The organism is Priestia sp. FSL R5-0597, from assembly GCF_038006305.1.
Taxonomy (GTDB): domain Bacteria; phylum Bacillota; class Bacilli; order Bacillales; family Bacillaceae_H; genus Priestia; species Priestia zanthoxyli.
In genome coordinates this window covers 405001-462671 of the sequence record NZ_JBBOUZ010000001.1, presented here as the reverse complement: position 1 = coordinate 462671, position 57671 = coordinate 405001, and the positions used below count along the sequence as shown (strand labels likewise).

Genomic DNA, 57671 nt, shown 5'->3' with positions numbered 1-57671 from the left:
CTGCATTCACTTCAAAATTAAGGCTGAAACTTCGCGGATCGATATTCGTCGTTCCTACAGAAGACACTTCATTATCTACTACAATCGTTTTAGCATGCAAAAAGCCTTTTTCATAGAGATAAATATTCGCACCGTATGCCAGCAGTTCCCCTACATGAGACCACGTAGCCCAATAAACAAAAGGATGATCAGGTTTGTTTGGAATCATAATATGAATCTCTACTCCAGATAATAAAGCAATTTTACAAGCATCCATAAAGCTTGCGTCAGGAATAAAGTAAGGCGTTTGAAGGTATACACTTTCTTTGGCCGACATAATCAATGAGATATACATGTTTTTCAGGTGCTGGGTAGTCGAATTGGGACCGCTTGCTACAATTTGTACAGGAACTGTTCCAGAATGAGTTTCTGTACGATGCAAAAATTGTTCCAGTTCAATTGGCTGCTTTGTTGCTTGATGCCAATCTAAAATGAATCGCCCTTGAATATCGTTCACTGACTCTCCTTTAATGCGAAAATGAGTGTCTCTCCAATAACCCATTTTTGGATCTAACCCTAAATATTCATCTCCTACGTTAAATCCTCCTATGTATGCTACTTCACCATCGATAATACAAAGCTTTCGATGATTTCGATTGTTAATCCGAAAATTAATTAAGCGAAGAATTGAAGGGAAAAATGCCTGTGCTTCGCCGCCATATGAAATGAGCTCCTTAAAGAATGATGGCGTCATTTTTCTAGATCCTACTTCATCATAAAGAACGCGAACCTTTATGCCTTCTTTTGCTTTTTTTGTTAGCTCATCTCTTAATTTTTTCCCAAGATTATCTCGTTGAATAATATAATATTGAATATTAATTTCTTTTTTAGCATTTCGAATATCCTCAAACAATGCCTCAAATTTTTGATTACCGTCACTGAAGATATCAATTTCGTTGTCGATGCGCACAAGTGACTTAGAAGAATTTAAATTAGTGAACAGCAATTTATTATGTTGGATTAATAAATCATTTCGATATTCATGGGTCGCTTTAAGCTCTTTTAATTGCTCTTCCACTGAAGATCTTAAATATTCCCGCTCATCAGATGACAATTTATAAAAGTTTTTCTGTTTTAGCTGTCTTCCAAAGAATAGATATACAATAAAACCGACAATTGGTATAAAAAATAAAATAAGAAGCCACGCCCATGTAGATCCTATATCTCTTCGTTCAATGAAAATAAGAATACCGGCTAATAAAATATTAATAGCTGTTACAACAGATACACTTAGTGTAAAGATATGGGCAAATTCCATCCTTTTACTCCTTTCTTTCTATTATATCGCTTTATTAACTCATTCCCTTTTTTAACGTTCTCATTCACTTTACTATACATAACACAGATGGCTTCCTTTTTCATCTTTAGGATCCAAATTTTGTTGTTTTTTCTTTTTTGCTACACTAAACATGTGAAATATTCCTTTTTATTGTGTATTAAAAACAAGGGGGGGAGATAATTTGTTTTTTTCGTTTATTTTTCTTAGCCTCATCAATGTATTTGTCAGTATTAGCCTGGGGTATACGGCTTATCAATTATTTAGAAAAGCATTTATTGGAGGTATTCTTACGTGTATCCTTGCTTGCAGTGCTCCGATCTTATTTGTATGGCCTTCCCTGTTTTTATCAACGGGCATATCACTTTCTCTCTACTTTCTCATTATTTACTCAAAAAAGCACATATCATCTAATATGTAAATAAAAAACACGAAAATCTAAGATTTCCGTGTTTTTTATCTACAAGCTGTATACGTAATAATCCTGCACGTGATATGAATCGAAGCCGCATGTTTCGTAAAGTTGCAAAGCGCGTTTGTTTTTTGCTTCAACCTCAAGAAATACATCATACCCTAGCTGATGCTGCTGTAAAACGACTTGTTTTAAAGCAGCCTTTCCTATTCCTAATTTTTGATAGGAAGGTAAAATACCAAATCCATAAATCCATGCTTCGCTTTTATCATAAGATACCCTTAACTTTCCAACCGCTTGACTATTGTACTCTACGATAAAATGATTTTGCTGTTCTTCCGTTTTCGTTTGTTCATAATAAGCAGCTGCTTCTGTTAAAGACATACCAAAGCATTCCACATCAACTTGCATTTCCATTTTCATATCGGTATCTGACTGGGAAGAGCGAAGCGTAACAAAGGGATTATCATCTTCTAATTCTTTTTTCGCCCACTTCATTTGATATTCCGAAAAAGTAAATGAACATGGAATCTTCTTTAAGAACTCCCTGCCTGAAATCGAATCGCCAGGAGCATTTAATAAAATCTCTGTATACTCACGCTTCTTACACATATGTAAAGCTTGAGAAAACAGCTTTGAAAAAATCTTTTTTCGGCGATAGCTAGGATCGACCATTCCACATATTTCTACTGTATTCCCAAACCCATAAAGACCAATAAATCCAACAAGCTGATTATTTTCATAATAAAAAAAATCGTTAACTTCATTTTGTTTTCGACTTCGTAACATGTCAAAATTCAGCTTCAGCTCTATTTTTTCTTCTTGTTGGCAAATAGACTGTAGCTTTTGTATATCTTCTAGTACATGTTGTTTTAACATACGTATCCTCCTGCATCTCTCTTTTTATTATAAGTTCGGCTTTGTTTAACTTTTTCCTTTCATCTTTAGCGCAATGACCGAATAATTATAGGGTAAAGCACGATCAAAAAGCGTATAGAGTAATTAAACTAAATAGGCGGGGTGCTTATGAAAAAGACCATTTTAATAAGTTTTATTGCACTAGTTGCTTTAACCATTATTTATTGCCTGCAGAAAGAATTTATTTTTGCTTTAGCTTTGTGGAGCATTTATGGGACAGTATTATCAATTTTTATATATTTTTCTTTTCATAAATCAACGGAAGATCCCGAGGATGAGTAACAATAGCGCTATTAAAAGGTCTGTGAAATAAACCTTTTTACAGACCTTTCGTAAATTTACAACTAGGATGCATGTTGGTAACAATTTAGAAACAAGTATTCTTTATTCTTAGTGTTATAGAAAAAGATATAACCTATTTCACTAAGGAGTTGGATATTCGCATGAAGACAATTACAAAATCTATATCGGTTTTTGCATTAGCAGCTGGCTTTACTTTTTCATCTCTATCTGGAACACTGCCATTCACTCACGAGCAAACAGCAAGTGCAGCAGAAAAAATAAACGCACCGTTCAGCGTATATGAAGTGACAGCAAACGTACTCAATATACGTTCAAAACCTAGCACTCAGGGAAAAATTCTTGATACATTAAGAAAAAAAGATCAAATTGAAGTAGTCAAGTTTGTAAATGCAGACTGGGCTGCCATTAAAATAATTGGCGGCACCGGATATATCAGTACTTCCTATTTAATGAAAGTCCCTACTACTGTTCATACAGCTGCTAACCTTAATTTACGCACAGGGCCTAGCACAAGCAACAAAGTTGTAACAACTGTTCCTAAAGGAAAAAGCGTCAGCTTCTTAGCTTGGGGCTACTCAAAAGATAACAAGCTTTCATTTGATTGGGCTTTTGTAGAATACAACGGCTTTAAAGGATATGTAAGCACTTCGTACTTACAGTTACCTAGTTATAGATAAAAATAGATAACTCCCTTGAATTATTTCAAGGGAGTTTATTTATGGACACCTTATTAATAGTGCCCTGCCCATGAAGCACCGATGATGATTAGTAAAATAAATAGCACAACGATTAACGCAAAGCTACTTCCGTGACCTGCTCCGTATCCATAACCATAACCATAACCTCCGTAAAAACTCATTTTCTTTCACCTCCCTTTTTTGTAGAATATGTGAAGGGAAATGAAAACGAACATGAGTATTCTTTATCACAAAATTCATTATAATTTATAAGCGTTAACTCTTTTACTAGTAAGGCATAGGATATAGCATCCCGTGGTTCATCTCTACATCTTTCCCTCGTTCCAACTTTTAAAGTAAGGGTATATTCCAGCAATACAAAAAAAGAAGAGTTTATATAACTCTTCTTTTTTACTGAACTGGATTATCAACTTGCATGTAGTCATTATAATATTCTTCTAACGTAATTCCTTTTTTATACACTTTAGAGGCAAGTTCTTTTCCGACAAATCGTATATGCCACGGCTCATATTTATAACCTGTAATCTGCTGCTTTCCCTCTGGATAGCGAACAATGTATCCATATTTATATGAATTTCTTTCAATCCATTTGGCTTCAGGAGTATCTTTAAAACAATCTTGAGCCGCACACTTACCTGTGCTGCTTGATACATCTATACTTAAACCAGTCTGATGCTCACTGCTGCCTGGATGGGCGCTATAATGACTGGCTGCCGCTTCTCCATCTTGCTTTATGTACGCTTGATAAAGAGATTCCTGGCGAATTTGAGAACGATAAGCGGAAACACCGGCTAGGTAAATCCCTTCTCGTTCAGCAGCTGAAAACATTCTTTCTAACGCTTTTGCTGCTTCTGTACGCATTTGTCGCTTTTCAATTTTTTCTTTAAATATAAACCGAACGTCCGGGTATACAAGGTCAGCGGGTTCATAGTGATCAGGAAGAAGATTTTGTTTATTTACTAGCACGGCAATGGATTCGGGGTTCCCAACAACTTCTATGCTATTTTGCTTCTGTTTAGAAGAAGATAAAGGATTATGATCAGACGTGTTCAAATGATCGTCGTGCCGAAATAATCCCTGATAGCCTAGATACGAGAATCCTGCGATCACACCCAGCACTATTAGTAATGCTATTTTTTTATAAAATTTCATATTTCTATACTCCTGACATAATTTAAGCTTTTTAAGACACTCAAACATTGTATATAAATTAAGAAATAATTACTAATATAACAAACTAATTCCTACTATAAATTTCAGTATGCCCCGACCTATTTTTTTCAAACGTTTATTTTAAGCATAAAAAAAGAGATGTCTTCTAAAAGACATCTCTTCTTACTTCTATTCTATAAGACTAGTATTAGTCGATAACTGTAATTTTAACTGATCTTCTGCCCCAGTCTTGTGCAGCACTATCTGAAGAAACGAATACGTCAATTCGATTTCCTTTAATTGCGCCACCCGTATCTGCCGCTACAGCTTGACCATAACCTTCAACGTATACTTTTGAACCTAATGGAATAACGCTAGGATCAACCGCAATTACTCGTTGATTTGGATTTGATTTTAAATTTACTCCAGTAGCTGTCGTACCACTGCATCCAGCACAGTTAGCTGTATAAGCTGTTGCTTCAACAGTCATAGACTTGCCGCTAGCTTGCTGTTGAGACTGCTGTTGAGACTGCTGTTGTTGCTGAGCTTGTTGTTGTTGCTGTTGAGCTGCTTGTTCTTTTTGTGCCTGCTCTTGTGCTGCTGCTTGAGCTTGCTCTTGTTCTTTTTGTGCCTGCTCTTGGGCTGCCTGTGCTTGTGCTGCTGCTTGAGCTTGCTCTTGTTCTTTTTGTGCTTGCTCTTGGGCTGCCTGTGCTTGTGCTGCTGCTTGAGCTTGCTCTTGTTCTTTTTGTGCTTGTTCTTGGGCTGCTACTTGAGCTTGCTCTTGTTCTTTTTGTGCTTGCTCTTGGGCTACTACTTGAGCTTGCTCCTGTTCTTTTTGTGCTTGCTCTTGTGCTGCTACTTGAGCTTGCTCCTGTTCTTTTTGTGCTTGCTCTTGGGCTGCCTGTGCTTGTGCTGCTGCTTGAGCTTGCTCTTGTTCTTTTTGTGCTTGTTCTTGGGCTGCTACTTGAGCTTGCTCTTGTTCTTTTTGTGTTTGTTCTTGGGCTGCTTGTTCTTGCTGAGCTTGTGCCGTTTGAGACTGCTGCACTTGTGGAGCTGCCTTTGCTACTGGCGCACTAGCTGTTTGAGATTGAGCTGCTTGTGCCGCTTTAATTTTAAATTGTTCTCCAGGGAAAACTAAGTCTGATGTTAAACCGTTCCATTCTTTAATTTCTTCTACTGTTACGCCATAATGTTGACCGATTGACCACAAAGTGTCACCACGTTTTACAGTATGTACGATTTCTTTTATGCTAGATAAGTTTAGTGTCTGATTTGGATAAATTAGTGTTGATGTTAAGTTATTAGCATCTTTTAGCTCGTCTACGCTCACATTATGATTTTGAGCGATTTTCCATAAAGTGTCACCTTTTTGTACTTCATACGTTCCGCTTGTAGAGGCAGATGCTGCACCTACAAATCCTGCTGAAAGAATTGCCGTTGTCCCTAGAGTAAATACAAATTTCTTCATTTTCCGAATACCTCCTTATTTACTCAATGACTGAATGATACCACCTGTTCATTTCACTTCCATTACAGGAATATTTTACTTTTATTACGGATTTAATTAATTTTAAACATTTTCTTGTAATATTTCTGACAATTCATTTTTGAATAATGATTAAATTTCATCAAAATCATGTCAAAATTTGAAGAAAACTCTATAAAAAGTTGGAGTTGTATTCGGTGATAAAAGTAACTTATCAGCAAAAAAAAACCTTCTAAAAGCTAACTGCTTTTAGAAGGTTTTTTTACTTATATGAAACAGTTAAAGTTGGAGCATATGCAGGATTGTCGCCCCCATAAATTTCAACTACGTCACTTAAAAAGTCCGCTGAACCTGAGCTTGACAAGCGAAACTGAGTTTTGCCGTTCCTATTCATATATCCCAAAAGTGAGGAAGGAAGTTGAATAGTTGTATATCCATTATCGAGTGAAGGCACTGACATTTGGAAGGCCGCTGAAATAGATGGTGAGGCCTGGTAATCTATTTGTTCTAAAGCACTGCTAGTTCCAAATACACCGCTTTTAATATCGCCTTTCAAAGATGAAATATTACCAGTTGAAGATTTGCGATAAATTTTCAAAGATACATCCGTAATACTTGCATCATCAGGTAAAGAGCTTGTATCAAAAGATAAAATGGTTCGGTATGTGTCGGTATTGTACATTCCCTTATCCCCAATTTTATGAATAGAACTACTCATACCGTCAGCTGATAAATTTCCGATAAATCCATCTTCAGCAGCAAGCGAAGAAAATACTGAGGATTTCTCTGAAGTTCCAGAAATTTGATAAACTTCCGTCTTTACTCCCTCTTGATTACCCGCAGCGTCTACACTAAAAAATTTTATTGTTTTGCTAGAGTTGATGCTAATAGGCTCAGAATACTTTAGAGAATTAACAGTTGGTGTACTTCCATCTAATGTATAGTAAGTGGTGGCAGGTTCATTGGGTGATAATGTGACAGAAACAGAACTTCCATACGTTCCTCCCGCTGGTGAAGCAGCTGTAACCGGCGGGGATATATCTCCTGGATTAGGAGCGTCACCATTCTTCGGATGATTTTTAAAAAAGTTCCAACTTAATTTAGTTGCATTTGGCCCTTTAGGATCTGTATAAGAACCGGATGTACTTCCCCCTGACCAAGCATGTCCCATGCCTTCTATCATGTACTTTTCCATTACTGTTTTTCCTGCTGTATCTTTGTAAATATATTGCGTATAGCTTCTTCCACCAGATACTGTACCTGGTAAAGTTTGATCTGCCGTATCATCAATATTGTTATTATCCAGTCCATCAGACGCTCTATCATTTATTTGAGCCCATTGCGATAGTATTTGATGCGCATTTATAGGCGCAACAGTGTAGTCAGCTGTCCCATGAAACAAAATAACCGGAACCACTCGCTTATGCTCTCCCATGGCTGAATAGGCTAAATCTCCTTGTTGGATAGGATTAGGACCTCCACTGCTCATTGCTGTATAAGCACCTGTTACACTAGTGGCTGCTTTATATTCTAAGCCCGCCCCAACGCTGATAGCCGCAAATATGTCTGGATAAGTAGCTCCCATAATAACACTCATAGCTGCACCAGCAGATAGCCCTCCAACAAAGACTTGGTCGGCATCTATTGAATAACTGCTTTTTATTTGATTAACCATTCCAGCAATTAACGCTGGTTCACCGCTTCCCCTTGATTGATGAGCAGTATCAAACCAGTTCCAACACTTATTTGAATTAGCAGAAGAGGGCTGTTCTGGATAGAGGACAAAGAACTTCTCTGTTTCTGCCAGTGCATTCATTTGTGTTCCTGCTGCAAATTGATCAGGGTCTTGAGTACAGCCATGTAGCATAACTACTAGAGGTAAGGCAGCACCTCCCTGATAACTGCTAGGTACGTACAGTTTGTATGTTCTTCCGTTATATGTTTTAGAGGTAAAACTTCCTGCGGCTGAAGAAGATACAGCACCTAAAGATAAAAAAAGCATAAAAATCATCCCTGCTATAAATAATCGTTTCATCTTCCTGCTTCCTCCTTATATTGATATGGTTATACTTAGCAGCAAACGTACACGGTATGGTATGGAAATGAATAAGAGTTACTAGTAAGATGATAGCAAGGTTTTATGTAATAAAATTTATATTGACTGCACGATTTGCCTACAGTTATGAGGACAAATAAAATCATTCATCTCCAAATAAAGAAAACGCTTACATAAAATTGTAAACGATTGTGTCGATAAATACTATAAAAAAGACATACCTTTTAAAAATAGGCCGGTATGTCTTCTATGGATTGCTTACTTAAGTATTCATATTGTGACTCGCTGCAATTTACCATAGCAATGGATTGAGGATAACGCTGTAAATGAGAAGGGAGCTCCTTAAACCCAAACTGATGATAATATTCAGGAAGAATATCGCTATAAAGCATAAAAATAGCGCTGCGCTTCTCTATCTTCATCTTTTTAAAAAAGTCTTCAAGCATATCTCGGCCATACCCCATTCGTTGATAAAGCTGATGAACAACAACGGACCCAATACCATGCAAAGCAAACTTTAATCGAGGAGTTTGTAAAAGAAGCAAAATAAATGAACCAATAATTTGATTCTCTTCATTTACATATACATACCGAATTCCATATGTTTCTTCTTTTTGATTATCTCTAACATACTCTTTGTACGTCCTGCCTTTAGGCCATGCCGCATATCCCATTTGATAGACTTCTGCCAATTCTTCAGACTTTATTTTTCTTAATAACATGAACATCCCCTCTTTATTTATAATCCCATACGTCAGCAGACATTTTTTATAGAGTTAAAAATAGTTCCTGTATGTATATATTATACTTCATCCTACGGAAGCTTTCTTGCTCGGAGTACTATTAACAGCTAATATGTAGGCTGCTTTCTCAAAAAACTAGAAAGATTCCTGATAGTTGTTCTTCACCCATATCAGTCATATATGTAAAGATACTCTTTATCATTCCATAAAAACATAGAGATGTAAATATATTTCCAGCTTCACTTAACATTCATTATGTATCACCTATCAAAAAAGAGATTGGGCCATAACGAAATGAATGCAATCTAAAGACGAACAACCCGGATAAATAACCTGGGATGCTTGTTCCGCCGCTGTTGCTTTACGTGCAAGGCTTCGCTTTCCGCGAGCGGGCGATGGAGCCTTGCCCTCCAACCAACAGCTAGAAGCACCTCATACTGAAACCTACGTTCACCATGACCATTAAAAAACACGAACTATCTATTTTTGATAGATAGTTCGTGTTCAACGTTAACTAAACTGCTTTTGTCCCAGCATCTTTATAGTAAAAGTAATCATCATTTTTAAGCTTTTTCGTTCTCTACATACTCCACTAGATGAAAGAAAAAGCGATATGTAAGAACAAGAGCTTCACCTATTGACATTTTTTCATCAAACTCTTTTATAGCATCTAACTCAATATTCACATCCCATAATCCATCTTTATCATTAAATAAAAGCTGGATGCTTGTTGGGCCGTCATTAAGCTCTTTAGCAAAAAATTGTTTTAGTACAGAACCGAATTTTTTTTGCATATGTAACCCCGTTAATACTTTATATGTGCCAAACACATCATCCACTTCAAAAGAACATCCATCAAGCTTAATAAATTCAAACCATTTTGATTCTACATATAGAAATTCACTTCTGTGTTCTTTTAAGTAAGAAAGAGGAGTATCTAAAAACGAAAGAGGAGATTCTTCTGCGATCAGCTCGTCCGTTTCTTTATCTACTCTTTCGATATAAGAATCTTTAAAACGTGAAGATGCCTCTTTTTCTTCTATCATCAGGTTTTGCGGCACCAACTCTTTTTGCAACGCATATTCCTTTTCTTCTTGATATAGAGATAAAGATTGACCTTGAACGTTCATTTCTTTTTCAATATAAGTTTGAATATTACTTTGTAACATAAAAAACCTCCTGATTAATCTGCATCACTATCTTATATCATAACCTAAACAAGTGTTTATAAATATAGCCAAACAAAAAATCCTTAGGCTATGCCTAAGGATAGTAATAATATATTCAAGTATGTATAAAAGATAATTTGGTTGCGGGGACAGGATTTGAACCTGCGACCTTCGGGTTATGAGCCCGACGAGCTACCGAACTGCTCCACCCCGCGATAATAAAAATGCCTGGCAACGTCCTACTCTCACAGGGACAAAGTCCCAACTACCATTGGCGCTAAAGAGCTTAACTTCCGTGTTCGGTATGGGAACGGGTGTGACTTCTTCGCTATCGCCACCAGACAAGAGATTGCTCTCTCAAAACTAGGTAACAGTTTGCTGAGTAAAGCTTACGCTTTTAAAAGTTTGGTTAAGTCCTCGATCGATTAGTATCAGTCAGCTACACATGTCGCCACGCTTCCACCTCTGACCTATCAACCTGATCATCTTTCAGGGATCTTACTAGCTTGCGCTATGGGAAATCTCATCTTGAGGGGGGCTTCATGCTTAGATGCTTTCAGCACTTATCCCGTCCACACATAGCTACCCAGCGATGCCTTTGGCAAGACAACTGGTACACCAGCGGTGTGTCCATCCCGGTCCTCTCGTACTAAGGACAGCTCCTCTCAAATTTCCTACGCCCACGACGGATAGGGACCGAACTGTCTCACGACGTTCTGAACCCAGCTCGCGTACCGCTTTAATGGGCGAACAGCCCAACCCTTGGGACCGACTACAGCCCCAGGATGCGATGAGCCGACATCGAGGTGCCAAACCTCCCCGTCGATGTGGACTCTTGGGGGAGATAAGCCTGTTATCCCCGGGGTAGCTTTTATCCGTTGAGCGATGGCCCTTCCATGCGGAACCACCGGATCACTAAGCCCGACTTTCGTCCCTGCTCGACTTGTAGGTCTCGCAGTCAAGCTCCCTTGTGCCTTTACACTCTACGAATGATTTCCAACCATTCTGAGGGAACCTTTGGGCGCCTCCGTTACATTTTAGGAGGCGACCGCCCCAGTCAAACTGCCCACCTGACACTGTCTCCCGGCCCGATCAGGGCCGCGGGTTAGAATTTCAATACAGCCAGGGTAGTATCCCACCGACGCCTCCACCGAAGCTAGCGCTCCGGCTTCTCAGGCTCCTACCTATCCTGTACAAGCTGTACCAAAATTCAATATCAGGCTACAGTAAAGCTCCACGGGGTCTTTCCGTCCTGTCGCGGGTAACCTGCATCTTCACAGGTACTATAATTTCACCGAGTCTCTCGTTGAGACAGTGCCCAGATCGTTACGCCTTTCGTGCGGGTCGGAACTTACCCGACAAGGAATTTCGCTACCTTAGGACCGTTATAGTTACGGCCGCCGTTTACTGGGGCTTCGATTCAGAGCTTCTCCCAAAGGATAACCCCTCCTCTTAACCTTCCAGCACCGGGCAGGCGTCAGCCCCTATACTTCGCCTTGCGGCTTCGCAGAGACCTGTGTTTTTGCTAAACAGTCGCCTGGGCCTATTCACTGCGGCTCTCTCGGGCTATACACCCTACCAGAGCACCCCTTCTCCCGAAGTTACGGGGTCATTTTGCCGAGTTCCTTAACGAGAGTTCTCTCGATCACCTTAGGATTCTCTCCTCGCCTACCTGTGTCGGTTTGCGGTACGGGCACCTCCCGCCTCGCTAGAGGCTTTTCTTGGCAGTGTGGAATCAGGAACTTCGGTACTATAATTCCCTCGTCATCACAGCTCAGCCTTTATGATGAGCGGATTTGCCTACTCATCAGCCTAACTGCTTGAACGCGCATATCCAGCAGCGCGCTTACCCTATCCTACTGCGTCCCCCCATTACTCAAACGGCGGGGAGGTGGTACAGGAATATCAACCTGTTGGCCATCGCCTACGCTTTTCAGCCTCGGCTTAGGTCCCGACTAACCCTGAGCGGACGAGCCTTCCTCAGGAAACCTTAGGCATTCGGTGGACAAGATTCTCACTTGTCTTTCGCTACTCATACCGGCATTCTCACTTCTAAGCGCTCCACCAGTCCTTACGGTCTGACTTCGCTGCACTTAGAACGCTCTCCTACCACTGACATCAAAGATGTCAATCCACAGCTTCGGTGATACGTTTAGCCCCGGTACATTTTCGGCGCAGAGTCACTCGACCAGTGAGCTATTACGCACTCTTTAAATGGTGGCTGCTTCTAAGCCAACATCCTGGTTGTCTAAGCAACTCCACATCCTTTTCCACTTAACGTATACTTGGGGACCTTAGCTGGTGGTCTGGGCTGTTTCCCTTTTGACTACGGATCTTATCACTCGCAGTCTGACTCCCATGGATAAGTCTTTGGCATTCGGAGTTTGACTGAATTCGGTAACCCGTTGGGGGCCCCTAGTCCAATCAGTGCTCTACCTCCAAGACTCTCACAACATGAGGCTAGCCCTAAAGCTATTTCGGAGAGAACCAGCTATCTCCAGGTTCGATTGGAATTTCTCCGCTACCCACACCTCATCCCCGCACTTTTCAACGTGCGTGGGTTCGGGCCTCCATTCAGTGTTACCTGAACTTCACCCTGGACATGGGTAGATCACCTGGTTTCGGGTCTACAACCACATACTAAACGCCCTATTCAGACTCGCTTTCGCTACGGCTCCGCCTTATCAGCTTAACCTTGCATGGGATCGTAACTCGCCGGTTCATTCTACAAAAGGCACGCCATCACCCGTTAACGGGCTCTGACTACTTGTAGGCACACGGTTTCAGGATCTCTTTCACTCCCCTTCCGGGGTGCTTTTCACCTTTCCCTCACGGTACTGGTTCACTATCGGTCACTAGGTAGTATTTAGCCTTGGGAGATGGTCCTCCCAGCTTCCGACGGAATTTCACGTGTTCCGCCGTACTCAGGATCCACTCAAGAGGGAACGAAGTTTCAACTACAGGGTTGTTACCTTCTTCGACGGACCTTTCCAGGTCGCTTCATTTACTTCGTTCCTTTGTAACTCCGTATAGAGTGTCCTACAACCCCAAGAGGCAAGCCTCTTGGTTTGGGCTAATTCCGTTTCGCTCGCCGCTACTCAGGAAATCGCATTTGCTTTCTCTTCCTCCGGGTACTTAGATGTTTCAGTTCCCCGGGTCTGCCTTCAATATCCTATGTATTCAGATAAAGATACTGTTCCATTACGAACAGTGGGTTTCCCCATTCGGAAATCTCCGGATCAAAGCTCACTTACAGCTCCCCGAAGCATATCGGTGTTAGTCCCGTCCTTCATCGGCTCCTAGTGCCAAGGCATTCACCGTGCGCCCTTTCTAACTTAACCATTAGCGAATAAATGGTACAACATAAAGTTGTGTTATTTATTGGTTTGATTAAAGAAAAGTTTCACTTTTCCTCAGCAATTACTGTTATCTAGTTTTCAAAGAACAATCGCAACCAAAATTCTTCTTATCTAATAAGAAGAAAGTAGTGTGCTTTCTATAATTGAGAGATTGAACTCTCAAAACTGAACAAAGTGTCAAAACGTACGTCATGTAAAAATCCTTAGAAAGGAGGTGATCCAGCCGCACCTTCCGATACGGCTACCTTGTTACGACTTCACCCCAATCATCTGTCCCACCTTAGGCGGCTAGCTCCTTACGGTTACTCCACCGACTTCGGGTGTTACAAACTCTCGTGGTGTGACGGGCGGTGTGTACAAGGCCCGGGAACGTATTCACCGCGGCATGCTGATCCGCGATTACTAGCGATTCCAGCTTCATGTAGGCGAGTTGCAGCCTACAATCCGAACTGAGAATGGTTTTATGGGATTGGCTTGACCTCGCGGTCTTGCAGCCCTTTGTACCATCCATTGTAGCACGTGTGTAGCCCAGGTCATAAGGGGCATGATGATTTGACGTCATCCCCACCTTCCTCCGGTTTGTCACCGGCAGTCACCTTAGAGTGCCCAACTAAATGCTGGCAACTAAGATCAAGGGTTGCGCTCGTTGCGGGACTTAACCCAACATCTCACGACACGAGCTGACGACAACCATGCACCACCTGTCACTCTGTCCCCCGAAGGGGAACGCTCTATCTCTAGAGTTGTCAGAGGATGTCAAGACCTGGTAAGGTTCTTCGCGTTGCTTCGAATTAAACCACATGCTCCACCGCTTGTGCGGGCCCCCGTCAATTCCTTTGAGTTTCAGTCTTGCGACCGTACTCCCCAGGCGGAGTGCTTAATGCGTTAGCTGCAGCACTAAAGGGCGGAAACCCTCTAACACTTAGCACTCATCGTTTACGGCGTGGACTACCAGGGTATCTAATCCTGTTTGCTCCCCACGCTTTCGCGCCTCAGCGTCAGTTACAGACCAAAAAGCCGCCTTCGCCACTGGTGTTCCTCCACATCTCTACGCATTTCACCGCTACACGTGGAATTCCGCTTTTCTCTTCTGCACTCAAGTTCCCCAGTTTCCAATGACCCTCCACGGTTGAGCCGTGGGCTTTCACATCAGACTTAAGAAACCGCCTGCGCGCGCTTTACGCCCAATAATTCCGGATAACGCTTGCCACCTACGTATTACCGCGGCTGCTGGCACGTAGTTAGCCGTGGCTTTCTGGTTAGGTACCGTCAAGGTACGAGCAGTTACTCTCGTACTTGTTCTTCCCTAACAACAGAGTTTTACGACCCGAAAGCCTTCATCACTCACGCGGCGTTGCTCCGTCAGACTTTCGTCCATTGCGGAAGATTCCCTACTGCTGCCTCCCGTAGGAGTCTGGGCCGTGTCTCAGTCCCAGTGTGGCCGATCACCCTCTCAGGTCGGCTATGCATCGTTGCCTTGGTGAGCCGTTACCTCACCAACTAGCTAATGCACCGCGGGCCCATCTGTAAGTGATAGCCGAAACCATCTTTCAATCATCTCCCATGAAGGAGAAGATCCTATCCGGTATTAGCTTCGGTTTCCCGAAGTTATCCCAGTCTTACAGGCAGGTTGCCCACGTGTTACTCACCCGTCCGCCGCTAACGTCATAGAAGCAAGCTTCTAATCAGTTCGCTCGACTTGCATGTATTAGGCACGCCGCCAGCGTTCATCCTGAGCCAGGATCAAACTCTCCGAAGAAATGTTTGACTTGCTCATTTAAAAAATAAAAATTAACGTTGACGTTTGTCGCTTTGTTCAGTTTTCAAAGTTCAACCGCCGCTCTTAAGCGACTTTATTATTTTATCAAGTTACCGACGTAATGTCAACAACTTTTTAAAATTCTTTTTTCAGCTTCGTTGTTACTGTTATGTCTCAACGACGCTTTATAATAATATAACGCCCTGCACATAAAGTCAATATGTTTCGAGAAGAAAAATGTTTTTTTCTTACTTTACTTCTTCCCCTACTGAGAAGTAGTTAAACGTAAATAATCTAAATTTTCTAATTTTTATTTATACCTATATTAAAAAAGAAGCCCTTCACAAAAAGAGCTTCTTTCTTATCTTACTAATTAAGGTAAATAACGACGTGCACCTGCATACTCTTCAATATACCCCTTCGTGTTCAAAGGAATCATCTCTACTGTCCGCTCGGAGTTCGGCGAATGAATCATCATACCATCTCCCGCATACATTGCTACATGGTGGACGCTTCCTTTCCCTTGGTTATAGGCAAAGAATAATAAGTCTCCGGGTTGAAGATTGTTCATCTCTACTGGTTTCCCTGCTCTAGACTGTGGGCCTGAGTCACGTGGAATTGTAATACCATGGGACTGGTACATCGTAAACGTAAATCCAGAGCAGTCAAATCCAAAACCACTCATGCCAGCCCATAAATATGGAAGATTTAAAAATGCCTTTCCGCTTTCAACAAGCTCCGTGCCAGTTGGTACAGGAATATCTTTTTGAGAAGCGTAGATTTTTCCTGCTTTTGCAGAAACCCATGCTGTCTTTCCATTTGGTTTTAATACTTTATATGCACTCTTTGATTTTACCAAAAGAGGTAAGCGCGTATTATAGCTAACTTCAATACCTTTCTTTTTCAAAGAAGGCGAATGATATAAATAAGTAGTCGGAGCCGTCACCATTACAAAAGGCTTCTTTGCATACTGTTCGTACCTTTTGCTATAGGTTAATTGTTTAGTAGGCATCCACCCGGGATATCCTAATTCATTTCGAGAAGTAGGCTGTCCGTCTACAGCTACTTTGACCCAATCTCCTTGTCTCTCTAAAACCGTTACTTTGTTTCCATATAACGCTTGTGTCTCAAGCATCCCGTCACTAGATAACTGCTGCTTCTGTTTCAAATTCATCGATGTGGTCCACTTCTTCATATCTACAGGATTAGTAGCTGACGGAGCGTCCACTTCACGCAAGATGTTGGGTGCTGTCCAAAGAGTAGCTGCTGCGACATCTATATAAGCAGTTTCTTTTTCTTCAGAAGCATGAACAGAAGGAACTGCACTGACTCCAAATGTAGCTAAAATAACTGTTGTTACCGTCAAAAGCCAACGTTTTATATTCATCGTCTCTCTCCTTCTACTATATTACTATCTTTTTATTTTGAGATAGGAACGGTGATTTCTCCTATTCCAGGAAGATCTGATAAGAAAACCTCTTGACCGCTGTACTTTAACACATCCAGTTCAGTTGAAAGCCAAAGAGGAGCATCTAAGTCAAAATACGTGATATTTGGATGAGCGGCTGCCAGATGAGCAGCTGCTCCCACGGAAAGTGATGGTTCCATCATGCTTCCAATCATACACGCAACACCGTTCGCCTCAGCAATACTCGCGATTTTTCTTGCTTCATTAATGCCTCCGCACTTCATTAGCTTAATATTTAAAAGATCCACGTACCGCCCGCTTACAAGCCTTAATGCATCTTTGGCAGAAAATAGACTCTCATCTGCCATAATGGGTACGTTTACTCGTTCAGTCACAAACTTTAACCCTTCCCAATCATGAGCAGCGACAGGCTGTTCTACCAGTTCAATACCAAAGTTGAGAGCTTCCATTGCATTAATTAATTGCACTGCTTGTTTTGGAGTCCATCCTTGATTTGCATCCAACCGAAGTTTTACATGATCCGGAATGACAGATCGAATATGTTTAATACGCTCAAGGTCTAGCTTAGGAATTGAACCTACCTTCACTTTTAAAATGTCAAATCCGTCCGCTGCACTTTTTTGTGCGTCTTCAGCCATTTTTTCAGGTGTATCAACACTTATCGTCATACACGTAGAGATAGGCTGCTTATCGCCCAAGAAAGCATATAAAGGAATGTTGAGAAACTTTGTATAAGCATCATGCAAGGCGATATCAGCAGCCGCTTTAGCACTTGAATTGTGAATACAGCAGCTTTGAATTTTTTTTAAGAGTTTTTGAAACTGACTTATATCCTCCCCTATTAGCGCTAGTTTAATAGGTCCTTGAAGTGCAGCTTGAATGCCTTCTAAAGAATCGCCTGTAATAACATATGTTGGCGAAGCCGCTCCTTTTCCTTTTATTCCGTTTTCTAACTGAATCTCTACACTTATGCTGTCTATCTCTGTTGCTGTTCGAAGCGCTGTTTTAAACGGAACGAGCAGTGGAACGGTTTGATGCTTTACAGTTATGTCTTTAATTATCATTTCAATCGCTTCCTTTCGATTCAGCACACATATTCTTTTATACCTATTTTGGTTTATTCTTAGATCGCCCCTAAAATTTTGGCGATCATCATACCAAAATAAGTACCTAAGAAGGAACCCATCAGAGCCATAATGACTCCTACCGGAATCAGTGCACGGTTATAAGCAGCTGCAAGCATTGGAGCAGACGCCATTCCGCCAATATTAGCTAAACTGGCTACCCCGAGCGTAAATAAATCATATTTAAATAGTTTAGCTAGCAACAGCATGATCACTAAGTGGACGAACATAATGAGAAAACCAGATACTAAGTAAATAGGAGCCTGAGCTAAATTTGAAAAATCTGATTGAGAAGCAATTAACGCTACAACGATGTATAACATAACGTTTGATACATCGAGCGTACCTGGAATTTTTGCCGCTGGAGTTACAGCAAGCACTAAACCAACGACAGAAGCAATCATAATCGTCCAGCTCGTTGCATTAATAACGGCTCCCACTTCAGGCAAACGCCCTCCGATAAATGTAGACAATGCCGAAACGAACAAACCTAGCCCAAGCAAATAAAGAAGATGCTGAAACTGAGGACCTTCTTTTTCGCTTTCAGATGTTGCTGCGACTTCATCTATACTATTCTCAATAAAGCTGACGTCTGCTTTTGTCCATTTATTAAATTTAGCTGCAAATGGTACAAGCCAAAACATAAACATAACCCATACGGCATAGTTAATCGTATCCATCATAAGAGCGTAGCCAAATATATTTTCTGGAACATCCAAAATCCCTTGAAGGGCAACCATGTTAGCTGACCCCCCGGTCCAACTTCCTGATAAAGCACCAAAAGCTTTCCACGTATCCTCTACATAGAAATTCTTAAAGATGGCATAGACGAGGATAAAGCCTATCATTATACTAAAAACCGCAACGATGAATCCTCCCAGCATTCTTGGACCAAGTTTAATTACACTTCGAACATCACACTTTAACAGCATAAGCATCAGCATAGCAGGAAGAAGTGCATTTTTAACGCCTGCATACATGGCGGCATTTGACTCGCTATCCCCAAATAATCCTGCCGTTTGCATAAGAGCGGCTCCTATATAAATAAGTACAATACCTGGAATAAACTTAAAAAATCCATTGCCTTTAAATCGTTTTTCAATCCCTACCATGAGCGCAGCAAAGGCAGTTAACACACTCACATACATAAATCCATCTTGAATCATTTATTCTTCCCCCTTCATCTCCCCGAAAATGTTTTTATGCAAAACAAAATCCAGCCCAACGTTTGAAAACGTCAGGCTGGATTTCGTCTAGGTCTATGTAGACAAAGCAGCTGTTATTTGCTGATATTTTTTCTGTGCATCATGAAACGCTACCACCAGCGCTTTTTGGGAAGACCCGAAGTAGCGGCTGTTAATGTCGTCTATAAGGGTGGGATCACTTATATGACGTCCAATAAAAATTGATTGAACAAATCGAACGGTTAACTCAATCGTCGCTGAGCATTCCACATCAATAATTTTTCCATTTGTTTTATCAACTACCAATCCTAAAAAATACTGATTGAACTTTTTAGTAATCGGATTGCTTTGAGGAGCTTTGGCATCTCCAATAATATAGATAGTATCTTGATCATACATGATTTTTTATTCCTCCTAAAAGAGATAACAGACGATGCTAGGGACCGGCAAATGAACGTTTGCGGAGCTACGCAACATGTATTCGCTTTCATAAGGAACATTATAATCTACTCTCAATATATCATCTATAAAACAATTTCACAATATAAATTTTATACTATTCAGAATAAAATAATATTTACCCTATAAAAAAGGCCGTACGAATACATACGGCCTTTCTGCGTCATCCTTTGAACATTGTAGAGGAAAAACGGTTAGGGTAATCTGTCATCACTACTTTTACTGAAGCCTGCTGGAGCTTCAAAAAGTCATTCAGTTCATTAATTGTATATACTCGTAAGTCTAATCCTTCTTGCTTTGCTTTTTTCCCGTACGAAGAAAGAGCAAACGACATATCACAGTGCAGGTGCGCACCTATCGATTTTGCTTTTCCAATCGCATCTTCACTCACCCCTTCAAATAAAAATCCTGTTGGGATATATGAATGGAGAGATCTCACTTTAGCCAAGCTATCATAGTTAAAAGATGACAAAATAACTTGATCTTCTAAATCAAACTCATCGATTAGACGAAGAACTTTTTCCTCAAGTTTTGGATAGTAAATTTGGTCATTTTTTAATTCAATGTTCACGGTCATTTCTGTCTTTTTGTCCATCATCCACTCAAACACTTCTATTAACGTGGGAATTGATTGTTTAGAAAAACGAGAATCATACCAGCTTCCAGCATCGAATAACCGCAGCTGTTTATATGAAAATTCTTGAACATATCCCATTCCATTCGTCGTTCTGTCAATTCGTTCATCGTGAATCACTACTATTTCTCCGTCTTTGGTTAGTTGTACATCCAATTCAATACCTGAAACTCGCATTTTCCTAGCTTCTTCAAATGCAATCATTGTATTTTCAGGATATCGTCCGCTAAAGCCGCGATGCGCATAAAGATCAATTGAATTATTCATTGTCCTCTATCTCCCCTAACTAGTCATTCACTAAATAAAAAGCTCGTCCTCAAAATAACTTGAAAGACGAGCTTCGTAATCATACGTTATTTTTGATTGGCTACTTCTAATGCTCTATTCGTTTCTTTTGCTGCTTGATCAAGTGCTTGTTTCGGCTTTACTCCCTGGTACAGGCTTTCCATTCCTGTTACTACCTTTTGGCGTGATTCCGGAAATACCGAAATTAAAGCGCCTTGTGTTGCCGGAGTTGATTTAGTTTTATGAAGCTGATCAACCGTCACTTTTAGTTGAGGATATTTTTCCCATTCTTTCTTTACGATTTCTTGATCATATGCTTTAGGATTAACCGCAAAATAGCCACTTTCCACGTGCCATTTTGCCTGAACTTCTGGTGTTGCTAAATATTTCATGAAGTCCCACGCCGCTTTAGATGTTTCATCACTAATTCCTTTAGACATCCATAAAGATGCTCCCCCGATAGCTACTCCTTGGCGATCCTCTTCTTTTGGCACAGGAAGATCTGATACACCCACATCAAATGGAGCATTGTCTACTAATGTTTTAATACCTGCTGATGAATCTAAAAACATTGCAATTTTTTTAGATTGAAATGCTGCGCGCATATCGTCCCAGTTTTGCCCTACATTGTAGAAGGTACCTTCTTTGTACATGTCATTGATTAAATTAAATGCGTTTTGTCCTTCTTTTCCATTAAATACTGCCTTCTCGGCATCCCCTTTACGACCGTTTTCGTGATCTACATACAAACCGCCTTGAGAAGCAACTAGCTCTTCAAAGAACCATCCGTAATTTAGAATTGAAAAACCGTATTGTGATGTTTTATTTCCTTGTTTCTCTGTTAGTTTCTTTGCAGCTGCCTTTAATTCATCATACGTTTTTGGTGGATTTTCAGGATCTAACCCTGCTTTTTTAAAGGCATCTTTGTTGTAAACTAACACAGGTGTTGAAGAGTTAAACGGCATTGAATATTGCTTTCCATCTACTTGGTAATAGCTTGAAATATTTTTCTCCCACTGTGAAGTATCGTAGTGGTCTTCATCAATAAATTTTTGAACAGGCTGAACCTTACCACTGTCTATCATGAATTTCGTTCCTACTTCGAACGTTTGCATGATAGCAGGTGCATCTTTAGTTCCTGCTACCGTATTAAATTTTGTTTGTGCTTCCTCATACGTTCCTTGGAAAACGGGCTTTACTTCAACTTTATCCTGAGATTTATTGTACTCATCGACTATTTTATTGAGTGATTTTTCAAGGTCACCGCTCATGGCGTGCCAAAAAACGACTTCTGTTTTACCTGATGCTGTTTTTTTAGTTTCTTGCGCTTCCGAAGAACCAGTTGAGTTTGAGCAAGCGCCTAGAATGACCAGCAAGCATGCCGTTACGATAGCCAATATCTTTTTCATCACATTCACTCTCCTATTTAATTGCACCTTGTGTTAATCCTTTTTGAAGACGTTTTTGACCTAGGAATAATAGTAATAATGTCGGTATAATAACAACCACGACAGCAGCCATAACCACTCCCCAATCAGTTGAAATCTCCTGCGTTTGCATTTGTTTTAAACCAATCTGAACGGTACGAACATCCTCTGTATTTGTCACTAACAGTGGCCATAAATACATATTCCATGTTGTTAAAAAGCTATATACGCCAAGCGTAACTAGACTTGTTTTAGAAACAGGAAGCACAACATTCCAAAAGAAACGAAAGCGGCTGATCCCTGCGACTTGAGAAGCTTCATACAGCTCGCCCGGAATGGTTTTAAACTGTTGACGCAATAAAAATGTTCCAAATGCTAAGGCGAAAAAAGGAATTGTTAATCCCAAATAGTTATTAATCCAGCCTAGCTTTTGTGCTGTTAAAAAGTTAGGAACCATCGTTGCTTCCCATGGAATCATCATCGTAGAAATAAAGAGAAAGAAAATAGTATCTCTTCCTTTAAATTTAATAAATACAAATGCAAAAGCAGCCAAACTTGAAACTAACAGCTGCCCGGCCATGACAAAAATAGATACAGCAAAACTGTTAATTAAATAATGAAGCAGCGGAACTTTTTCAAAAGCATCCCGATAGTTTTCAAATGAAAAAGATGACGGCCAAATCTTCCCTTCTAACACTTCCGCTCCACTCATAAAACTAATGGAAAAAGCGTATAGAATAGGAAACATCAATACTAAAGTAGCTGCAATGAGTAACAAATAAGTTGTCCATTTTCTCGTGATGCTCATTGATAATGTACCTTCCTTTCTCCAAGCTTGAATTGAAGAGCGGTAACCAGTAGAATACAGAAAAATAAAATTGTAGCTTGAGCACTTGCAGAGCCAACATTATAGTTTACAAATGCATCTTTGTAGATTGAATAAACAATGACATTTGTGGAATCTGTAGGCCCGCCTTTTGTTAAAATGTCAATTTGTCCAAACGTTTGAAACGCGTTAATAAACGAAACGGTGATAATAAAAAACAGCGTTGGCGAAAGCATAGGAAGCGTAATTTTACGGAGCTGATACCAATAGCTAACTCCAGCAATACGCGCGTTTTCATACAGCTTTTCATCAATATTTTGTAACCCGCCAAGTAAAATTAAAAAGGTAAACCCAATGTTCATCCAAATCGTAGAGATGGACACAGCAATCAGCGCATACTTAGGATCTAATAACCACTGCACATCATGAATGCCTACAAGATTTAATACTTTATTAATAACACCGATTGTCGGGTTATACATAAACATCCAAATTACAGAAGAAGCCGCTACGCTCATTCCCATCGTAGATGAAAACATTGTTCTGAAAAAACCAATTCCTTTTAGCTTTTCATTTGCGATTAGCGCTAGGAATAATGCAATAATTAAGCCAATAGGCACCGTGTATAGTACAAATAAAAAAGTGGCTTTCATACTTTGTAAAAAGTTTGGATCTGTAAATAGATAAAAGAAATTTTGTAATCCTACAAATTTCAAGGGATTTCCCTGTGTGTCTGTAATAAAAAGACTTAAATATAAGGTCTTAATCATTGGGTAGAAAAGAAATACACCAAATAACAATAATGATGGCAGCAAGTAAGATAATCCTACCAATAGGTTAGGCATTGACTTCTTTTCTTGTGGATTTGATGAAACAGAAACAGGCGAGTTTGCTGTTTTGGTAACAGCACTCATACAAATGCCCCCTTTACAGTTAAATCTTCCGTTGATGGTTCATAGTGCAAGCATGAACCTGTATCACTATCAAATAAAAACAGGTGTTTTGGATCGATAAAAATAGGGACGCGCTCTCCCACTTTTATATTCCATTGACCGTTCCACTTAGCCATCCACTGTTTGTCTCCCATTTGAAATGTAAGCAGTGTTTCCGTTCCTAGAATTTCGACATTATCTACCTCTACGATAAAGCTGGTGTTGTCGTTTGTCGCAAGCTGAACGTGCTCAGGTCTTACTCCAACCACAACTTCCTTTTTACCGCTAAGGTTGTTGTATGATGCACTCATAGAAATAGCTCTTCTATCTTCAAAAACGAGTAAGTTATTTTCTATAGAAACGTTTGATAAGTTCATAGGGGGCGAACCTATAAACGACGCTACGAACGTGTTTGCCGGTGCATTGTAAATATCGAGCGGACGCCCAACCTGCTGAATATTACCTCCATTTAAAATCATCATTCGATCCGCCATCGTCATCGCTTCCGTTTGATCATGCGTGACATAAATCATCGTAATACCTAACTTACGCTGAATCTGGCGAATTTCTGATCTCATCTTTGCTCGCAGCTTCGCATCCAAGTTGGATAACGGCTCATCCATCAGGCAAATAGGTGAATGAGTAACTATAGCACGTGCGAGTGCTACACGCTGACGCTGTCCTCCCGAAAGCTGTCTAGGCTTTCGTTTTAAATATTCACTTAAACCAAGCATTTCTGCTGCTTCCCTGCAGCGCTTGTGCTGTTCTTGCTTTGAAATCTTCTTTGTATGCAGACCAAAAAGAATATTTTGTTCTACTGTCAAATGCGGATATAAAGCATAGTTTTGAAACACCATGGACAAATCGCGCTGACTTGGAAGCAGTTTATTTGCTTTTACATCCCCGATTAGCAACTCTCCCTGTGTGACTTCTTCTAATCCGGCAATCATTCGCAGCATTGTACTTTTCCCGCACCCTGAAGGACCTACTAATACGAAGAATTCTCCAGGTTCAATTGTGACATTAATATCTTGAATGACATTTGTTTTTTGATCGTATGACTTTCCAACGTTAACTAACTCTACTTTTTTCATTAAAAACGCTCCTTTCTCGCTCATTCATATTTTTTCCACAGCCATGATTTTCCTGTAGAAACTGCCGTAGCCCCTGCTTTTAAAGCAGCTTGGATATGGCTTTCATTTTGAATGAGTCCACCTGTAATAATAGGGATACTTGTTTTTTTAACGATTTTCTCTATCATCTCCGGAATCAATCCTGGCATTAGTTCTAATGCATCCGGTTTAATATCTTGAACGGTTTTTAACCCTTGTGCTACTGCGTCTGTATCCACTAAAAACAGCCGCTGAATAGCAACCAGCCCTTCCTGTTTTGCGTAATTAATGAGTGAACTTTTAGTGGTTACGATACCTGTGGGCTTTACAAACTTAGCGAGAAATTTAAGCCCTTCCCGGTCATAGCTAATTCCCGGAATTTTTTCAATGTGTAAGAAAACCGTTCGATTATGCTGTTTGAGTAAATCTACATAGCGTTTAATTACACTGATGTTTCCCGTTAATAAAAAGGCGGCCTGGATCTCTGTTTCTAAAAATTGCTCTAAATTTTTCGGACTTTTAATGGATGCAATTAAACGATCTTGTCCAAGCTGTTGTAAGAAATCTGCTTCCTTATTCAAAACGATTCCTTCCTTTCATTTATAAAAAAACCACAAAAAACGCATAGGATGTTTATATAGACCTATTGTTTTTTGTGGTTTCTCAATTTCATAACCTTAGTAACTATTCACTTATCGTTCACATGTTTTATAATAATGGTTATTTGTGAAGGCAATATAAAGAAGCTGTTGAGTTTTGTAAAGTAAACGTATAGTTCCTGTAAATCTGCTGAAGATAAAAAAAGCCGTTGATTTCTCAACGGCTTCACAGTGCACATTCTTCGATTTCAAATCCTAAATCTTCAATTAATCCCCAGTCAGCTGTAGGTTCTTGACCTTGAGTCGTTAAATAATCGCCTACAAAAATTGAGTTTGCAGCAAACAAACCAAGCGGCTGAAGTGATCTGAGGTTAACTTCTCTGCCTCCTGAAATTCGAATTTCTTTGGTTGGATTTACAAAACGCATCATCGCTAACAGCTTTAAGCATTGCATTGGCTTTAACGCCTTTTTGTCTTCTAGAGGCGTTCCTGGAACGGCAACAAGAAAATTGCATGGAATAGAATCTGCATCTAACTTTTTAATTTGAAAAGCTAATTCAACGGCTTGTTCATTTGTCTCGCCCATTCCAAAAATTGCACCGGAACAAGGTGACAAACCTGCTTTTTTAGATGTAGTAACCGTATCGACTCGATCTTCATAGCCATGCGTAGAACAAATATTGTCATAGTTATCAGCGTGAGTATTTAAATTATGATTATAGCGATGAACACCCGCCTCGACTAGTTCGTGTGCTTGATCATCTGTTAAAAATCCTAGACAGGCACAGATTTTCAAGTCTGTCTTTTGACGAATTTCCTTTACCGCTCCCACTACGTGCGCTACTTCTTTATCAGTAGGGCGGCGGCCTGACGCTACGATACAATATGTACCTGCTTTTCTTTTTTGAGCTTCAAAAGCACCTTCTACAATTTTCTCTTTTGTTAACCACGCATACTTATCAATGGGCGCTTCTGATACAATCGACTGCGAACAATATCCACAGTCTTCTGGGCATAAACCCGATTTAGTATTAATAATCATATTAAGCTTTACTTTTTTTCCATAATGATGATGACGAATTAAGTACGCGGCATTCATGACCTCTAACACTTCTTCATCCGGTACATAAAGAAGTTGAAGCGCTTCTTTATATGTAATTTCTTTCCCTTTAATAATAGACTGAGCAAGTGCTTTCCAATCTCTTAAACTTGTGGTTTCCATCGATTCCCCTCCACTTTAGTAAACTTAAAAAATATAAAGTTAACAATTATAACTAAAAGTTACCATTATCACGCCTTTTATGTCAACACTTCATAAATAATAGTTAACTTAAAGAGACTGGGACAAAAGTAGTTGAGCCCAAGTAAAAAACGAACCATTCATCAACCTGTTTGATGAGTGGTTCGTTTTTTTTTGATGATGCATATCGTTTTATTTGTTTCGTTCCTTCTAGCAGTTGATTGGAGGGCAAGGCGAAGACTCCTGCGGGAAAAGCGGAACAGGTGAGACCCCGCAGGAGCGAAAGCGAAGCCTTGCACGGAAATCAATTGCGGTGTCATAAGCAGTCCAGCTCATGTATCTCATTTGTTCATCTTTCGATTGGATTTATTTCGTTATGTCCCAGCCTCTTTGCTTATTGCGCTTGCAGTGTGTAAATAACCGATACAAAGTCTCCAGATTTTTTATCGTATGCTTCAACACCCGGATATTCATGAGTTAGAGCAATTCCTGCGTACATGAGCTCATCTCCATAAGCTGTTTGGTCTGTTTCCATCACTGTATATTCATAATCAGGATGAAGCCCTTTTAGCTCAATGCGTTCATAAGAAGGATTTGATCTAGCTAATACTTGATAATAACCGATGATTGCCTGTTTTTGATCGGATGAAACAACCATCCAGCTCGTCACATTTCCATCTTGTTCAAACGGACTTTTTAATCGATAGAATCTTCCATTTTGAATAAGAGATCGGTATTTTTTATAATACTGAATTTGTTTTTTTACCGTTTCTTTTTCATCTTCTGTCATCAGCGTAACATCTAATTCATAACCGAATGCGCCAAAATACGCAACGTCTCCTCTTGTTTCTAGACTTGTTACTCTGCGTACTTGATGATTTGGTACGGCTGATACGTGTGCTCCCATTGAACTGATTGGATAAGCAAAAGACGTGCCGTACTGAATTTTCAGACGTTCAATCGCGTCCGTGTTATCGCTCGTCCAAGCTTGAGGAGCATAATAAAGCATTCCCGGATCAAATCTAGCGCCCCCGCTTGCACACGATTCAAATAAAATATCCGGAAACTTCTTTGTTAGTCGCTCATACAAATCATATACTCCTAAAATGTAGCGATGTACTACTTCAAACTGGCGATTCGCGGGTAGCCCAACAGATCCAATCTCCGTTATATTTCGGTTCATATCCCATTTTATATACGAGATAGGTGCTTCACTTAAAATAGCTTCCATTCGTTCATAAATATAATTCACTACTTCTTCTCGTGAAAAATCAAGCACATATTGATTTCGTCCATGAGACTGATGACGATTTGGCACATGAATCAACCAATCTGGATGCTTTTCATACAAGTTGCTTTGCTTTGAAATCATTTCAGGTTCAAACCATAATCCAAAGTCCATACCTAAATCCGTTACTTTTTGAGCCAATGATTTCATACCGCCCGGAAGCTTATTTTCATCTACAAACCAGTCTCCAAGAGAAGTTGTATCATCATTACGTTTACCAAACCAGCCGTCATCCAATACAAAAAGTTCAACACCCAGCTTTTGTGCTTCTTTGGCAATGTGTACAATTTTCTCTTCGTTAAAATCAAAATACGTCGCTTCCCAGTTATTAATTAAAACTGGTCGCTCTAAATCCCGCCATTTCCCTCTAGCGAGACGCTTGCGATAAAGCTCATGATACTCTTGGCTAAGACCGTTTAGCCCGTTATTTGAATAAGCCAATACTAGTTCTGGTGATTGAAAAGTTTGTCCACTTTCTAGTCTCCACTGAAAATCAAAAGGGTGAATACCCATCGTTATTCTTGATACATTATAGTGATCTACTTCCACTTGTCCAAGAAAGTTTCCGCTGTATACAAGACTAAAACCATACGCTTCTCCACTGTGTTCAGTTGCATCTGGATTCTTTAAAATTAAAAACGGGTTTTGCTGACTGCTGCTTGTACCTCTCGCACTAGAAATACTTTGAATACCCGGCTGAAGCATTCTTGTTTTCACGTGTCTCTCTCGAATCCAAGCACCGGAAAGCTGAACCATTTCATAGTTTGATGTGGGCAAATCAATGCTGCCGCTCATGATACGCAAAATATCGACTGGTTCTTCTCCTCTATGTTCAAATCTTGCGTGACGCGTAATAATATTTCGGTCTTCGTAAACGGTATACGTTAAAATAAGTGATGCATTGAGCAATTTATCAATCAGTTCAACTTCTACACTCGTGGCTTCACTCTCTTCTTCTACGTATGTAGCAGGTAAGCCGTTTAATAGCTTCTTGCCCTTGTAAATTTTATGGTTATCGTATTCAAAATTGGTGACTCGGCTTCCGTTTTGCTGAAGAAGTTGGTAGGCTGGCTCTCTGAAGTCTGTTGTCCCATAAGAAGGATACTCTTGTTTGATTGTTTCAAGAGAAAATGCTAGTTCTCCTTCATAGACCGAAGCGCTAGCTCCTCTTGTTTCCACACGTAAAAAATGCTGAAAAGACGGACGGTGCTTAAGCTTTTTTCCATAGTATAAGTGACCAAGCTGCTCGTTTCTCAACACTGAAAAGATATAACTTACATCGCGGCCCTGCAGGTGAAACTCCTTTGTACGTTCATTAAATAAGATCCCCACTCTATCTCTCTCCTCACCATCAAATATCTAACGAGACATTTCCTTTTTCATCTATTGCCGTTGCATGCTCAACAGCAGATGCTAGATTAATCTCTTTTCTTTCATACCATTTCGCTAAATCTTTGAATAACTCTTCTGTTTCAATCATTCTTGTATCTACTCGCAGTTCAGTTTCGTAGCTATGAAGAGACCAAGTGCTTTCACTAAATAAGTTCATCTCCACATCTAGACACATTTCCTTCCAATTGGGGGCACACCGAATAGGGTGAAGTATGTCTGAACATGCAATAGTGTAGCGGTTAGAGCCATTTTTATTCATAAAACAATGAACAGAAGAGGTACTCACATCTCCCTGACTAGTTTGTATAGATTTATATAGCTGGATATCTAACAACGGAACGCTCCATTTTAACGCCATTTTTGGAAGACTTCTTTTTTTAATCGACTTGACCGTTAATTTAATAAAATAAACACCATCTTTTTTTGTTTCATCCAATACAACATGCACACCTGGTCCCTTGTTTATCTCCAAGTTTATATAGGGTGTAGCAATCACTTCCTTCATCTCCTTTATCATCATTATAAGTTTATACACCCGCAAAAATGTAACCGCATTCAAAAGTTTGTTTTCGTATTTATTACAAGTAGATCATACTAATCGAAAGCTTTTTTACTTTCTTTCATTTTATGTAAAATGCTTTCTAGACTCAATGGTAAAAATCAAAGTGAAAAAAAGCATTTTTTTGCTTTATCTAGTAATTAACTAAACGCTCTTTATCTCTTAGCGCGCAATTTTCTCTTCTTTTTCAAAAAAAGATGACAAATCTAACAATATAGTATAATAATAAATATTGCAGAATGATTATACACAGAAAGGATGACAAATATGAATCATGGACCTTCTCTTCTTAAACAACTAAAATTATGGCATATCGTCGTGATAGGATTAGGCTACATGGCACCCATGGCCGTTTTCGATACATTTGGCATTGTAACTGAATCCACAGATGGACATGTTTCAGGTGCTTATGCATTCACGTTGATTGCTATTTTATTCACAGCCATTAGTTATGGAAAAATGGTAAAAGCTTTTCCTGGAGCTGGTTCTTCTTATACATACGCACAGCAAGTAATGAATCCAAGCATTGGTTTTTTGGTAGGATGGACGGCTCTTCTTGATTATCTATTTCTACCGATGATTAATGCACTTTTGACAAATATTTACCTAAGCTCTCTGTTTCCAGGTGTTCCAAAAGCCGTATGGATTATCAGCTTTGTGGTCATCATGACCATAATGAATATTTTTAGCGTTCATTTAACCGTTTCTTTTGGTACGCTATTAGTTGCTTTTCAAATTTTAGTAGCTATCATCTTTATTATTTTAAGTGCTACAACTCAAGGGCAAGAGCTATCATTTAAACCGTTTATAAGTGAATCGGCTTCTATATCTCTTTTATTAAACGGAGCAGCTATTTTATGCTTTTCTTTTTTAGGGTTTGATGCTGTAACCACCATGGCTGAAGAAACACTTAAGCCTGAGAAAACCATTCCCAAAGGGATTCTCATTATTGCATGTACGGGAGGCGCCTTATTTATTACGGTTTCTTACTTTGCTCAGCTTCTTTTCCCTTCAGCCTCTTTGTTTCATGATTTAGAAGGTGCATCGGCTGAAATCGCTTATAAAATTGGCGGCCAGCTGTTTCAATCTATTTTTGTAGCAGCAGCCTTAACATCAACTATTGCTTCTGGACTTGTCTCACATATGAGTGCATCAAGACTTCTCTACGCAATTGGGAAAGATGGTTATCTGCCACGGAGAATTTTTGGCTATATTCACCCTAAAACAAAGACGCCTGTTTGGAACGTAGTCATTATTGGTGGTCTCTCTTTAATTTCACTAAGTCTGTCTCTTGAAAAAGCTACCTCTTTAATTAATTTTGGTGCTTTAATTGCGTTCAGTTCAGTTAACATAGCGGTTTTTATCCATTATTTTATTCAACAAAACAAACGATCTCTCAGTGGATATATTTCATATGTACTTATGCCTTTACTCGGCAGTTTATTTTTATTTTTTATGTGGCTTAACTTAGAAAAAACATCCTTATTTATCGGTATTGTATGGAGTATAATTGGAATTATTTATTTACTGATTGCCAGACGAAAAAATACTATTACCATTCCTACTTTTCATTTTGATTAAGGAAATAGGCTTAACACACCTCGACATATTTCCCTAGAAATAATGTCGAAAAAAAGTAATTGAGACATAAACAAATCAATCCCATCTACACACGAACAAAAAGGTAAACGATCTAATATGAATCGCTCGTTACACCGCTGTTGATTTCCGTGCAAGGCTTCGCTTTCCGCGGGCGGCCGTTGAGCCTCCTCGTCGCTTGCGCTCCTGCGGGGTCTCATCTGTTCCGCTTTTTCCGCAGGAGTCTTCGCCTTGCCCTCCAATCAACACCTAGAGGCAACTAAATACATGAAAGCTACATTTACTATATCAATAAAAAAATCCGAACGTATTTGATTCTCAACTAAGAATCAAACTCGTTCGGATTTTTCTTCAACTAAAATACTTTCATACCAGCCTATTTTTATTTTTTAGATTGTGAGACTTTTTCTAAAATGCGTCTTTTACGGTAAAGCATCATTCCAACTTCTCCTATATCGCTAATCGCTTGTTTGTTAATATACGCCCCAAACACCATCCCTGCTATAGGAATCATTTGAAATAGCTTTTTCCATCCCAAGTTGTCTCTATAGGTTAGAAACACTTCTCTCCAACCTTGGAGCTGCTGCAAGCTCCGCGTTCGATTGCCGCTTGCTAATTCTTCTAAAATCGCACGCTTTCCTACAATATCAGAGGATGAAAACTGCATGCATTTGACCATAAAAATGCGTTCCTCTTGCTCAGTGGGATCGTAACCATAAGAAACAGCCACTTCTTGCAGTGTCTTAAGCGTAAGTCCCAATACAAAAGGAATATCAATCGCCAGTGTGAAAATTCCACCTACTCCGGTTGTAGCTCCTTGCAGCTGCGCATTCTTTTTTCGGACTTCAATAAAATACTCCGCCAACTCATCCATTTCCTGCAGAGATAAATGCTGAACATCCTCTATTGACAGCTGCTTATTTTCTTGTAATTGGGCTGATGCTTTCTCTAGCGTGGCAGACGTATTAGCTAAATACTGGCCTCCATTATCAACATACTTAGCAATTTCATCTAATAATTTTTCTATTTTTTGATGAATGAACTTTGGCGTTACTTTATCTAAAGCTGAAAAAGGCAAGCGAGCCAGCCGCTCCCAGAAAAAAAGTCCTTTTTGGTCTTTCTCCCACTTTTCAATTTTTCGCAATTCTATTCTCAATTGTTCATGCTCTGACATATCCTCACTCTTTTCCTCGATTTATCAGCTCTGTCCTACTTGTTTATTCCGCACATATTTAATGATAAAAAACAACGCAATTAAAACAACAATTCCGATTCCAATAGGCTGCATGTATTGAGATACAATCGGACCCACCTCTTTCCACTTAGGTCCTAACTTATATCCTAAATATACGTAAATAGCCGTTACTGGAAGCATCGCAACAAATGTGTAAATAGAAAACAGCCATACATTCATTTTTGCCATCCCGCATGGAAAAGAGATAGCCGTACGCACTCCTGGAATAAACCGTCCAAAAAAAGCGACCCCGCTGCCGTACTTATTAAAAAAGCGATCGGCAGCGTCAATTTCTTTTTCTTTCACCAAAAAATATTTTCCATATTTTAAAACTAGCGGTCGTCCACCGTAACGTCCCAGTGCATAAAGAGTCAACGGTCCACACACACCGCCTACTGTACCTGCAAGGATAGCCAGATACAAGTTCATATCACCTTGGTACACCCAATACCCTACTAAAGGTAAAACAAGCTCTGCGGGGACAAACTCAAACGTTAATGCTAAAATTACGCCAAAATAAGAGAGCTGTTTTAGCGCTTCAATTAAAGAAAGTAAAACCGACTCTAACAAAAATTCTCCTCCTCATGTCATTAAATCTAAGACTGCAAAACTATAATTTAGCCGATTGATAGATAAAAACCAACGCGACATAGTTTTTTCCTTTCCCTCTTTACGTATGACGTACTACAAAAGTTTCAATAAAAAAAAAGCGCTAGTTTTATCCAGCGCTTTTATAGTTTAAAGTTAATTTGAATAATACCTACTTTACGAAGAGCATCGTATAAAATAACTAAAGCCGGTCCTAAAAACAACCCGACAAAACCTAAAAGTTTAAATCCAATGTACAAACTAACTAATGCAGCCAAAGGTGAAATACCCATATTTGTAGAAAATACTTTTGGTTCTACTACACGTCTTACTACCGTAATGACTCCAAATAGAATAAATAAGCCGATTGCTAATGAGTCATGTCCTTGCGTAAGAGCAAAAATCCCCCATGGAACGAGCACCGAGCCTGTCCCAAGGATTGGTAAGATATCGACAATTACAATTAATAAACTAAGCAGCGCGGTATACGGAACATCTAATAGCCAAAGCCCTACATAAGCCATTACAAACGTCATGACACTTAAAATAATTTGTGCCTTAATAAAACCAACCCCCGCTTGGATAAGCTGAGTGATGACAACTTGTAGCTTATATTTCGTTTCTTCTGTTAAAAATGACTTAATTTTATTTTTAATAGCAGGCAGCTCAAGGCTGATAAATACAAGCGCTACTAAATAAATAAGAAACTCTAGTAGAAACCCAGGAACAGTAGCAGCAAAGCTAATGATGATTTCCACGGTACTTTTTAATAGAGAATCTAATGAATTTACGGTTTTTTCAAGCGTGCGCTCGATAGAAGAAATCACTTCTGTAGGAAGAGCGTTTGAATAGTATTTCCACTTGATAATAGTTGGATAAATCGCGGTTTCATAGATTTCTTTTACAAATGAAGGCGCTATCTTTGAAAGAGCAACCACTTGCGTAACGATTGTCCGAACAATAAAAAATCCAATAAGTATGAGCGAAACAACATATAAAATGAAGGTCATAAGCACTGCGTAGACTCTCTTCATTTTAAAAGATTGATGCAATTTTTGAACAATACCCTCAAGCGCTAATGCTGTTAATAAAGCAAACACAATCGGTAAACTGTAAGGGATTAACAAACATACGATTACTATCGAGGCGATGACCCATATTCGCTTTTTCCACATACTCTACTATCCCCCAACTAGCTAAGCTATCTCTATATTTATTGATAAAGAAAGGAACCAGTGACTGCTTTTATGTAAGAATAAAATTTGGATATATTTATACCTGATGTTACATATTATAGGGTCAATTTCCATAATAATAAAGGAATTATTATGAAAAAAGCTACTTATTCTAATTTTTTGAATAGAATAAGTAGCTTTTTAATTTATAAATTAGCCGGCTCTCATGACCTCTGTACCTTTTTTAGGGTCAAATTTGCCTTCAGATTTAGACATCACAATTGCTGCTAGTGTGTTTCCTACTAAGTTAACAACCGTACGTGCCATATCCATGATTCTGTCTACTCCCGCAATGAAGGCTAATCCTTCTGCCGGAACGCCGATTGTTCCAAGAGTAGCCAGTAATACAACAAATGATGTTCCTGGCACCGCAGCCATTCCTTTAGATGTAACCATCAATACCAGAATGAGCGTCAGCTGTTGAACGATCGTTAAATCAATACCATACACCTGCGCTAAGAATAACGCTGCAATCGCTTGATAGAGAACAGAACCATCTAGGTTAAATGTATAACCAATTGGTACAACGAACGATACGATAGCTTTTGGACAGCCCATCTTTTCAAGTTTTTCCATAATTCGCGGAAGAACTGTCTCAGAACTAGATGTACTGTATGCTAACAACAGTTCATCTTTCATATAGCGGAATAAGTGGAAAATGTTAATTCCTGCCCATTTCGCAATTCCTCCTAATACAACAAGTAGGAAGAAAATTAACGCTAAGTAAACTAAGATAACAAGCTTTCCTAATGAAAGAAGTGACTCTAAACCGAATTTCGAAACTGTTACACCAATTAAAGCAAATACTCCAATCGGAGCCACTTTCATTACTAGGTTTACCACGTGAAACATTGCGTGAGAAACGCCGTCAAAGAATTGAACAACAGGCTTTCCTCTTTCTCCAATTGCCGCTACTCCAAGTGCGAACAATACTGTAAAAAAGATAATTGCTAGCATGTCCCCTTCAACAATTGACTGGAAAAAGTTTGTCGGAACAATGTGTAAGAACGTTTCAGCCACTGACTTTCCTTCTTGCTGTTCGGATGTTTCAACGTATTGTGAAATATCACTCTTCTGTGCTGAATGAATGTCTACACCTTGTCCAGGGTGAAAAATATTAGCAATCAATACACCGATTACAATTGCGAAAGTTGTAATAATTTCAAAATAGAGAATGGTTTTAACGCCCAGCTTTCCGACCTGTTTACCGCTACCTGCTCCTGCAACTCCAACGACTAAACTTGAGATAACAATTGGAATAACAATCATCTTAATCAATCTTAAGAACAAGTCTCCCAGCGGCTGCAGGTATGTTACTACACGCGGATCGTTAAACCAAATTACTCCTACAAGAACACCGAGGATTAAACCGGTAAAAATCTGCGTAGCCAAACCAAAACGAATTTTTTTCATAGATGTACCTCCCCAAAGATGTATGACATTTGTATATACTTTTCTGAAAAAACAAAAAAAGACTATTCTTAAGAAAGAACAGCCTTTTACTTACGCTATTTTGGGCTCTTTCTCTCAATAAAGCAAACGAGGTTAACTGTCGGATTCGGAATTGAGAGTTTCCTACCTTTTGTAAGGATTCACCCCAAGGCAGCTTTACTGCCGATAATGATTCCCCCGCTCTATACGATTAAGCTTATTATTCAATTTTTATAAAATTAAAACGATCTATACGTTGTCATACGTTTTTTACAGTCAATAAAACTAAACAGAAGTCTTACTTTTACTTAACTTTATACTGCACAAATATTAATTTACTATTTTTCGACACGTTTTGTCAATACCCATGTTTATAAAACGCTTTCAAAAGACAATAATATATATTTATGCAAAAAAGCTATTGCAATGTTGCAATAGCTTTTTCTTGCTTTTTAAGTCTTTATCAGAAGTTTAAATGTCTATAAAATACGCTTATTTATTTTATAAAAATACAAAATATAGAATAGCCGCTAAGATAATTCGATAAATGGCAAACGGAACTAATTTAATGCGGTTGATTAATTTTAAGAAAAAGCGAATCGATATAAGCGCAAAAATAAAGGCGCTGATAAAACCAGCAATAAAAAACGGTAGTGCATCTGATGTGAAATACTGCCAGTTTTTAACCAATGAAAGTCCACTTGCTCCTGCCATAATTGGCACTGCCATAATAAATGTAAAATCTGCGGCTGCCTTATGGCTCATTCCAAGAAGAACCCCTCCTGAAATCGTTGAGCCTGAACGAGAAAAACCTGGCCAAAGAGCAATACATTGAAACAGTCCTATACCTAGTGCTTGTCCATAAGACATTTGGTCCACCGTCTCTACACGCGGACGTTTAGGTCCAAACAAATCTGCTAGAATCATTAATACAGCTCCGACCACTAAGCCAATTAGCACCGTATTTAAAGAAAACAAATGTTCATCAATGTAATCATCAAACAAAAGGCCTAACACTCCTGCGGGTAACAAACCAACAATTACCTGCATTAAATTTAAGCGATTTGTCGGTCCAATTGCAGCAGCTGGTTTTTTTCCTAATCCTAATAAATTAATAAAACGATCTTTAAAAATAACAACTACTGCTAAGATCGACCCTAGCTGAATAACAATCTTAAATGTATTAGCTACTGGAGATGAAAATAATTCTTTTGAATTTAACCACAGGTCATCCACAATAATCATATGCCCAGTTGACGAAACGGGAGCAAACTCTGTTAAACCTTCTACAATCCCTAAAATGATTGCTACAATAATTTCCCACATAAAGCTATGTACCTTGCCTTTCTTTCAAATTAATAAGCTTATCGCTTCGTTTTACATGCTCAACTATTTTCCTATTTTGACACTTGCTTTTTTATCATAATTGTTAAAACTATGAAATACAATGTGTATTTGCAAAAAGATAAGAATCTTTAATAATTTGTAATAAAAAGCTTACATGCTACAACCAAAAAACACGATATCAGCTTTTATTTATTTTAAAAAGCAGTCACTATGTTCAGTATAAATTCTGGTCCCTTAGCTAAAAATGAATCATCTAGACTATTTTTCTTTAGTGTGAAAAAATGACTAAATCATTATGTTTTTTCCATCCCCCTTTACTGTCATCTATCATTTTAATCCAATAGGGCTGACTTATACGACATATCCCCTAAGTAATTTGAAACTTTTTTCTCTCTTTTCTCGTATATAGTAGTATCTTTTTTAGGAGGCTTTTTACTATGAATGGAAATGTACGTACAATGAAATGGGTCACTGCTGGGTATGAAGCCTTGCTGGGAATTCCTTTAATTGGCGCGGGGATTGTTATGGGCTTTAGCTATACTCCTCTTTTTATTGGATTTATTCTTCATGCTATCACACTCATTTTAGCTAATAGACGAGGGTTATCTGCTTATGGAAACATACTAGGGCTTGTTACCTCACTGGTTGCTTGGATTCCATTTTTGGGATTTATCATGCATATTATTACAGCTATTGTGATTGCAATCGATGCTGCTAGACAACGCTAATTGTCTAGCTTTTTTTATTTAAGGGTTGATTTTTTACCGAATGATGGTAAACTTAAGCCGTAAATTGAATAATTTGAATGTTATTTCTACTAGGGGTGTCTGATAGCTCAGACTGAGAGAAGAGTGCAATAAAACTCTTTAACCCTTTGAACCTGATTTGGGTTATACCAGCGGAGGGAAGTAGTCTTGAAAAGAATAGTATATGTTTATTCTTTTTTTGCCTATTCCATCGGGTTCTGTCTATCACAGAACCCGATTTTTTTTATGGTTCGGTATAGCTACACTTTATGCGAAACCGGAGGAATATGTAATGTCAAAACAAAATGTATCAGTTTCTATGAAAAAGCCTTTTCCAAACAGTCACAAAGTATATGTCCAAGGATCCAGACAAGACCTTAAAGTACCTATGCGTGAAATTCATCAGTCTCCTACTACAGGGTCTTTTGGTGAAGAAGAAAATAGTCCCGTACGTGTATACGACACGAGCGGTGTTTATACAGATCCCTCTTATGAAATTAATTTACAAAAAGGATTACCGGCTCTGCGCGAAAAGTGGATTGCAGAACGAAACGATGTAGAAACATATCAAGGCCGTACGGTTCAGCCACAGGATAACGGTTATTATGACGGTGATCCAAGAGATCAGTACGATCGCTTTATCACTAAACGTTTACCTTTGCGCGCGAAAAAAAATCAAAATGTAACGCAAATGCACTATGCGAAAAAAGGAATTATCACGCCCGAAATGGAATTTATCGCTATTCGTGAACAGATGAATCCTGAAGTTGTGCGTGAAGAAGTAGCAAGAGGACGTGCAATTATCCCTAATAATATCAATCACCCTGAGAGCGAACCGATGATTATCGGCCGCAAATTCCATGTGAAAATTAATGCTAATATCGGAAATTCAGCTATTCGTTCAGCTATTGAAGATGAAGTAGAAAAAATGACATGGGCAACGCGTTGGGGAGCCGATACAATTATGGATCTATCAACAGGAAAGGATATTCACACAACACGCGAATGGATTATCCGCAACTCGCCTGTTCCTGTAGGGACCGTTCCTATTTACCAAGCGCTTGAAAAAGTAAAAGGCGTAGCAGAAGATCTAACGTGGGAAGCATACCGCGATACATTAATTGAACAAGCAGAACAAGGTGTTGATTACTTTACTATTCACGCAGGTGTTCTTTTACGTTATATTCCTCTGACAGCGAAACGTACGACAGGTATTGTTTCACGCGGAGGATCCATCTTGGCGCAGTGGTGTTTAGCTCATCATGAAGAGAACTTTTTATATACTCGCTTTGAAGAAATCTGTGAAATCTGTAAAGCATACGATATTGCTATTTCGCTTGGCGATGGGCTACGTTCTGGTTCCATTGCAGATGCTAATGATGAGGCACAGTTCGGTGAATTAGAAACGCTTGGTGAATTAACTAAAATTGCTTGGAAACACGATGTTCAAGTTATGATTGAAGGTCCTGGACATGTTCCAATGCATCTCATCAAAGAAAACGTAGATAAACAAATGGAAATATGCCAGGAAGCTCCCTTCTATACTCTTGGACCGCTTACAACCGACATCGCTCCAGGCTATGACCATATTACATCAGGTATTGGTGCTGCAATGATTGGCTGGTTTGGGACAGCTATGCTTTGCTACGTAACGCCAAAAGAACATTTAGGACTCCCGAATAAAGAAGACGTTCGCGAAGGCGTTATCACCTATAAAATTGCTGCGCATGCTGCTGACCTAGCAAAAGGCCATCCAGGAGCACAAAAACGCGATAATGCTCTGTCTAAAGCAAGATTTGAATTTAGATGGAATGATCAATTTAACCTGTCACTAGATCCAGAGCGCGCAAAAGAATATCACGATGAAACACTTCCCGCTGAAGGTGCTAAAACAGCCCATTTCTGTTCAATGTGTGGACCTAAATTCTGTTCGATGCGTATTTCTCAAGATATTCGTAACATGGCTCAAGAAAATGAAAAAGATGTAAACGAAGTAAGAAAAGAAGGAATGAAAGAAAAAGCTAAAGAGTTTGTTAACAGTGGTTCAAATATCTATCAATAATGAAGTAGAACAGCTTAAAAAACAAATTAAGCAGCTTGAAGGAAAGTTATTATTTGTTCAGCAAAATTGTCAGCACATTATCGTTGAATCCTCACATTCTTCCGTAAGACGCTGCATTAAGTGTTTCTATCAACAAGATGCAAAAAGGACTTCGTAAAGAAGTCCTTTCATCTTTTTTTGAAACGTGCTTTCAGCATGTTCTTAATCCAATATAGTATTTTAATAATAACCCAGCCTATAAATGTACCTAGCGTGTTCAAAAAGATATCATCAATATCAAATACTCGTTCCGTTAGCTTGTACTGTAAAATTTCAATCAGAAAACTGATTAAGAAACCCGTCGTAAAGACTTGAATAAAACCGTCAAACCACTTCATAAACAACGGAATAAACATTCCAAGCGGCGCAAACATCACGATATTTCCCAGTATATTTGTCAGAGTGAGCATTATATTACCGCTGTCCCACATCAGACGGATTGTACTAAATAAATCCAAGTTCATTGCTTTTCCGTAAACATGTTCGTTTTCCCGTATGAGAGTAGCATAAATGACCACTGCCGTATACGCAATAAATAGAGTGAACATGACTTTTTTAACAATTGACCTGATGCTTACATTCACTTCAACATCACCTTCTTTGACTCCCAAAACCATTTATTATTATCTATATGTACCCGTCCACTGCTTTCATTCGTAGTGAATGCATTTATATGCTTTTTTATCCTATCACATCAATAAATAAATACAATTCCCTTTTTGTTATTTTGTAAACTAAAATTTTTTCAATTAAAAAAGCCACGCTTTTCGCATGACTTTTGTTAATTAATAACTCCACGATGGATAATTTCCACTTGTACTTTCGGATTAATCGAGATGTTTTTATAGTCCTGTCTCCATTTAAGCCTTTTCCATATACTCGGATGATAAGCAGCTACTTCTCTTCCTATTTCAAGAAAATCACAGTTAGCTTTTTGCAGCTTTTCAACTACTTTTTCAGCTTTCTTTTGTAGAATCTTTTCAATTTCTTTCTGTACGTTTTTTGTTAATGCAGGAGATGACATTTCATTTTTAGTAAATTCATTAATACTTACTTTTATATTTAGCGGTATGATTACTTTTGCTCCGTGCACCGCATCAGGTTTAACGTGCATTTTTGCTTTAGCATCTGACACATCATACGATACTACATACTGTTGATCATGTATGGTAATTTTGTGACTCATAATCATATATTTGTCTTTTTGATTTCCTAATAAAAGAAGCGCCTTAGATTCATCGGAATTTAATGTAATACCTGAAAATTTATCTTCATTAAACAAAGCTGTACCGATTACATCAACGGTCTTATTTTCAGTATTTAATTTCATATAAGGAAGAGCTAGCCCTTTTCCTTCATCAAACAACACGGTACAAAGTGACTGAAGAGTTTCAATTGGCACTAAGGAATTGACTTCAGCCGTATGGACAACTCCGTCTAAATATTCTCCAATTAGCTCTTCTCCTACTTGCTGTAGCTCAACTATCGTACTCGGTTTCCCTTCTACAATGACATACTTAGCCGTTAGAGGACTTTCCGGTGTGCGATATAAGACGTCTGATAATTCTAGTATACCTTCTTTAGCTAATCGATCTTCAAATAAGATTATTCTCTTTTTGGCAGACATAACAATTCCAGAAACCTGCTGGTTGATTTTTGTTCGATCATCTCGAGGTGAATCCCCTGCTACATGATAAGTTTTATTTACTAAAGTCCCTTCTTTAGACGTATATGAGCGGATAGCAATAGTAGAAAGCACCTTATTTCCTTTCTTTTTTTCATAAGCTACCGTAGACAAAAACATCGTATCTTTTAACATTTTTTGATCCCAGCACCCCGTTAGAAAACTTAAAACTAAACATATGCTCATTATCTTGATCAGTTTATCCTTCATTTTTTACAGTTCCTTTTCTAATCCATGACAATAATAGCAAACAGATAGGAATACAGAAAATGAATACGTAAATTAAATAATTAGTTGTTTGAGACAAAGCTGCGACAAGCTGATCCGTTTTTGAAAAATAAATGGAAAGACCTGTTACAAATATCAATACAATTGGAACAAATGGACGGTGAGTTTTCTTTTTGAAGATTTCCTGCATGCCTACACTTGAAATATATACATATATAATAAGGGACGTAATAACAGAAATGATCCAAAAAGTAATAAAAACCAAATCGATTCGTTCGATAACTGAGTTTTGCGTCGCCTTCAAAATATATAAAACCGGTTCTGGTACAATTAAAATTTCATCTGGGCTAAAAAACATATAACAAGCAATGATAATATACACATATAAAATCGTAACGATACAATTACTAAGCATGACCATTTTTAAAGTCGTCGTAGACTTTGCTTTTACAAACGGTGCTAAAATTAAAATAGCTTCAAAACCTAACATTGAGATACTTCCTTCTTTTGACGCCAGCAAAATATTTTGAATACCGCTGTGCCCAATCGGAAATAGATACCGGACATCGGCCTCTTTATAAGCATTTGACACCAATAATACCAAAATAATTAAAAATACAGATACAATAGTAAAAAAACGCCCTATATTGCGTACATTCTCTTTTGCAAAATATAACGCAATAACAACTAATAAAAAGACAAGAACATAAGCTGGCGTCAAGTGATAAAGCCAGCGCTTTAACACGTTTACATATAAAACCGTAATGACACTTGAGACAATAATGTAATAAAACACATATCCTATATTCAAAAAATTACCTAACCACTTACCAAGCAGCTTGCTAGTCATCTGATACAGCGTTAAACCTGGCAAACGATGCGTTAATCCCCAGTGGAATAATGTAATGACTTGAATAATACAACCGCTCATTAACATGGAAATCCAGCCGTCCGTATGCGCCGTTTTAAATAAGTTATAAGGTAACCCTAAAACACCAATCCCAATTTGAGTTTGTAAGATGATAAAGAACAGCTGACTGGCTGAAATACTATTTTTATTCATTTGAATCCCAATTCCTTATCGCTTTTTGACGTTTACGTTTTTGAGGCTTAGCATTAGCAGGCCTTTCATTCAAATAAAGCTGATGCATCCTTACAAAGACATCCTTTAAGCCGGAAAATCTAAATGGAGCAAAAGGAATTAAGTAAGGCATCGTAATGGACTCTAAAATAACTAAATGCATAACGATGAGCACTAGTACAAAAACAATACCCAAATAGCCAAAAACGGCTGCTCCGATCATCATAGGAAAACTTAAAATTCGCAGCGTTGTGCTCATTTCGTTTGATGGCACAACAAAGGAAGAAACGGCTGTTAGAGCAATAACAATAATCATCATATTTGAAACTAAACTCGCTTCAACAATTGCTGTGCCGATAACTAATCCTCCAACTACCCCGATGGTTTGAGCAATGGATGAAGGCAGCCTGAGCGATGCTTCTTTTAATAGTTCCAATATCAATACCATAATAAATGCCTCTACTATCGGAGGAAACGGAACGTTCTCAAGAGATCCTTTTACCGTAAATACTAAGTCCAAAGGAATTAACTCGTAATGAAAAGAAATCGTTGCAATATAAATCGCAGGTAAACTCATGGCAACAAAAAAACTGAACACGCGTAAAAGTCGAAAAAATGAGCCATAAAGTGCACGTGTATTGTAATCTTCAGGCGATTGATAAAAAGTAAAAAAGTTAACAGGAGCAATTAACGCAGAACTATTTCCATTTGTTAAAACGGCCATTCTTCCTTCTAACAGGTTACCCATCACCCGGTCCGGCCTTTCTGTATTTAGCAGCTGAGGAAATGGTGACAGAGGTGAATCTTCTAGAGCCTCTTCAATGACACTCCCACTATCCACTCCATCCACTTCAATTTGTTTGATACGATCAATAATCATATTACAAATGTCTATGTTCGCTATATTTTTCAGATATAAAACTGCTACTCGAGTGCGTGAAATACTGCCTACTTCGATGTAGCGTACAATAAGGCTTCCATCTAAAAATTTTTGACGCATCATGTTTAGATTTTTGTCCAAACTCTCAACAAAACTTTCCTGTGAACCTCTAACCACTTTTTCGTTCAGCGCTTGATTAACTTCTCTTGTAGCCGTTTTGGTAGAGTCAATTGCATAAACAAACGAATCATTCTCAATTAGTAGAATAGACGCACCTCGGCTCATTAAACTAATCATTTCATCCAAATCTTTTGTAGGAGTAATCGAAGCGGCCTGTATGACTTCTTTTATCTCTCCTTCTTTTTCTATTAATAAAGGTTTGATAACATGATCGTTTAGCTTCATTGAATCCATAAGAGGGACAAAATAGACTAAAAGTGCACTCTGGTGATTAAATTTCAGCTGTCTTTTCCCTATATCGTTTGAATAATCTAACCGTTCTTCAAGTTCTTTTACAATTTCTTCTATGTTTTTACCAGGTTCAATTTCTGCTTTTTCTTCTGCTTCAAGGGAGTTAGGACTTTTTTTCCATTTAGATCTTCGTTTGATTAACAGTGCCACTCACCTGCCTCGATGTCTCTTGTTAATATTCATTGTTTCTAAAAAAATAAATAGTATGTAAAAAAAATGCAAAAAGACGCAGCGAAAAATTTTCGCTGCGTCTTTTTAATCTGGATAATAAGGATTCAAATGGATTAATACTTCCTGAATATTATCATGCTTTTTCATAAGTGTAGCTTTGATTTCTCGTCCTAAATCATGACCTTCCTTAATTGTTTTAAAGTGGTCAATTGAAATACGTACATCCACTAATATGTAATGGCCATGTTCTCTTGCTCGAACGCGATCAATCCGCTTCACATCTTCAAATTCATAAATACTTTCTTCAAGTTCTTTCAGTAGCTCTTCATCAATATTGCCTTCCATTAAGATTTGAAAAGACTCTCCCATCATTTGTCTGGCAATGTTAAAAATTAAATAAGCAACAAAGATACTTGCTATTTTATCTCCGTATAACAGCAGTTGAACATCCATTTTATCACCAATAATGGATAATAAAACACCAATTGCCGCTGCAATAGAAGCAACAATATCTGCTTTATGATCAAATGCAATTGCCTCAATTGCCTTACTGTGGTGCTGCTTGGCTACGTTTAAAGAATAACGGTACAATAATACCTTTGCTATGTATGAAATAACAGCAATCCACATGGCTAAAATATTTGGAGATTCAACCGGATGGAATAAACCAACGACTCCTTCAAATACCACATAAAATGATACAAGCAATAAAATAATTCCTACAATTCCTGAGACAATTACTTCTGCTTTTCCATGCCCGTATGGATGATCATCATCTGCTGGCTTATTTGCTACTCGTATAACCAACAAGACAATAATAGAGGCAAATACGTCCGCTGCAGAGTGAATACCATCAGCAAATACAGCATCACTATTTCCAATCCATCCTACTATTACTTTTCCTAGCGTAAGGGCAATATTGCTCCATACGCTAATCCATGCTACTTTTTTCGCAATGGACTCCCTTATACTATTATTCATTTGCACACCTCGACTTACTTCTTGAAAAATCAGCTTTTTTATCTTATCACTGTTCATTCAAGTGGGTCTAGAGCAACCTATTTTCATTTAGCTATATATGTTTCAGCACCGCAAAATTACTGATAATCCACAACATATCTTTCTTATTTCTCTGCCAACTTCTTACGATCAGTTGCCATTGGAGGTTCTTCCATCCACCCTTGCTCAATCATAATTCGAATTCCATCTTTTCCGTACTTCCCTATACGCCCAATTAGCTGAGAAAATTCTACTGCTACATCCGAACGGAAGGCCATAGACAAACCAGCACCGCAGTTATCAATAGCGATCGTCACCGCTGTAGAAGTATGATACATCATCAGCTTATCTGAAAACGGTGAAATCGTTGAGTTGGTTACATATGCATCAAGCAGCCTCGGACTTGGTAAATCAGCTTCAGACAGTAACTCGGTGAAGTGCTTGATTTGCTTACTTGCAAGCTTGACTCCATCAAAAAAATAAGAGCGTAATTTTTGTGTGGTAGCTACTTGACTAAAGGCCAGCATCAGCGTTTTACCTAATACATTTGTATTAACAATTTCTTGAATAGCGGTAACCTCTAAAGAAGTTAAAGGATGCATTTGAGAGAAAAATGGTGATATAAATGTTTTTTCGTCCACAAAATTCACTTTTACAGGATAAGGAATAACCGGAGGTCTCATCAGCATGCTTTTTCTTAAAATAACGTGGTTAGAATTCTCTAAAAGAATGTCGCTTTCTTTTACGCATCGAGATAGGTGGTCATAAATATCTTGCCTTCTCACTGCGCTTAGCGCTCTGGCATATTTCTTCATACCTCCAATGGCCATTTCGTTTACATAAATAGCCATAAAAATATCATCGAATAAAGCAGGAACTCCTTTGTTCACATCTTGTTCCCCAAACCCTACTGGAATTGGAATTTTTTCTGAACTGAATAATTCCGTCAATTCGTCTACATGAGTTTGTGAAAACTGATGTGCTTTTTTTAAAAGTTCCTTAATCTCTGGATCTTTTACAACAGATAGAAAATATCCAAGAACGCATACATACAGCGTATCGCCTAAATATTGCGCCCATAAGTAACCTAACTCGGCTGCATTCAACCGCTGATTTTGTTGATGTTTTTGCATTTCACTCTTTATATTTTCGTTCATTCACTTATTCTCCTTTTGGATAAAGTCGTACTTTTACTATCTCCAAAGAAGCGCTGAATAAACCGCATAAAAAAGACCTAGATAACAAGTCTAGGCCTTTTAGGTTATGCATATTTTTGGTCTTCGGTCTCTTTTCTAAAAAAGCTTTTCATCGCATGAAAAACGTCTGATTTTTGTTTTAAAATAAAGTGTCTAAAGCTTTCGTCTTGAATGTTTTTGTACGCAGACATTAAAGTGGAATGTCGATTGTACTGATTCACTTCCCCATACCCAAACATATTTGACACTTTCATTAATTCATTTACTAACTTTACACACCTTGCGTTATCTGAAGTTAAGTTATCACCATCTGAAAAATGAAACGGGTAAATATTATAACGGCTCGGATCATACTTTTGGTTAATTAATTCAAGCGCTTTTCGGTAAGCAGATGAGCAGATGGTTCCTCCACTTTCTCCTTTGGAGAAGAAGTCTTCTTCTGACACTACTTTTGCCTCTGTATGATGCGCAATAAATTCAATTTCCACCGTTTCGTATTTCGTACGTAAAAAGCGTGTCATCCAAAAGAAAAAGCTTCGTGCCATATATTTTTCCCATATGCCCATCGAACCGCTCGTATCCATCATAGCTAAAACGACTGCTTTCGATTCTGGCTTTATAACTTCATTCCACGTTTTAAATTTTAAATCCTCCGGATAAATAGGATGAAAAGCAGGCTTTCCTGTCATTGCGTTTCGCTTATAAGCGCTCATCATCGTTCGTTTTTTATCAATATTCCCCATCAAACCTGTACGTCGTATATCATTAAATTCAATGTGTTCCACAACAATTTGATCAGATTCTTTTCGCTGAAGATTAGGCAGTTCTAATTGAGCAAATAAAGCCTCTTGAAGTTCCATGAGGGACACTTCCGCTTCAAAGTAGTCTTCTCCAGCCTGGTCACCTGCTCCTTGACCTTTTCCTGCTCCTTTTTGACCATCTCCAGCAGATCCGTCACGTGCTACTACATCCCCAACTTTACTGTCTCCATCACCTTGACCCACATGTTTGTTTTTATCATAATTGTACCGAATTCGATATTCATCCAATGATTTGATCGGGATTTTAACAACTTCTCTTCCATTGGACATCACGATATTTTCTTCTGTAATTAAGTCCGGTAAATTATTTTTAATGGCTTCTTTAATTTTTTCTTGATGTCTTTTTTGATCATCGTGGCCTTTACGATGGAGGGACCAGTCTTCTTTTGAGACAGCAAAACTTTTATCTACTTCTTTTCCCACGCTATTCCCCTCCTTATTTAAAAAACACCTGCACGTTTTTACTCGGCATGCATAAGCTATACCGAAAGTTTCTGACAAATACCTTTAGTTCAAAGGTTGGTTACTCTTATCCTATGCGCAAGAATGGTATACTTGCTAACTAATTCTTTTACTATTAACTATTCATTTTATAGTGTCTAGTGTCATGTATATGTTTATGACTTATCATATGATGGTTAAGTGCAATGCGTACTACACAATAGCCTAATTATGCAGAGTTTATTTTAAGAGATAAGAAAAACATGGCACAGATCGGAAGTGCCATGTTTTCTTGTTAGTACTGAGTTATCGATTTAACAAACTTCCTACATAGCGCAGCAGTTCATTAGCAGATACTGAATTGTATCCATGCTCATCAATCAATCGAGCCACTACTTCATTTACTTTCTTCAGCTGCTGCTCATCTGGTGTTTTAGTGGACGTTGTAATTTTCACTACGTCTTTTAAATCTGCAAACAGTTTTTTCTGAATCGCTTCACGTAAGCGTTCATGAGAATTATAGTCAAATCGTTTTCCTTTACGTGCATAAGCGGAAATACGAATTAAGATTTCTTCGCGGAATGCTTTTTTCGCATTTTCTGAAATACCAATTTGTTCTTCAATTGAACGCATTAATTTATCATCTGGATTTAACTCTTCTCCTGTTAGCGGATCACGAAGCTTATTTTTGTTGCAGTATGCTTCGACATTATCTAAATAATTATCCATTAATGTTTTAGCAGACTCTTCGTAAGAATAAACGAACGCTTTTTGCACTTCTTTTTTAGCAATTTCATCATATTCTTTACGCGCCAGAGAAATATAATTCAGGTAACGCTCTCGGTCCTCAGCAGAAATAGACGCATGCTGTGCTAACCCTTCCTTCAATGAACGCAGTACATCTAATGCATTGATTGATTTAATATCTTTTCGAATGATGGTAGATGAAATGCGGTTAATGACATAACGCGGATCAATACCGCTCATTCCTTCATCCGTATACTCTTTTTGTAACTCTTCTACGTCTGCATCGTTGTAGCCTTCTACAGATTGACCGTCGTATAAGCGCATTTTCTTTAACAAATCGATATCGCCTTTTTTAGGCTCTTTTAATCTTGTTAACGTAGTAAAGATAGACGCAATACGTAGCGTATGAGGGGCAATATGAACATCTGATACGTCACTTTCACGAATCATTTTGTCATAAATTTTTTCCTCATCACTCACTTTTAAGTTATATGGAACAGGCATTACAATAATTCGTGAATGCAAAGCTTCATTTTTCTTATTGGAAATAAACGAGCGATACTCTGTTTCATTTGTATGCGCTACGATTAATTCATCTGCACTAATTAAAGCAAATCTTCCTGCTTTAAAGTTTCCTTCTTGGGTTAAAGAGAGTAAATGCCATAAAAATTTCTCGTCACATTTTAACATCTCTTGGAACTCCATCATTCCCCGGTTTGCTTTATTAAGCTCTCCGTCAAAGCGGTAAGCGCGCGGATCTGACTCAGATCCATACTCTGCAATTGTTGAAAAGTCAATGCTTCCTGTTAGGTCAGCAATGTCTTGAGATTTCGGATCAGAAGGACTGAACGTTCCAATTCCAGTTCGTTTGTCCTCTGAGAAGAAAATGCGTTCGATGATGACGTCTTCAATTCTGCCGCCATACTCTTCCTCTAATCGCATTGTATTTAAAGGAGATAAGTTTCCTTCAATTCGGATACCATACTCTTCAAAGAAGTCTTTACGTAAATGATGTGGAATTAAATGCAGCGGATCTTCATGCATTGGGCATCCTTTAATAGCGTAAACAGCTCCTCGATCAGTAAGCGAATAAGCTTCAAGCCCTCTTTTTAACATGGTCACTAGCGTCGATTTACCACCACTTACTGGACCCATTAAAAGTAAAATACGTTTACGAACATCTAAACGCTTTGCAGCTGGGTGAAAATATTCTTCCACCAAGCGTTCTAGCGAATCTTCAAGTCCAAACATTTGTCCACTGAAAAATTTATAATGTCTTTTACCATTTACCTCTTCAATTCCTGCATCCTTTATCATGTTGTATACTCTAGAGTGTGCAGGCTGAGCAATTAAAGGCTCATCTTTAATCAGCTTTAGGTACTCTTCAAATGTCCCTTCCCACTTAAGACGATTCTCTTCTTCGCGGTATCTTTCAACTTTCTTTAATATATCCATTAAAGGACCTCCCCTACTAGTTATGGTGCTAGTGAACAAGATTAATACAATCTATGCAGCAAAATGTTTGAACATGCTTTTTAAATTGTAAAATTCAGAAATTTGTCCTTGCTAGGCATTCACAGTGAAGTATTTATTAGCTATAATAAAAGAGTAAGAAGGAACGGTTAAATTTTATTAGAGAACTTACGTCTCTAGAAGAGTTAGTTTGTCATTATTATCATCATGAGATATGGGAAGTCGGTTTTAACTGCAGTAGCTATATAATCCTTTTAATTAGATTGAGGAGGAAAATCAATGCGCTTACTTTTAGTATTAGGAGTAACAATTGCTTTTTTAGCATCCATCTTCAGAGCGGGATACAATGATAAACCGGGCGTTAAAAAATAACCACTACATATCATCGTCGACATAAATAAAAAAGCGAGGTTCAAATTTTATTGAACCTCGCTTTTTATTTAAGATAAACCAGCGTAATTTTGTTGACGCAGCGCTTCATAGATTAAAATAGCTGCTGTATTAGATAAATTTAAAGAACGAACATTTTCTGTCATCGGTAAACGAAGACATCTTTCCATGTTCTCTTCAATAATGTGCTTTGGCAGACCCTTTGTTTCTCTCCCAAATACGAAGAAATGATCCTGCTCTAAGTCACTATAATCAAATGTTGTATGTGGCTGTTGACCAAATTTTGTGATGAAGTAAAAGCCTGCTTCAGGATACTTTTCAAATACTTCTTCTAATGAATCATGATACACCACATTTACAAATTCCCAGTAATCCAATCCAGCTCGCTTTAACATTTTATCATCTGTTGAAAAGCCTAACGGCCGAACTAAATGCAGCGTCGTATTTGTTGCTGCACATGTTCGCGCAATATTTCCTGTATTTGCTGGAATTTCTGGTTGAAATAACACTACGTGTACTCCCACAAATTTTCACCTCTGCTAACAAATCTATTCATCATTATACCACTAACTTGCTAAAACGAAAGACTTACCGATCAACGATATGGAAAAAATCATACTTAATCTTTGGCGTGTAAGCCGTTGAATCTTCATACGCCCAATATCTCATTCGACTATTATACGTGTTCGCATTCACAAGAGGCATACCGTGACCGTCTTTTGCTACAACAATCGTCGTATGATTCCATCTTCCATCTCCTTCAAAATCGTAGCAGATAACGTCTCCCGGGACAAGTTCGCTTGCTGAGGATTTCCTCACAGCCCGAAGTCCTGATTTGGAGTTACTTAAATAGCTGTGCATGGAATGAGCAACGGCCCAGCTATAGCTCCAGGCGTTCCCTCTCATCCACCATCCGTTTGCTTTTTTAGGATACCCCCGCATCGGCGCCTTTCCTGCATGCAAACACTGTGAGATATAGTTGGTGCAGTTTACCTCAAACTGCTTATAACTTTCATTAGGTTTATCCCAATGTTTTTCTGCATACTGAACAGCTGCAAGACGATCATAATAAGAGGCTCTTTCTTCGTCTTCCTCTACTTCTTCTACATCCATTTCAACCTCATCTTCAGAAAAATCCTTTACCAGCAGCTCATCTTGAATAAGTGTATCTTTATAAAAAAGAGCTAAACGATCTTCAATTTCTTCTTCTATATAGAAAAAATCGTTTTGTTTTAAAAATGCCTGAATGTGCACCTTATATAATACTCTTGTTTCTTCCTGATCCGTATGAGCAGATTGAATAGAACCTTTCATATTACATTTTAAAACATCAACTTCTCTTTTTTTTACAAGAGACCGCTTTAGCTCACACTGCTGTTCAATGAAAGGCTTAAAGTCTTCATGAAGCTCACCTTTTACATAGCTGTCCGCACGCGCTTTAATTAAAGTATATAATACATTCCTTTTTGTTAGCATAATGTCACCACTTTTCTAAGCGTTTATTATACGCTATGACTCATTAGCTAACTTTATCAATAAAAATACGGTTTAGATCTCTTGAAGCATCTCTATACCTTTTGACATTTCTTCAATTACTTCTTGGTCCTTTTCTTTTTCTCTTAAGTTCATAAGTGTATCTAATGCTTCTTTATCACCAATTTTGCCTAACGCCCATGCCGCCGTTCCTCTAATGACAGGGCGAACGTCATTTTTAATTAACTCAATTAAATCTGGAACAGCGGTTTGGTCTTTAAAATGGGCAAGTGCAATAATGGCATTACGCTGAATTGGCTTTTTCCCTCTCCATGACCCTGAAACATGTCCAAATTTCTCTTTGAACTCACGATTACTCATCGTTAAAAGCGGTTTTAATTTAGGCTTCGCAAGTTCTGGGTCAGGCTCCATCTCAGGGTGAAAATGAAAGTCTTTGCCTTTATTTTCAGGACACACAGTTTGACATGTATCACAGCCATATAAACGATTGCCTAATTTACTTCGAAATTCTTCAGCTAAAAATCCTTTTGTTTGGGTTAAAAAGGCAATACATCGCTGCGAATTCAGCTGACCGCCTGTTACAAGCGCACCGGTAGGGCAAACATCCACGCACTTATTACAAGTACCACAGCCGTCTTCTATCGGTTTATCAGGAGGAAACGGGATATCTGTAATCATTTCCCCTAAATACACGTAGGAACCGAATTCAGGTGTGATAATGGCACAGTTCTTACCGCTCCAGCCAATACCAGCTCTTTCTGCTACAGCTCGGTCCGACAGCTCGCCTGTATCTACCATCGATTGAAGGATAGCTGCAGGTACTTTTTCTTTTATGAAAGCTTCAAGCTTTTGAAGCCTATCACGTAAAACCGTATGATAATCTTGTCCCCAAGAAGCACGGCAAAAGATCCCTCGGCGATCTTCCTTTGTGCTCTTTGGTGCATCCTTTAATTTAGAAGGATACGCAAGTGCAATTGAAATAATGGATCTAGCTTTTGGAACAACTAATGTGGGATCTACTCTTTTTTCAATATCAGGTTCCTCAAAGCCTGAAGCATAACCTAACTCTTGCTGTGCTAACAATCGATTCTTTAACTCATCAAACATAGAAGCACTCGCAAATCCAATCTTATCGATTCCAATCTCTTTGCTGTATGAAATAATTTCTTCCTTCAACTGATACGCATTCATAGTGAGTAATAGCCTCCTTTCTAAGAAATTCTATATATTCATGCATTGAACTGTTTTCTCACTCAATGAAATGATAGGATGGTATCTATAAACGAACAAATACTAATTATAATAGAAAGGATCAAAAAAATGAACTTTACATTATCACCCGCTATTAAACAGCTTTGCCCTTCTTTTAAAATGGGAATCATTCAGTATAAAAATATTGAAGTTGGCGATTCTCCTCAAATGCTAAAAGGACGTCTGCGCCTTTTTCAAGAATCCATTTATTTTGACCTTGAGTCAAAAAAAGTAACAGAATTTGAAGGTGTTAGCGAGTGGAGAAAGCTTTTCAAAACGTTTGGAACGGATCCAAGTAAATACCGTCCTTCTATAGAAGCTTTAATTCGACGGATAGGAAAACAAACGTATCTTCCTTCTATCAATTCTGCTGTGGACATTAATAACTTTTTTTCATTGCAATATGAAGTACCAATTGGAATTTATGATTCTTCTAATATAGAGGGCCACGTTGAATTTACTATCGGTAAAAAAGAAGAGTCTTACGAAGCTCTAAATGAACGTAACATTTCTTTAGAAAATAAAATCATTTCAAAAGATGCCCTAGGAGCTTTCGGAAGCCCTTATGTCGATTCTAACCGAGCGTACGTAACTGAAAAGACAACACAAGCTGTACAGTTCATCTATTTAAAGCCTTCACTTTCAGAAGAACAGGCTTATAAACTAACTAAATCCTTAAGTGACATGTTCATTCAAATTCACGGCGGCGAAGCAACCTATCAAGTCATTAACTGATGTACGTAAATATAGCGTCTATCTTTTCAAGATAGACGCTATATTTACGCTAAAAATAAAAAACGCAACATCTCAGCTTTGAAAGCGAGACACTGCGTTGTGATAACAATATGTATGGAGCGGGTGATGAGAATCGAACTCACGACATCAGCTTGGAAGGCTGAGGTTTTACCACTAAACTACACCCGCAAATATTATCAAAATTTGTCGACCAATAAGTAAAAATAAAAACAGGAATCATCCTGTCAAGTAAAGCTAAAGTACCGATGGTCGGGGTCGAACCGACACTCCCGAAGGAACACGATTTTGAGTCGTGCGCGTCTGCCAATTCCGCCACATCGGCAAAATAAAAAAGGCAAGTTAAAATTATAAATGGTGCCGAGGGCCGGACTTGAACCGGCACGGTAGTCACCTACCGCAGGATTTTAAGTCCTGTGTGTCTGCCAATTCCACCACCCCGGCAGCTTGTAAATAAATGGAGGCGGCAACCGGATTTGAACCGGTGATAAAGGTTTTGCAGACCTCTGCCTTACCACTTGGCTATGCCGCCATTTACTCAAGACTAAATAACTTTATTAAAATTAAATTGGAGCGGAAGACGAGGTTCGAACTCGCGACCCCCACCTTGGCAAGGTGGTGTTCTACCACTGAACTACTTCCGCAAATATGGCTGGGCTAGCTGGATTCGAACCAACGCATGACGGAATCAAAATCCGTTGCCTTACCGCTTGGCGATAGCCCAATATTGGAATATGCATATCGTTTATAAATGGGGCGACTGATGGGAATCGAACCCACGAATGCCGGAACCACAATCCGGTGCGTTAACCACTTCGCCACAATCGCCACGTATATATGCAATATTAATTTTATAATTGGCAGGGGCAGTAGGAATCGAACCCACACTGACGGTTTTGGAGACCGTAGTTCTACCTTTAAACTATGCCCCTGTAAATGGTGGAGGGGGGCAGATTCGAACTGCCGAACCCGAAGGAGCGGATTTACAGTCCGCCGCGTTTAGCCACTTCGCTACCCCTCCACAATAACTGTGGTGCCGGCAAGAGGACTTGAACCCCCAACCTACTGATTACAAGTCAGTTGCTCTACCAGTTGAGCTACACCGGCATTTTAAAAACAAATGTTTTTAAAATGGTGGCTCGGGACGGAATCGAACCGCCGACACAAGGATTTTCAGTCCTTTGCTCTACCAACTGAGCTACCGAGCCTTATTAAATTTAAAATGGCGGTCCCGACGGGAATCGAACCCGCGATCTCCTGCGTGACAGGCAGGCATGTTAACCGCTACACCACGGGACCACTTGGTTGCGGGGACAGGATTTGAACCTGCGACCTTCGGGTTATGAGCCCGACGAGCTACCGAACTGCTCCACCCCGCGATGATAATATATGGTGGAGGATGACGGGATCGAACCGCCGACCCCCTGCTTGTAAGGCAGGTGCTCTCCCAGCTGAGCTAATCCTCCACTATTATGTAGATAAAAATAAATGGTGACCCGTACGGGATTCGAACCCGTGTTACCGCCGTGAAAGGGCGGTGTCTTAACCGCTTGACCAACGGGCCACTGTGCTAATTAAATAAAAATGGCGGAGAGCAAGGGATTTGAACCCTTGAGACAGCGTTAACCGCCTACACGATTTCCAATCGTGCTCCTTCGGCCACTCGGACAGCTCTCCAAATGGCTCCACAGGTAGGACTCGAACCTACGACCGATCGGTTAACAGCCGATAGCTCTACCACTGAGCTACTGTGGAATAATAACAGCCTGGCAACGTCCTACTCTCACAGGGACAAAGTCCCAACTACCATTGGCGCTAAAGAGCTTAACTTCCGTGTTCGGTATGGGAACGGGTGTGACCTCTTCGCTATCGCCACCAGACATATTATATTATACATGATTTAAAAAAGAAAGCAAGACTTTTTTGAAAAAGTTTTGTTCTTTCAAAACTAGATAACAGGTTGCTGAGTAAAGCTTACGCTTTTAAAAGTTTGGTTAAGTCCTCGATCGATTAGTATCAGTCAGCTACACATGTCGCCACGCTTCCACCTCTGACCTATCAACCTGATCATCTTTCAGGGATCTTACTAGCTTGCGCTATGGGAAATCTCATCTTGAGGGGGGCTTCATGCTTAGATGCTTTCAGCACTTATCCCGTCCACACATAGCTACCCAGCGATGCCTTTGGCAAGACAACTGGTACACCAGCGGTGTGTCCATCCCGGTCCTCTCGTACTAAGGACAGCTCCTCTCAAATTTCCTACGCCCACGACGGATAGGGACCGAACTGTCTCACGACGTTCTGAACCCAGCTCGCGTACCGCTTTAATGGGCGAACAGCCCAACCCTTGGGACCGACTACAGCCCCAGGATGCGATGAGCCGACATCGAGGTGCCAAACCTCCCCGTCGATGTGGACTCTTGGGGGAGATAAGCCTGTTATCCCCGGGGTAGCTTTTATCCGTTGAGCGATGGCCCTTCCATGCGGAACCACCGGATCACTAAGCCCGACTTTCGTCCCTGCTCGACTTGTAGGTCTCGCAGTCAAGCTCCCTTGTGCCTTTACACTCTACGAATGATTTCCAACCATTCTGAGGGAACCTTTGGGCGCCTCCGTTACATTTTAGGAGGCGACCGCCCCAGTCAAACTGCCCACCTGACACTGTCTCCCGGCCCGATCAGGGCCGCGGGTTAGAATTTCAATACAGCCAGGGTAGTATCCCACCGACGCCTCCACCGAAGCTAGCGCTCCGGCTTCTCAGGCTCCTACCTATCCTGTACAAGCTGTACCAAAATTCAATATCAGGCTACAGTAAAGCTCCACGGGGTCTTTCCGTCCTGTCGCGGGTAACCTGCATCTTCACAGGTACTATAATTTCACCGAGTCTCTCGTTGAGACAGTGCCCAGATCGTTACGCCTTTCGTGCGGGTCGGAACTTACCCGACAAGGAATTTCGCTACCTTAGGACCGTTATAGTTACGGCCGCCGTTTACTGGGGCTTCGATTCAGAGCTTCTCCCAAAGGATAACCCCTCCTCTTAACCTTCCAGCACCGGGCAGGCGTCAGCCCCTATACTTCGCCTTGCGGCTTCGCAGAGACCTGTGTTTTTGCTAAACAGTCGCCTGGGCCTATTCACTGCGGCTCTCTCGGGCTATACACCCTACCAGAGCACCCCTTCTCCCGAAGTTACGGGGTCATTTTGCCGAGTTCCTTAACGAGAGTTCTCTCGATCACCTTAGGATTCTCTCCTCGCCTACCTGTGTCGGTTTGCGGTACGGGCACCTCCCGCCTCGCTAGAGGCTTTTCTTGGCAGTGTGGAATCAGGAACTTCGGTACTATAATTCCCTCGTCATCACAGCTCAGCCTTTATGATGAGCGGATTTGCCTACTCATCAGCCTAACTGCTTGAACGCGCATATCCAGCAGCGCGCTTACCCTATCCTACTGCGT

Annotated in this window: 44 protein-coding genes, 18 tRNA genes, 5 rRNA genes and 2 riboswitches (2 of these 69 only partly in view); of the genes, 6 read left to right on the top strand and 61 right to left on the bottom strand. The window is 39.2% G+C overall.

Annotated elements, in window-relative coordinates; all coding sequences use genetic code 11:
* A protein-coding gene (gene cls / locus MKX72_RS02465; protein WP_028414357.1) for a cardiolipin synthase crosses the window boundary here: on the bottom strand, positions 1-1297 show its 5' portion. It extends 155 nt beyond the left edge of the window; 1297 of the gene's 1452 nt are visible here — the first part of the coding sequence; the start codon lies at positions 1295-1297; its stop codon lies beyond the left edge, outside the window.
* A 478-nt stretch (positions 1298-1775) separates the two neighbouring features.
* Positions 1776-2606 carry a GNAT family N-acetyltransferase gene (locus tag MKX72_RS02460; protein ID WP_047751708.1) on the bottom strand — a complete coding sequence of 277 codons (831 nt, stop codon included), beginning with the start codon at positions 2604-2606 and terminating at the stop codon, positions 1776-1778.
* Positions 2607-2753: 147 nt separating this feature from the next.
* Here MKX72_RS02460 and MKX72_RS02455 point away from each other — a divergent pair, with 147 nt between their 5' ends.
* Both MKX72_RS02455 and MKX72_RS02450 read left to right on the top strand, forming a co-directional pair.
* A complete protein-coding gene (locus tag MKX72_RS02455) occupies positions 2754-2927 on the top strand; it encodes a hypothetical protein (RefSeq protein WP_176345031.1) in 174 nt (57 codons plus the stop codon).
* A 161-nt stretch (positions 2928-3088) separates the two neighbouring features.
* Positions 3089-3625: an SH3 domain-containing protein gene (locus MKX72_RS02450; protein WP_033580693.1), complete on the top strand. Its 537-nt coding sequence runs from the start codon at positions 3089-3091 to the stop codon at positions 3623-3625.
* A 53-nt stretch (positions 3626-3678) separates the two neighbouring features.
* Here MKX72_RS02450 and MKX72_RS02445 read toward each other — a convergent pair whose 3' ends face one another.
* The 23 genes from MKX72_RS02445 to MKX72_RS02335 form a co-directional block, all read right to left on the bottom strand.
* On the bottom strand, positions 3679-3807 hold the full coding sequence (locus MKX72_RS02445) for a YjcZ family sporulation protein (protein ID WP_013055210.1): 129 nt from the start codon (positions 3805-3807) through the stop codon (positions 3679-3681).
* Positions 3808-4036: 229 nt separating this feature from the next.
* Positions 4037-4798: a M15 family metallopeptidase gene (locus MKX72_RS02440; RefSeq protein ID WP_028414360.1), complete on the bottom strand. Its 762-nt coding sequence runs from the start codon at positions 4796-4798 to the stop codon at positions 4037-4039.
* Between the two features lie 208 nt (positions 4799-5006).
* Complete coding sequence (locus tag MKX72_RS02435; protein WP_155008641.1) at positions 5007-6266, bottom strand: 3D domain-containing protein; 1260 nt, start codon at positions 6264-6266, stop codon at positions 5007-5009.
* A 280-nt stretch (positions 6267-6546) separates the two neighbouring features.
* Entirely contained in the window at positions 6547-8319 is a 1773-nt protein-coding gene (locus MKX72_RS02430) for an extracellular catalytic domain type 1 short-chain-length polyhydroxyalkanoate depolymerase (protein WP_155008640.1), read from the bottom strand.
* A 245-nt stretch (positions 8320-8564) separates the two neighbouring features.
* Positions 8565-9062: a GNAT family N-acetyltransferase gene (locus tag MKX72_RS02425; protein ID WP_013055206.1), complete on the bottom strand. Its 498-nt coding sequence runs from the start codon at positions 9060-9062 to the stop codon at positions 8565-8567.
* A 584-nt stretch (positions 9063-9646) separates the two neighbouring features.
* Positions 9647-10252, bottom strand: coding sequence for a hypothetical protein (locus tag MKX72_RS02420; protein WP_155008639.1), 606 nt, complete (start codon positions 10250-10252; stop codon positions 9647-9649).
* 138 nt (positions 10253-10390) lie between these two features.
* Positions 10391-10467 (bottom strand) — tRNA-Met (locus tag MKX72_RS02415).
* 11 nt (positions 10468-10478) lie between these two features.
* Positions 10479-10594 (bottom strand): 5S ribosomal RNA (rrf, locus tag MKX72_RS02410).
* A 63-nt stretch (positions 10595-10657) separates the two neighbouring features.
* A 23S ribosomal RNA gene (locus MKX72_RS02405) occupies positions 10658-13593 on the bottom strand.
* Positions 13594-13818: 225 nt separating this feature from the next.
* Positions 13819-15370 (bottom strand): 16S ribosomal RNA (locus MKX72_RS02400).
* The 16S, 23S and 5S rRNA genes sit together here with 1 tRNA gene alongside, the layout of an rRNA operon.
* A gap of 373 nt (positions 15371-15743) precedes the next feature.
* The gene (locus MKX72_RS02395) at positions 15744-16757 is read right to left on the bottom strand and encodes a C40 family peptidase (protein ID WP_098627526.1); all 1014 of its coding nucleotides are present in this window, start codon (positions 16755-16757) and stop codon (positions 15744-15746) included.
* A 32-nt stretch (positions 16758-16789) separates the two neighbouring features.
* On the bottom strand, positions 16790-17863 hold the full coding sequence (locus MKX72_RS02390) for a dipeptide epimerase (RefSeq protein WP_155008805.1): 1074 nt from the start codon (positions 17861-17863) through the stop codon (positions 16790-16792).
* Positions 17864-17922: 59 nt separating this feature from the next.
* Complete coding sequence (locus tag MKX72_RS02385) at positions 17923-19089, bottom strand: DUF819 family protein (protein WP_099000358.1); 1167 nt, start codon at positions 19087-19089, stop codon at positions 17923-17925.
* Positions 19090-19182: 93 nt separating this feature from the next.
* Entirely contained in the window at positions 19183-19506 is a 324-nt protein-coding gene (locus MKX72_RS02380; protein WP_028412670.1) for a DUF3870 domain-containing protein, read from the bottom strand.
* 223 nt (positions 19507-19729) lie between these two features.
* Entirely contained in the window at positions 19730-20467 is a 738-nt protein-coding gene (locus MKX72_RS02375) for a glycerophosphodiester phosphodiesterase (RefSeq protein ID WP_028412671.1), read from the bottom strand.
* Positions 20468-20553: 86 nt separating this feature from the next.
* Positions 20554-21894 carry an ABC transporter substrate-binding protein gene (locus tag MKX72_RS02370; protein ID WP_049162800.1) on the bottom strand — a complete coding sequence of 447 codons (1341 nt, stop codon included), beginning with the start codon at positions 21892-21894 and terminating at the stop codon, positions 20554-20556.
* Positions 21895-21907: 13 nt separating this feature from the next.
* Entirely contained in the window at positions 21908-22720 is an 813-nt protein-coding gene (locus tag MKX72_RS02365) for a carbohydrate ABC transporter permease (protein WP_033580861.1), read from the bottom strand.
* Positions 22717-23652 (bottom strand): carbohydrate ABC transporter permease, encoded by a 936-nt coding sequence (locus MKX72_RS02360; RefSeq protein WP_028412674.1) that lies wholly within the window; start codon positions 23650-23652, stop codon positions 22717-22719. Before MKX72_RS02360 ends, MKX72_RS02365 begins: the two co-directional genes overlap by 4 nt.
* Positions 23649-24764, bottom strand: coding sequence for an ABC transporter ATP-binding protein (locus MKX72_RS02355; protein ID WP_028412675.1), 1116 nt, complete (start codon positions 24762-24764; stop codon positions 23649-23651). Before MKX72_RS02355 ends, MKX72_RS02360 begins: the two co-directional genes overlap by 4 nt.
* Positions 24765-24784: 20 nt before the next feature.
* Positions 24785-25363 (bottom strand): glycerol-3-phosphate responsive antiterminator, encoded by a 579-nt coding sequence (locus MKX72_RS02350; protein WP_028412676.1) that lies wholly within the window; start codon positions 25361-25363, stop codon positions 24785-24787.
* A 244-nt stretch (positions 25364-25607) separates the two neighbouring features.
* A complete protein-coding gene (gene bioB, locus MKX72_RS02345) occupies positions 25608-26603 on the bottom strand; it encodes a biotin synthase BioB (protein ID WP_034264346.1) in 996 nt (331 codons plus the stop codon).
* Positions 26604-27015: 412 nt separating this feature from the next.
* Positions 27016-29241, bottom strand: a complete 2226-nt coding sequence (locus tag MKX72_RS02340; RefSeq protein ID WP_098626869.1) for an alpha-galactosidase — start codon at positions 29239-29241, stop codon at positions 27016-27018.
* Positions 29242-29260: 19 nt separating this feature from the next.
* Positions 29261-29806, bottom strand: coding sequence for a hypothetical protein (locus tag MKX72_RS02335; protein WP_223546639.1), 546 nt, complete (start codon positions 29804-29806; stop codon positions 29261-29263).
* Between the two features lie 321 nt (positions 29807-30127).
* Here MKX72_RS02335 and MKX72_RS02330 point away from each other — a divergent pair, with 321 nt between their 5' ends.
* Positions 30128-31441, top strand: coding sequence for an APC family permease (locus MKX72_RS02330; RefSeq protein ID WP_028412680.1), 1314 nt, complete (start codon positions 30128-30130; stop codon positions 31439-31441).
* Between the two features lie 129 nt (positions 31442-31570).
* Here MKX72_RS02330 and MKX72_RS02325 read toward each other — a convergent pair whose 3' ends face one another.
* From MKX72_RS02325 to MKX72_RS02300, 6 genes are all read right to left on the bottom strand, one after another.
* The gene (locus MKX72_RS02325) at positions 31571-31705 is read right to left on the bottom strand and encodes a hypothetical protein (RefSeq protein ID WP_255256646.1); all 135 of its coding nucleotides are present in this window, start codon (positions 31703-31705) and stop codon (positions 31571-31573) included.
* A gap of 136 nt (positions 31706-31841) precedes the next feature.
* The gene (locus MKX72_RS02320; protein WP_155008806.1) at positions 31842-32633 is read right to left on the bottom strand and encodes an EcsC family protein; all 792 of its coding nucleotides are present in this window, start codon (positions 32631-32633) and stop codon (positions 31842-31844) included.
* 24 nt (positions 32634-32657) lie between these two features.
* Positions 32658-33263, bottom strand: a complete 606-nt coding sequence (locus MKX72_RS02315; RefSeq protein WP_013055189.1) for a DedA family protein — start codon at positions 33261-33263, stop codon at positions 32658-32660.
* A 161-nt stretch (positions 33264-33424) separates the two neighbouring features.
* Positions 33425-34456 carry a sporulation integral membrane protein YtvI gene (gene ytvI, locus MKX72_RS02310; RefSeq protein ID WP_013055188.1) on the bottom strand — a complete coding sequence of 344 codons (1032 nt, stop codon included), beginning with the start codon at positions 34454-34456 and terminating at the stop codon, positions 33425-33427.
* Positions 34457-34669: 213 nt separating this feature from the next.
* Complete coding sequence (locus MKX72_RS02305) at positions 34670-35929, bottom strand: cation:dicarboxylate symporter family transporter (protein ID WP_028412682.1); 1260 nt, start codon at positions 35927-35929, stop codon at positions 34670-34672.
* Positions 35930-36035: 106 nt separating this feature from the next.
* Positions 36036-36175, bottom strand: a riboswitch (cyclic di-AMP (ydaO/yuaA leader).
* Between the two features lie 273 nt (positions 36176-36448).
* Positions 36449-37273 carry an undecaprenyl-diphosphate phosphatase gene (locus MKX72_RS02300; protein ID WP_033580867.1) on the bottom strand — a complete coding sequence of 275 codons (825 nt, stop codon included), beginning with the start codon at positions 37271-37273 and terminating at the stop codon, positions 36449-36451.
* 458 nt (positions 37274-37731) lie between these two features.
* On the opposite strand from MKX72_RS02300, the gene MKX72_RS02295 reads away from it, so the two are divergent.
* Both MKX72_RS02295 and thiC read left to right on the top strand, forming a co-directional pair.
* Positions 37732-38022 (top strand): hypothetical protein, encoded by a 291-nt coding sequence (locus MKX72_RS02295; protein WP_014461804.1) that lies wholly within the window; start codon positions 37732-37734, stop codon positions 38020-38022.
* Between the two features lie 81 nt (positions 38023-38103).
* Positions 38104-38218: riboswitch (TPP riboswitch) on the top strand.
* Between the two features lie 114 nt (positions 38219-38332).
* Complete coding sequence (gene thiC, locus MKX72_RS02290; RefSeq protein ID WP_155008807.1) at positions 38333-40102, top strand: phosphomethylpyrimidine synthase ThiC; 1770 nt, start codon at positions 38333-38335, stop codon at positions 40100-40102.
* Between the two features lie 167 nt (positions 40103-40269).
* Here the strand turns inward: thiC and MKX72_RS02285 are convergent, their stop codons facing one another.
* The 11 genes from MKX72_RS02285 to queG form a co-directional block, all read right to left on the bottom strand.
* Positions 40270-40725, bottom strand: coding sequence for a VanZ family protein (locus tag MKX72_RS02285; protein ID WP_224357742.1), 456 nt, complete (start codon positions 40723-40725; stop codon positions 40270-40272).
* 197 nt (positions 40726-40922) lie between these two features.
* Positions 40923-42035 carry a Ger(x)C family spore germination protein gene (locus MKX72_RS02280; RefSeq protein ID WP_033580870.1) on the bottom strand — a complete coding sequence of 371 codons (1113 nt, stop codon included), beginning with the start codon at positions 42033-42035 and terminating at the stop codon, positions 40923-40925.
* The gene (locus MKX72_RS02275) at positions 42025-43116 is read right to left on the bottom strand and encodes a GerAB/ArcD/ProY family transporter (RefSeq protein WP_028412688.1); all 1092 of its coding nucleotides are present in this window, start codon (positions 43114-43116) and stop codon (positions 42025-42027) included. Before MKX72_RS02275 ends, MKX72_RS02280 begins: the two co-directional genes overlap by 11 nt.
* Entirely contained in the window at positions 43109-44635 is a 1527-nt protein-coding gene (locus MKX72_RS02270) for a spore germination protein (RefSeq protein WP_155008808.1), read from the bottom strand. Before MKX72_RS02270 ends, MKX72_RS02275 begins: the two co-directional genes overlap by 8 nt.
* A gap of 105 nt (positions 44636-44740) precedes the next feature.
* Positions 44741-45637 (bottom strand): cation diffusion facilitator family transporter, encoded by an 897-nt coding sequence (locus tag MKX72_RS02265; protein WP_014461808.1) that lies wholly within the window; start codon positions 45635-45637, stop codon positions 44741-44743.
* Between the two features lie 143 nt (positions 45638-45780).
* A complete protein-coding gene (locus MKX72_RS02260; protein ID WP_028412690.1) occupies positions 45781-46812 on the bottom strand; it encodes a DUF3231 family protein in 1032 nt (343 codons plus the stop codon).
* Between the two features lie 104 nt (positions 46813-46916).
* Positions 46917-48095, bottom strand: a complete 1179-nt coding sequence (gene yhbH / locus MKX72_RS02255; protein WP_028412691.1) for a sporulation protein YhbH — start codon at positions 48093-48095, stop codon at positions 46917-46919.
* 324 nt (positions 48096-48419) lie between these two features.
* Complete coding sequence (locus MKX72_RS02250; protein ID WP_013055179.1) at positions 48420-50315, bottom strand: PrkA family serine protein kinase; 1896 nt, start codon at positions 50313-50315, stop codon at positions 48420-48422.
* A gap of 458 nt (positions 50316-50773) precedes the next feature.
* A complete protein-coding gene (gene trmL, locus MKX72_RS02245; protein ID WP_016762878.1) occupies positions 50774-51247 on the bottom strand; it encodes a tRNA (uridine(34)/cytosine(34)/5-carboxymethylaminomethyluridine(34)-2'-O)-methyltransferase TrmL in 474 nt (157 codons plus the stop codon).
* A gap of 64 nt (positions 51248-51311) precedes the next feature.
* A complete protein-coding gene (locus MKX72_RS02240; RefSeq protein ID WP_028412692.1) occupies positions 51312-52199 on the bottom strand; it encodes an amidase domain-containing protein in 888 nt (295 codons plus the stop codon).
* A gap of 72 nt (positions 52200-52271) precedes the next feature.
* A complete protein-coding gene (gene queG, locus MKX72_RS02235; RefSeq protein WP_033580873.1) occupies positions 52272-53408 on the bottom strand; it encodes a tRNA epoxyqueuosine(34) reductase QueG in 1137 nt (378 codons plus the stop codon).
* A gap of 129 nt (positions 53409-53537) precedes the next feature.
* On the opposite strand from queG, the gene MKX72_RS02230 reads away from it, so the two are divergent.
* The gene (locus MKX72_RS02230; protein WP_033580874.1) at positions 53538-54203 is read left to right on the top strand and encodes a B3/B4 domain-containing protein; all 666 of its coding nucleotides are present in this window, start codon (positions 53538-53540) and stop codon (positions 54201-54203) included.
* Between the two features lie 115 nt (positions 54204-54318).
* Here MKX72_RS02230 and MKX72_RS02225 read toward each other — a convergent pair.
* The 19 genes from MKX72_RS02225 to MKX72_RS02135 form a co-directional block, all read right to left on the bottom strand.
* Positions 54319-54392 (bottom strand) — tRNA-Gly (locus tag MKX72_RS02225).
* Positions 54393-54464: 72 nt separating this feature from the next.
* Positions 54465-54546 (bottom strand) — tRNA-Leu (locus MKX72_RS02220).
* A 30-nt stretch (positions 54547-54576) separates the two neighbouring features.
* Positions 54577-54665, bottom strand: a tRNA-Leu gene (locus MKX72_RS02215).
* A 14-nt stretch (positions 54666-54679) separates the two neighbouring features.
* Positions 54680-54753, bottom strand: a tRNA-Cys gene (locus tag MKX72_RS02210).
* Between the two features lie 37 nt (positions 54754-54790).
* Positions 54791-54865: transfer RNA gene (locus MKX72_RS02205), tRNA-Gly, on the bottom strand.
* 5 nt (positions 54866-54870) lie between these two features.
* Positions 54871-54945, bottom strand: a tRNA-Gln gene (locus MKX72_RS02200).
* Between the two features lie 28 nt (positions 54946-54973).
* A tRNA-His gene (locus tag MKX72_RS02195) sits at positions 54974-55049 on the bottom strand.
* Between the two features lie 30 nt (positions 55050-55079).
* Positions 55080-55153: transfer RNA gene (locus MKX72_RS02190), tRNA-Trp, on the bottom strand.
* Between the two features lie 5 nt (positions 55154-55158).
* Positions 55159-55242, bottom strand: a tRNA-Tyr gene (locus MKX72_RS02185).
* Positions 55243-55252: 10 nt separating this feature from the next.
* Positions 55253-55328 (bottom strand) — tRNA-Thr (locus tag MKX72_RS02180).
* 25 nt (positions 55329-55353) lie between these two features.
* A tRNA-Phe gene (locus MKX72_RS02175) sits at positions 55354-55429 on the bottom strand.
* 15 nt (positions 55430-55444) lie between these two features.
* Positions 55445-55520 (bottom strand) — tRNA-Asp (locus tag MKX72_RS02170).
* 3 nt (positions 55521-55523) lie between these two features.
* A tRNA-Met gene (locus tag MKX72_RS02165) sits at positions 55524-55600 on the bottom strand.
* Positions 55601-55611: 11 nt separating this feature from the next.
* Positions 55612-55687, bottom strand: a tRNA-Val gene (locus MKX72_RS02160).
* A gap of 23 nt (positions 55688-55710) precedes the next feature.
* Positions 55711-55785: transfer RNA gene (locus MKX72_RS02155), tRNA-Glu, on the bottom strand.
* Between the two features lie 21 nt (positions 55786-55806).
* Positions 55807-55898 (bottom strand) — tRNA-Ser (locus MKX72_RS02150).
* 3 nt (positions 55899-55901) lie between these two features.
* A tRNA-Asn gene (locus MKX72_RS02145) sits at positions 55902-55976 on the bottom strand.
* A gap of 9 nt (positions 55977-55985) precedes the next feature.
* A 5S ribosomal RNA gene (rrf, locus tag MKX72_RS02140) occupies positions 55986-56101 on the bottom strand.
* 110 nt (positions 56102-56211) lie between these two features.
* Positions 56212-57671: ribosomal RNA gene (locus MKX72_RS02135) — 23S ribosomal RNA — on the bottom strand; it runs 1476 nt beyond the window's last position.

Coding starts and splice junctions, on each gene's coding strand:
- MKX72_RS02460 (WP_047751708.1), bottom strand. CDS start 2,606: ATGTTAAAACAACATGTACTAGAAGATATACAAAAGCTACAGTCTATT.
- MKX72_RS02455 (WP_176345031.1), top strand. CDS start 2,754: ATGAAAAAGACCATTTTAATAAGTTTTATTGCACTAGTTGCTTTAACC.
- MKX72_RS02450 (WP_033580693.1), top strand. CDS start 3,089: ATGAAGACAATTACAAAATCTATATCGGTTTTTGCATTAGCAGCTGGC.
- MKX72_RS02445 (WP_013055210.1), bottom strand. CDS start 3,807: ATGAGTTTTTACGGAGGTTATGGTTATGGTTATGGATACGGAGCAGGT.
- MKX72_RS02440 (WP_028414360.1), bottom strand. CDS start 4,798: ATGAAATTTTATAAAAAAATAGCATTACTAATAGTGCTGGGTGTGATC.
- MKX72_RS02435 (WP_155008641.1), bottom strand. CDS start 6,266: ATGAAGAAATTTGTATTTACTCTAGGGACAACGGCAATTCTTTCAGCA.
- MKX72_RS02430 (WP_155008640.1), bottom strand. CDS start 8,319: ATGAAACGATTATTTATAGCAGGGATGATTTTTATGCTTTTTTTATCT.
- MKX72_RS02425 (WP_013055206.1), bottom strand. CDS start 9,062: ATGTTATTAAGAAAAATAAAGTCTGAAGAATTGGCAGAAGTCTATCAA.
- MKX72_RS02420 (WP_155008639.1), bottom strand. CDS start 10,252: ATGTTACAAAGTAATATTCAAACTTATATTGAAAAAGAAATGAACGTT.
- MKX72_RS02395 (WP_098627526.1), bottom strand. CDS start 16,757: ATGAATATAAAACGTTGGCTTTTGACGGTAACAACAGTTATTTTAGCT.
- MKX72_RS02390 (WP_155008805.1), bottom strand. CDS start 17,863: ATGATAATTAAAGACATAACTGTAAAGCATCAAACCGTTCCACTGCTC.
- MKX72_RS02385 (WP_099000358.1), bottom strand. CDS start 19,089: ATGATTCAAGATGGATTTATGTATGTGAGTGTGTTAACTGCCTTTGCT.
- MKX72_RS02380 (WP_028412670.1), bottom strand. CDS start 19,506: ATGTATGATCAAGATACTATCTATATTATTGGAGATGCCAAAGCTCCT.
- MKX72_RS02375 (WP_028412671.1), bottom strand. CDS start 20,467: ATGAATAATTCAATTGATCTTTATGCGCATCGCGGCTTTAGCGGACGA.
- MKX72_RS02370 (WP_049162800.1), bottom strand. CDS start 21,894: ATGAAAAAGATATTGGCTATCGTAACGGCATGCTTGCTGGTCATTCTA.
- MKX72_RS02365 (WP_033580861.1), bottom strand. CDS start 22,720: ATGAGCATCACGAGAAAATGGACAACTTATTTGTTACTCATTGCAGCT.
- MKX72_RS02360 (WP_028412674.1), bottom strand. CDS start 23,652: ATGAGTGCTGTTACCAAAACAGCAAACTCGCCTGTTTCTGTTTCATCA.
- MKX72_RS02355 (WP_028412675.1), bottom strand. CDS start 24,764: ATGAAAAAAGTAGAGTTAGTTAACGTTGGAAAGTCATACGATCAAAAA.
- bioB (WP_034264346.1), bottom strand. CDS start 26,603: ATGGAAACCACAAGTTTAAGAGATTGGAAAGCACTTGCTCAGTCTATT.
- MKX72_RS02335 (WP_223546639.1), bottom strand. CDS start 29,806: ATGAAGGAAGTGATTGCTACACCCTATATAAACTTGGAGATAAACAAG.
- MKX72_RS02330 (WP_028412680.1), top strand. CDS start 30,128: ATGAATCATGGACCTTCTCTTCTTAAACAACTAAAATTATGGCATATC.
- MKX72_RS02320 (WP_155008806.1), bottom strand. CDS start 32,633: ATGTCAGAGCATGAACAATTGAGAATAGAATTGCGAAAAATTGAAAAG.
- ytvI (WP_013055188.1), bottom strand. CDS start 34,456: ATGTGGAAAAAGCGAATATGGGTCATCGCCTCGATAGTAATCGTATGT.
- MKX72_RS02305 (WP_028412682.1), bottom strand. CDS start 35,929: ATGAAAAAAATTCGTTTTGGTTTGGCTACGCAGATTTTTACCGGTTTA.
- MKX72_RS02300 (WP_033580867.1), bottom strand. CDS start 37,273: ATGTGGGAAATTATTGTAGCAATCATTTTAGGGATTGTAGAAGGTTTA.
- MKX72_RS02295 (WP_014461804.1), top strand. CDS start 37,732: ATGAATGGAAATGTACGTACAATGAAATGGGTCACTGCTGGGTATGAA.
- thiC (WP_155008807.1), top strand. CDS start 38,333: ATGTCAAAACAAAATGTATCAGTTTCTATGAAAAAGCCTTTTCCAAAC.
- MKX72_RS02280 (WP_033580870.1), bottom strand. CDS start 42,035: ATGAAGGATAAACTGATCAAGATAATGAGCATATGTTTAGTTTTAAGT.
- MKX72_RS02275 (WP_028412688.1), bottom strand. CDS start 43,116: ATGAATAAAAATAGTATTTCAGCCAGTCAGCTGTTCTTTATCATCTTA.
- MKX72_RS02265 (WP_014461808.1), bottom strand. CDS start 45,637: ATGAATAATAGTATAAGGGAGTCCATTGCGAAAAAAGTAGCATGGATT.
- MKX72_RS02260 (WP_028412690.1), bottom strand. CDS start 46,812: ATGAACGAAAATATAAAGAGTGAAATGCAAAAACATCAACAAAATCAG.
- MKX72_RS02250 (WP_013055179.1), bottom strand. CDS start 50,315: ATGGATATATTAAAGAAAGTTGAAAGATACCGCGAAGAAGAGAATCGT.
- MKX72_RS02240 (WP_028412692.1), bottom strand. CDS start 52,199: ATGCTAACAAAAAGGAATGTATTATATACTTTAATTAAAGCGCGTGCG.
- queG (WP_033580873.1), bottom strand. CDS start 53,408: ATGAATGCGTATCAGTTGAAGGAAGAAATTATTTCATACAGCAAAGAG.
- MKX72_RS02230 (WP_033580874.1), top strand. CDS start 53,538: ATGAACTTTACATTATCACCCGCTATTAAACAGCTTTGCCCTTCTTTT.